At 64.8% G+C, this 49,413-nt stretch carries 43 protein-coding genes; 19 read left to right on the top strand and 24 right to left on the bottom strand.

Features of this window, described 5'->3' with window-relative positions; translation table 11 throughout:
• The 3 genes from A5906_RS24865 to A5906_RS24855 all read left to right on the top strand — a co-directional run.
• The coding region (locus A5906_RS24865; protein ID WP_245326888.1) for a leucyl aminopeptidase at positions 1-1,145 on the top strand (1,145 nt) is incomplete at its 5' end.
• Positions 1,146-1,151: 6 nt separating this feature from the next.
• On the top strand, positions 1,152-1,604 hold the full coding sequence (locus A5906_RS24860; protein ID WP_080137899.1) for a DNA polymerase III subunit chi: 453 nt from the start codon (positions 1,152-1,154) through the stop codon (positions 1,602-1,604).
• A gap of 166 nt (positions 1,605-1,770) precedes the next feature.
• Positions 1,771-2,262, top strand: a complete 492-nt coding sequence (locus tag A5906_RS24855) for a hypothetical protein (RefSeq protein WP_186465135.1) — start codon at positions 1,771-1,773, stop codon at positions 2,260-2,262.
• 36 nt (positions 2,263-2,298) lie between these two features.
• Here A5906_RS24855 and A5906_RS24850 read toward each other — a convergent pair whose 3' ends face one another.
• From A5906_RS24850 to A5906_RS24845, 3 genes are all read right to left on the bottom strand, one after another.
• On the bottom strand, positions 2,299-4,161 hold the full coding sequence (locus A5906_RS24850) for an ABC-F family ATP-binding cassette domain-containing protein (protein ID WP_080137897.1): 1,863 nt from the start codon (positions 4,159-4,161) through the stop codon (positions 2,299-2,301).
• A 46-nt stretch (positions 4,162-4,207) separates the two neighbouring features.
• Positions 4,208-4,381 carry a hypothetical protein gene (locus A5906_RS43140; protein WP_167523427.1) on the bottom strand — a complete coding sequence of 58 codons (174 nt, stop codon included), beginning with the start codon at positions 4,379-4,381 and terminating at the stop codon, positions 4,208-4,210.
• 234 nt (positions 4,382-4,615) lie between these two features.
• The gene (locus A5906_RS24845) at positions 4,616-4,867 is read right to left on the bottom strand and encodes a hypothetical protein (RefSeq protein ID WP_027576269.1); all 252 of its coding nucleotides are present in this window, start codon (positions 4,865-4,867) and stop codon (positions 4,616-4,618) included.
• A 312-nt stretch (positions 4,868-5,179) separates the two neighbouring features.
• Here A5906_RS24845 and ndk point away from each other — a divergent pair, with 312 nt between their 5' ends.
• Together ndk and A5906_RS24835 are read left to right on the top strand one after the other, a co-directional pair.
• Entirely contained in the window at positions 5,180-5,602 is a 423-nt protein-coding gene (gene ndk, locus A5906_RS24840) for a nucleoside-diphosphate kinase (protein ID WP_018645406.1), read from the top strand.
• 44 nt (positions 5,603-5,646) lie between these two features.
• Positions 5,647-6,507, top strand: a complete 861-nt coding sequence (locus tag A5906_RS24835) for a TerC family protein (protein ID WP_080137896.1) — start codon at positions 5,647-5,649, stop codon at positions 6,505-6,507.
• Between the two features lie 6 nt (positions 6,508-6,513).
• On the opposite strand, the gene A5906_RS24830 is transcribed toward A5906_RS24835, so the two are convergent.
• The 7 genes from A5906_RS24830 to A5906_RS24800 form a co-directional block, all read right to left on the bottom strand.
• Positions 6,514-6,825, bottom strand: coding sequence for a DUF3240 family protein (locus A5906_RS24830; RefSeq protein ID WP_080137895.1), 312 nt, complete (start codon positions 6,823-6,825; stop codon positions 6,514-6,516).
• Entirely contained in the window at positions 6,822-9,896 is a 3,075-nt protein-coding gene (locus tag A5906_RS24825) for an efflux RND transporter permease subunit (RefSeq protein ID WP_080137894.1), read from the bottom strand. The genes A5906_RS24830 and A5906_RS24825 overlap by 4 nt, the downstream gene beginning before the upstream one ends.
• On the bottom strand, positions 9,897-11,030 hold the full coding sequence (locus A5906_RS24820; protein ID WP_080137893.1) for an efflux RND transporter periplasmic adaptor subunit: 1,134 nt from the start codon (positions 11,028-11,030) through the stop codon (positions 9,897-9,899).
• A gap of 164 nt (positions 11,031-11,194) precedes the next feature.
• Complete coding sequence (gene ppx, locus A5906_RS24815) at positions 11,195-12,697, bottom strand: exopolyphosphatase (RefSeq protein ID WP_080137892.1); 1,503 nt, start codon at positions 12,695-12,697, stop codon at positions 11,195-11,197.
• A 15-nt stretch (positions 12,698-12,712) separates the two neighbouring features.
• The gene (locus tag A5906_RS24810; protein ID WP_080137891.1) at positions 12,713-14,905 is read right to left on the bottom strand and encodes an RNA degradosome polyphosphate kinase; all 2,193 of its coding nucleotides are present in this window, start codon (positions 14,903-14,905) and stop codon (positions 12,713-12,715) included.
• Between the two features lie 140 nt (positions 14,906-15,045).
• Entirely contained in the window at positions 15,046-15,723 is a 678-nt protein-coding gene (locus tag A5906_RS24805; RefSeq protein ID WP_080137890.1) for a P-loop NTPase family protein, read from the bottom strand.
• A gap of 92 nt (positions 15,724-15,815) precedes the next feature.
• Positions 15,816-16,358, bottom strand: coding sequence for a CDP-alcohol phosphatidyltransferase family protein (locus A5906_RS24800; protein WP_080137889.1), 543 nt, complete (start codon positions 16,356-16,358; stop codon positions 15,816-15,818).
• Between the two features lie 154 nt (positions 16,359-16,512).
• Here A5906_RS24800 and purM point away from each other — a divergent pair, with 154 nt between their 5' ends.
• Both purM and purN read left to right on the top strand, forming a co-directional pair.
• Positions 16,513-17,586: a phosphoribosylformylglycinamidine cyclo-ligase gene (purM, locus tag A5906_RS24795; protein WP_080137888.1), complete on the top strand. Its 1,074-nt coding sequence runs from the start codon at positions 16,513-16,515 to the stop codon at positions 17,584-17,586.
• Entirely contained in the window at positions 17,586-18,239 is a 654-nt protein-coding gene (purN, locus tag A5906_RS24790; protein WP_080137887.1) for a phosphoribosylglycinamide formyltransferase, read from the top strand. The genes purM and purN overlap by 1 nt, the downstream gene beginning before the upstream one ends.
• 88 nt (positions 18,240-18,327) lie before the next feature.
• Here the strand turns inward: purN and A5906_RS24785 are convergent, their stop codons facing one another.
• A complete protein-coding gene (locus A5906_RS24785) occupies positions 18,328-18,534 on the bottom strand; it encodes a cold-shock protein (RefSeq protein ID WP_008551638.1) in 207 nt (68 codons plus the stop codon).
• Positions 18,535-18,906: 372 nt separating this feature from the next.
• Here A5906_RS24785 and A5906_RS24780 point away from each other — a divergent pair, with 372 nt between their 5' ends.
• Positions 18,907-20,088: an autotransporter outer membrane beta-barrel domain-containing protein gene (locus A5906_RS24780; protein ID WP_080137886.1), complete on the top strand. Its 1,182-nt coding sequence runs from the start codon at positions 18,907-18,909 to the stop codon at positions 20,086-20,088.
• 110 nt (positions 20,089-20,198) lie between these two features.
• Here A5906_RS24780 and A5906_RS24775 read toward each other — a convergent pair whose 3' ends face one another.
• Complete coding sequence (locus A5906_RS24775; RefSeq protein WP_080137885.1) at positions 20,199-21,239, bottom strand: LysR family transcriptional regulator; 1,041 nt, start codon at positions 21,237-21,239, stop codon at positions 20,199-20,201.
• Positions 21,240-21,307: 68 nt separating this feature from the next.
• On the opposite strand from A5906_RS24775, the gene A5906_RS24770 reads away from it, so the two are divergent.
• The 4 genes from A5906_RS24770 to A5906_RS43135 are packed head-to-tail and all read left to right on the top strand — an operon-like array spanning position 21,308 to position 23,322.
• Positions 21,308-21,925: a hypothetical protein gene (locus tag A5906_RS24770; RefSeq protein WP_167523426.1), complete on the top strand. Its 618-nt coding sequence runs from the start codon at positions 21,308-21,310 to the stop codon at positions 21,923-21,925.
• Entirely contained in the window at positions 21,912-22,532 is a 621-nt protein-coding gene (locus A5906_RS24765; protein WP_018645421.1) for a GNAT family N-acetyltransferase, read from the top strand. Before A5906_RS24770 ends, A5906_RS24765 begins: the two co-directional genes overlap by 14 nt.
• Positions 22,533-22,557: 25 nt before the next feature.
• On the top strand, positions 22,558-23,121 hold the full coding sequence (locus A5906_RS24760; RefSeq protein WP_080137883.1) for an isochorismatase family protein: 564 nt from the start codon (positions 22,558-22,560) through the stop codon (positions 23,119-23,121).
• Positions 23,122-23,151: 30 nt separating this feature from the next.
• On the top strand, positions 23,152-23,322 hold the full coding sequence (locus tag A5906_RS43135) for a hypothetical protein (RefSeq protein ID WP_167523425.1): 171 nt from the start codon (positions 23,152-23,154) through the stop codon (positions 23,320-23,322).
• An 11-nt stretch (positions 23,323-23,333) separates the two neighbouring features.
• On the opposite strand, the gene A5906_RS24755 is transcribed toward A5906_RS43135, so the two are convergent.
• Both A5906_RS24755 and A5906_RS24750 read right to left on the bottom strand, forming a co-directional pair.
• Positions 23,334-24,929 carry an FAD-dependent monooxygenase gene (locus tag A5906_RS24755; protein ID WP_283807724.1) on the bottom strand — a complete coding sequence of 532 codons (1,596 nt, stop codon included), beginning with the start codon at positions 24,927-24,929 and terminating at the stop codon, positions 23,334-23,336.
• A gap of 94 nt (positions 24,930-25,023) precedes the next feature.
• Positions 25,024-25,779, bottom strand: a complete 756-nt coding sequence (locus A5906_RS24750) for an IclR family transcriptional regulator (protein ID WP_080137881.1) — start codon at positions 25,777-25,779, stop codon at positions 25,024-25,026.
• A gap of 156 nt (positions 25,780-25,935) precedes the next feature.
• On the opposite strand from A5906_RS24750, the gene A5906_RS24745 reads away from it, so the two are divergent.
• Both A5906_RS24745 and A5906_RS24740 read left to right on the top strand, forming a co-directional pair.
• The gene (locus A5906_RS24745; RefSeq protein ID WP_167523424.1) at positions 25,936-27,267 is read left to right on the top strand and encodes an MFS transporter; all 1,332 of its coding nucleotides are present in this window, start codon (positions 25,936-25,938) and stop codon (positions 27,265-27,267) included.
• A gap of 191 nt (positions 27,268-27,458) precedes the next feature.
• On the top strand, positions 27,459-28,841 hold the full coding sequence (locus A5906_RS24740; protein WP_080137880.1) for an aspartate aminotransferase family protein: 1,383 nt from the start codon (positions 27,459-27,461) through the stop codon (positions 28,839-28,841).
• Between the two features lie 169 nt (positions 28,842-29,010).
• On the opposite strand, the gene rnd is transcribed toward A5906_RS24740, so the two are convergent.
• Together rnd and A5906_RS24730 are read right to left on the bottom strand one after the other, a co-directional pair.
• The gene (gene rnd / locus A5906_RS24735) at positions 29,011-30,159 is read right to left on the bottom strand and encodes a ribonuclease D (RefSeq protein WP_080137879.1); all 1,149 of its coding nucleotides are present in this window, start codon (positions 30,157-30,159) and stop codon (positions 29,011-29,013) included.
• A gap of 354 nt (positions 30,160-30,513) precedes the next feature.
• Positions 30,514-31,413 (bottom strand): LysR family transcriptional regulator, encoded by a 900-nt coding sequence (locus A5906_RS24730; protein WP_080137878.1) that lies wholly within the window; start codon positions 31,411-31,413, stop codon positions 30,514-30,516.
• A 103-nt stretch (positions 31,414-31,516) separates the two neighbouring features.
• Between A5906_RS24730 and A5906_RS24725 the strand changes: the two genes are divergently transcribed.
• A complete protein-coding gene (locus A5906_RS24725) occupies positions 31,517-32,509 on the top strand; it encodes a zinc-dependent alcohol dehydrogenase family protein (protein ID WP_080137877.1) in 993 nt (330 codons plus the stop codon).
• Positions 32,510-32,573: 64 nt separating this feature from the next.
• Here A5906_RS24725 and A5906_RS24720 read toward each other — a convergent pair whose 3' ends face one another.
• From A5906_RS24720 to A5906_RS24700, 5 genes are all read right to left on the bottom strand, one after another.
• Positions 32,574-33,908: an ABC transporter substrate-binding protein gene (locus A5906_RS24720; RefSeq protein WP_080137876.1), complete on the bottom strand. Its 1,335-nt coding sequence runs from the start codon at positions 33,906-33,908 to the stop codon at positions 32,574-32,576.
• Between the two features lie 10 nt (positions 33,909-33,918).
• Entirely contained in the window at positions 33,919-34,788 is an 870-nt protein-coding gene (locus A5906_RS24715) for a carbohydrate ABC transporter permease (protein WP_080137875.1), read from the bottom strand.
• Positions 34,785-35,735, bottom strand: a complete 951-nt coding sequence (locus A5906_RS24710) for a carbohydrate ABC transporter permease (protein WP_080137874.1) — start codon at positions 35,733-35,735, stop codon at positions 34,785-34,787. The genes A5906_RS24715 and A5906_RS24710 overlap by 4 nt, the downstream gene beginning before the upstream one ends.
• A 1-nt stretch (position 35,736) precedes the next feature.
• Positions 35,737-36,588 carry a phosphodiesterase gene (locus tag A5906_RS24705; protein ID WP_080138256.1) on the bottom strand — a complete coding sequence of 284 codons (852 nt, stop codon included), beginning with the start codon at positions 36,586-36,588 and terminating at the stop codon, positions 35,737-35,739.
• 214 nt (positions 36,589-36,802) lie between these two features.
• Positions 36,803-38,275, bottom strand: a complete 1,473-nt coding sequence (locus A5906_RS24700; protein ID WP_080138255.1) for a protein adenylyltransferase SelO — start codon at positions 38,273-38,275, stop codon at positions 36,803-36,805.
• A 195-nt stretch (positions 38,276-38,470) separates the two neighbouring features.
• Between A5906_RS24700 and aspS the strand changes: the two genes are divergently transcribed.
• Positions 38,471-40,243 (top strand): aspartate--tRNA ligase, encoded by a 1,773-nt coding sequence (gene aspS, locus A5906_RS24695; RefSeq protein ID WP_080137873.1) that lies wholly within the window; start codon positions 38,471-38,473, stop codon positions 40,241-40,243.
• A 205-nt stretch (positions 40,244-40,448) separates the two neighbouring features.
• Here aspS and A5906_RS24690 read toward each other — a convergent pair whose 3' ends face one another.
• On the bottom strand, positions 40,449-42,425 hold the full coding sequence (locus A5906_RS24690) for a hypothetical protein (RefSeq protein ID WP_080137872.1): 1,977 nt from the start codon (positions 42,423-42,425) through the stop codon (positions 40,449-40,451).
• A gap of 246 nt (positions 42,426-42,671) precedes the next feature.
• On the opposite strand from A5906_RS24690, the gene A5906_RS24685 reads away from it, so the two are divergent.
• The 3 genes from A5906_RS24685 (at position 42,672) to A5906_RS24670 (ending at position 47,947) form a co-directional block, all read left to right on the top strand.
• Positions 42,672-44,984: an NADP-dependent malic enzyme gene (locus tag A5906_RS24685; RefSeq protein ID WP_080137871.1), complete on the top strand. Its 2,313-nt coding sequence runs from the start codon at positions 42,672-42,674 to the stop codon at positions 44,982-44,984.
• A gap of 300 nt (positions 44,985-45,284) precedes the next feature.
• Positions 45,285-45,737 (top strand): DoxX family membrane protein, encoded by a 453-nt coding sequence (locus tag A5906_RS24675; protein ID WP_080137869.1) that lies wholly within the window; start codon positions 45,285-45,287, stop codon positions 45,735-45,737.
• Between the two features lie 224 nt (positions 45,738-45,961).
• On the top strand, positions 45,962-47,947 hold the full coding sequence (locus A5906_RS24670) for a tetratricopeptide repeat protein (RefSeq protein ID WP_080137868.1): 1,986 nt from the start codon (positions 45,962-45,964) through the stop codon (positions 47,945-47,947).
• 96 nt (positions 47,948-48,043) lie between these two features.
• On the opposite strand, the gene A5906_RS24665 is transcribed toward A5906_RS24670, so the two are convergent.
• Together A5906_RS24665 and A5906_RS24660 are read right to left on the bottom strand one after the other, a co-directional pair.
• Entirely contained in the window at positions 48,044-48,607 is a 564-nt protein-coding gene (locus A5906_RS24665; protein WP_080137867.1) for a dihydrofolate reductase family protein, read from the bottom strand.
• Positions 48,608-48,614: 7 nt separating this feature from the next.
• On the bottom strand, positions 48,615-49,413 hold a 799-nt coding region (locus A5906_RS24660; protein ID WP_136615501.1), incomplete at its 5' end, for a polysaccharide deacetylase family protein.

Raw genomic sequence — 49,413 nt, 5'->3', positions numbered from 1 at the left:
CCATGACGAGCGAGCAGGCGGTCGCGGTCGCCTCGGGCCTTCGCTTACGCGCCTACAAGTTCGACCGCTACAAGACCAGGAAGAAGGAGGGCGAGGAGGGCGGCTCGCGCGCCGATGTCGCGCTTGCGGTCGGCGACGCCACTGCCGCGAAGAAGGCGTTTGCCCCTGCCGGTCACGTCGTCGACGGCGTGATCATCGCGCGCGACCTCGTCAACGAGCCGCCGAACGTGCTTTTCCCCGAGGAGTTCGCGCGCCGCGCCGGCCAGCTTCGCAAGCTCGGCGTCAAGATCGAGGTGCTCGACGTCAAGGCGATGCAGAAGCTCGGCATGGGCGCGCTGCTCGGCGTCGGCCAGGGCTCGGCGCGGCCGAGCCGCACCGTGATCATGCGCTGGGACGGGGCCAAGAAAGGCGAGGCGCCTGTCGCCTTCGTCGGCAAGGGCGTCTGCTTCGACACCGGCGGCATCTCGATCAAGCCGGCCGGCAGCATGGAGGACATGAAGGGCGACATGGGCGGGGCGGCCTGCGTCGTCGGCCTGATGCACGCGCTGGCGGCCCGCAAGGCCAAGGCCAACGTGGTCGGTGCCATCGGCCTCGTCGAGAACATGCCCGACGGCAATGCGCAGCGGCCGGGCGACATCGTCACCTCGATGTCGGGCCAGACCATCGAGATCATCAACACCGACGCCGAAGGCCGCCTCGTGCTGGCCGACGTGCTCTGGTACGTCGCCAAGAAGATGAAGCCGAAATTCATGGTGGATCTGGCGACGCTGACCGGTGCGATCGTGGTCGCGCTCGGCACCGAGCATGCCGGCATGTTCTCCAACAATGACGAACTCGCCGACCGGCTGCTGGCGGCCGGCATCGAGAGCGGCGAGAAGGTCTGGCGCCTGCCGCTCGGCCCCGAATACGACAAGCTGATCGATTCCCAATTCGCCGACATGAAGAACACCGGCGGCCGCCATGGCGGCTCGATCACCGCGGCGCAGTTCCTGCAACGTTTCGTCGACGGCACGCCCTGGGCGCATCTCGACATCGCGGGCACCGCCATGGGCGCGCCGAAGACCGACATCAACCAGAGCTGGGGCAGCGGCTACGGCGTCCGCCTGCTCGACCGTCTGGTCGCCGACCATTACGAGCGCAAATGACCCGACATGACTGAAGTGCTGTTCTACCATCTGCAAAATATGACGGTGGAGAACGTGTTGCCGCCGCTTCTCGAGAAATCGCTCGAGCGCGGCTGGCGCGTCGTGGTGCAGTCGACCTCGGAGGAGCGCGCCGATGCGCTCGACGCTCACCTATGGACCTATCGCGACGATTCCTTCCTGCCGCACGCGACATGGCGGGTGAACGATGCCGCCGATCAGCCGATCGTGCTGGCGATCGAGGAGGGCAATCCCAACGGCGCCAATGTCCGCTTCCTTGTCGACAACGCCGCGCTGCCCCAGGACGCGCAGGGCTATGAGCGCATGGTGCTGTTGTTCAACGGCGACGATCCGGATGCTCTCGCGTTCGCCCGCAGCGCCTGGACGGATTGCAAGGCGCGGGGATTTGATGTCACCTACTGGCAGGCCGACGAGCGGGGCCGGTGGCAGCGTCGGAATTAGCGGTCGATCGCAATTAATGATAATTTGTACTTTTCGGGCGATGCTGGCTTTTGTCACCTTCGTGCCGCAAAGTGATGTTGGGACAATCGGTTAAGGGTCGTCCTTCACGCGGGGAATTTAGTTTATCGTGCGACATCAAAAGCTTCCCGGCTCGCTCATAATTGCGTTGGCTGCCGTAGCACCGCTGGTTGCGGGTTGCTCGGGCGGGACCGATCTGCTGTCGAAGGACGCCGAATGGTTTCAGAGACCCGGCCGGCTTTTCATCAGGAACATCTCGATCGAATCGCCGCCGCTGACCCCGGATAAGCCGGTGGGCGCTGAGGATCTCGTCAGCGCCGACGGCGCCTGTCCCGGTATGGCGCCGCCCGCCGGGCCGGCTGACGCCAATGCATCGACGACGGCGCCCGCGTCTGCGGGCGGCACGGTCGCGCTCGGCCACACGGAGTGCGACGTGGTGCGCGGCATCGGCGCGCCCTCGACCGTCAATCTCTCCAACGACGCCGCCGGCCGCCGCGTCGCCGTCGTCACCTGGACGACCGGGCCGCGTGCCGGCATCTACACCTTCACGTCCGGCCGCCTGTCCTCGATCGAAGGCACGCCGGAGGCGCCGGTCGTGCCAAAGGCGACCAAGCCGAAGCCGAAGAAGAAGCAGGCGTAAGCAAGTGCGCGTGTCCGGCGCGCGAGCGCAAACGCGTTAACCTGCCGCTTCATCGAACTGCGAACTCGCCTCGAGCCATTGCTCTTCAGCGCGCGCCAGCGCGTCGGCGGCGTTCGCGCGGGCCTTCGACAGCTGTGCAGCCTGCTTGGGATCGCGCGTAAAAATGTCGGGCAGGGCAAGCGCTGTGTCGATCTTGGCGATGATGTCGCTGACGCGGGCGATCTCGGCTTCGGCTTCCGCGATACGTTTCTTCAGCGAGCCGCGATTGTCCGACTTCGGGCGCTGGGGCTTCTCGGCTGTCGCGCTGCGTTCGCGCGGCCCGGGTTCGGCATTGCGTGTTGACAGGACGAGACGCCGGTACTCGTCCAGGTCGCCGTCGTAATTGGTCACGGTGCGGTCGACGACGATCCAGAGCCGATCGGCGCAGGCCTCGATCAGGTAGCGGTCGTGCGAGACCATGATGACGGCGCCGGGAAATTCGTTGATCGCCTCCGCGAGCGCGGCGCGGCTGTCGATGTCGAGATGGTTGGTCGGCTCGTCGAGGATGATCATGTTGGGGCCGAAGAAGGTCGCAAGCCCCAGCAGCAACCGCGCCTTCTCGCCGCCCGACAATTTGCCCGCCTTGGTATCGGCGGCCTTGCCGGAGAAGCCGATCGCGCCGGCGCGCGCTCGCACCTTGGCTTCGGGCGCGTCGCCCATCAGCTTGCGGACGTGGTCGTAGGCGGAAGCGTCCTCGTTCAATTCGTCGAGCTGATGCTGCGCGAAATAGGCGATCGACAGCTTGTCGGCGCGCGTGACCTTGCCGGAGAACGGCGCCAACCGTCCTGCGAGCAGCTTGACCAGCGTCGACTTGCCGTTGCCGTTGGCCCCCAGCAGCGCGATGCGGTCGTCATTGTCGATGCGCAAGGTGACGCGGTTCAGCACCGGCGTCGCCGGATCGTAGCCGACGGAAGCGTTGTCGACGGCGATGATCGGCGGCGACAGGATCTTCTCCGGCGCGGGGAAGCTGATCTCGCGCACGTCTTCGGTGACCAGCGCCGTGATCGGCTTCAGCCGCTCCAGCATCTTGACGCGCGATTGCGCCTGGCGGGCCTTCGAGGCCTTCGCCTTGAAACGGTCGACGAAGGCCTGCAGGCGGGCACGCTCGGCCTCTTGGCGCTTGATCGCTTTGGCATCGAGCAGCTCGCGCGCGGCGCGCTGCTCCTCGAACGCGGAGTAGGAGCCCTTGTAGAGCGTGAGCTTGCCGCGCTCCAGGTGCAGGATCTGGTCGACCGAGCTTTCCAAGAGGTCGCGGTCGTGGCTGATCACGATCACCGTGCGCGGATAATGCGCGAGGTGATCCTCCAGCCACAGCGTTCCCTCGAGGTCGAGATAGTTGGTGGGCTCGTCGAGCAGCAGCAGGTCGGGCGCGGCAAACAGCGTCGCGGCGAGCGCGACGCGCATGCGCCAGCCGCCGGAGAATTCGGCGCAGGGGCGCAGCTGGTCGGCGGCGGAGAAGCCGAGGCCTGAGAGGATCGCGGCCGCGCGCGCGGGCGCCGAGTGCGCGTCGATGTCCACGAGCCTGGTCTGGATCTCCGCGATCCGGTGCGGGTCGGTCGCGCTCTCCGCCTCGTGCAGCAGCGCGTCACGTTCGAGGTCGGCCTTCAGCACCACCGAGATCAGGCTCTCGGGCCCGTTCGGGGCTTCCTGCGCGAGGCTGCCGATACGCCAGCGCGGTGGCAGGGTCACGGTGCCATGCTCGGCCGCCAGCTCGCCGCGGATCACCTTGAAGAGGGTCGATTTGCCGGTGCCGTTACGTCCGACCATGCCGACGCGCGATCCGGGCGTGATCTGCACGGAACTCTGGTCAATCAGAAGGCGTCCGGCGAGGCGGATGGAGAGGTCGGTGATGGAGAGCATGCGGCCTTGTCACCGCAAGGCGCGCCGAACGCAACTCGTTTTTCCGTCAGTGCGTCTCGCGCTCGCGCCGCTTCAGCTCGTTGAGAAGCTGTTCGAGATGGGTCGGCAATCGGGGTTCCGGCCGAAGGCTCTGCTGGAGCCGTTCGCCCACGGCATCGCAGATCGAGCGGCTGGTGCGCCGGTCGATCTGTTCGCTGTCATTGGCGAGGAGGCCGGGCATGATCGGGTTCCATGTTGCAGAGTAACGACACGATACCAAGTCATTGGCCCCCCAAATGGTTTCGCCATCCTCGGGGGATGTCCGGCGTTCTAGCAAAAATTGTATGAGTTCGCCGTGCCTGCCTAAAAACGAGGCCCCGGCGGGGGGATCACCGGGGCCTCTCTAGGGGGTACCTGGGGGCTTAGGTACCTTTGGAAGGTGCTTGGTAGGGGCTTTAAGAAGGTGCTGTCGGGCTCAGTAGCAGCGGTTGATCAGCCGCCAGCGGGGTCCCCAGGGGGTCGGGACCAGCCGGCGCACGTAGCAGCCGCCATAGCCGTACGAGACGGGGGCATAGAAGCGCGGGCCACCCCAGCCGTAGCCGTGATGCCAGCCGCCGCCGTGCCAGCCCCAGCCGCCGCCATGCCAGTGCGCGGAGGCCGAGGTCGGTGCCAGCGCGGCACCCAGCGCGACCGCAGCGACTGCGGCAAGCGAAAGTTTCCTCAACATGATGATCTCCTAAAGACTGCCGGCGCGGGGCTATCGCGTCGGGGAAGGGCCGCCGAAACGGTCCGCCTGATGACCAGGCTTTGGTTTCGATGAGTTGACCTTACGCCGGCGAGGCTGAACGAAAGCCTGAATGGGGGCTTCAGATTCGGTTCATCTGGGTGAAATCTCGGTAATCCATGCCTCAATCCGGCCGGGCAGCCCTGCGGCGAAGCGCCCGTGAGGCGGCTCTGGCGGTCGCTTGCCGTCCGGCAAAGGCGCCGATATAAGCCCCGCAACTCGCAAAACCACCGCCTTCTTCTCAAGGACAAGATTATGGCCATCGAACGCACTTTCTCGATTATCAAGCCCGATGCGACCGCGCGTAACCTGACCGGTGCGGTCAACGCCGTGATCGAAAAGGCAGGCCTGCGCATCGTCGCGCAGAAGCGCATCCGCATGACCAAGGAACAGGCCGAGACCTTCTATGCCGTCCACAAGGCCCGCCCGTTCTTTGGCGAGCTGGTCGAGTTCATGACCTCGGGTCCGGTCGTCGTGCAGGTGCTCGAAGCCGAGAACGCCATCGCCAAGTATCGCGACGCCATGGGCGCGACCGATCCGTCCAAGGCGGCCGAAGGAACCATCCGCAAGCTCTACGCAAAGTCGATCGGCGAGAACTCCGCACACGGCTCGGATGCGCCGGAGACCGCCGCGATCGAGATCGCGCAGTTCTTCTCGGGCAACGAGATCGTCGGCTGATCCGTCAGCCGAGAGGTTAAGTTTTCGGGGCGAAAGGACTCATTGTGAACTGGCTCTGGCAGATCTTCGATCCCGCTACGATCGGGGCGTTCTTCACCCAGTTCCGCAATGAGATGGCTGAACCGACCTTCTGGATTGCGGTCGGCAAGATCATCTGGATCAACATCCTCTTGTCCGGCGACAACGCGCTGGTGATCGCGCTCGCCTGCCGCGGCCTGAAGCCGCGGCACCGGCTGTGGGGCATGATCTTCGGCGCCGGCGCGGCCGTGCTGCTGCGGATCATCTTCACCGGCATCGTCGCGAGCCTGATGGAGCTGCCGTATCTCAAGCTCGTCGGCGGCCTTGCGCTGATCGTGATCGCGGCCAAGCTGCTGGTGCCTGAAGAAGAAGACGAGGACGGCGTCGAGTCCGCGTCGCATCTGTGGCAGGCGGTGCAGATCGTCGTCGTCGCCGACATCGTCATGTCTCTCGACAACGTCATTGCGGTCGCAGCCGCCGCCAATGGCAGCGTGCCGCTCCTGATCCTCGGCCTTGCGATCAGCGTTCCGCTGATCGTCGCGGGCGCGGCCCTCATCATGGCGCTGCTCGCCAAGCTGCCGGTGCTGGTGTGGGCCGGTGCTGCGCTGCTCGGCTGGATCGCGGGCGAGGTGATCGCGACCGATCCCGGGATCGCGCCGAGGCTGCACACGCTGTTCGACGGCCCGCTCGGCGCCTCGCTGGACAAGATGCTCGCCGGCTTGCGCATCCCGCTGCAGTTCGGCCATGGCGGGTCGGGCGGCGAATATCTCTGCGCGGCGCTCGGCGTGGTCGTCGTGCTGGTCGTCGGCAGCATCTGGCGCCGGCGCAGCCTGAGCGCGGCGGCGCTCGAATCCTCCGAGCAACACGCCAAGGCGTCGGCCGAATAGGCTGGTTCAATCGATCCGGCCGAATTCGGTCACCGGCGTTGCCCAATAGACGAGCCTGGTTCCGGCGAACGAGGCCCGCAGACCTTCGAGCAAGCGGCTGGCATCGCTGCTCGCCAGGATAACCTGCACGATGGCCTGGTCGGCGTGACCCTTCACGCGTTCGGCGGCGGTGTGCAAACGGACATCGGCGCCGTGACCGGTGCCGTGCGATGCCGAGAATCCCGAAATCAGGTCGGCCTGCGCGGCGAGATAGTCGAACACCTCGTCGCGGAGCTGGCGCGGTACGACCAGGGTGAGACAGACCGGCTGCACGGTCATTTGGTCACCTTCGGTGATCCGCCATAGCGGCGATACAGGATCGGCAGGAGAATCAGGGTGAGCACTGTGGAGGACACGAGCCCTCCGATCACGACCACGGCGAGGGGGCGCTGGACTTCGGACCCGGGGCCCGAGGCGAAGAGCAGCGGGATCAAGCCAAGCGCGGTAATACTCGCGGTCATCAGCACAGGCCGAAGCCTGCGCTTGGCGCCCTCGACGACAATGCGATCCTCGCTCAGGCCATGGGCCCGAAGCTGATTGAAATAGGTGACCAGAACGACGCCGTTGAGGACGGCGATGCCGAGCAGCGCGATGAATCCGACCGACGCTGGCACCGACAGATACTCGCCCGTCAGGACCAGCGCGAACACGCCCCCGATCAGGGCGAAGGGAATGTTGACGAGCACGAGCAAGGCCTGGCGGATGGCGCCGAACGTGGTGAAGAGCAGCACGAAGATCAGGCCGATCGCGACGGGCACCACGACCGACAGGCGCGCGGCGGCACGTTGCTGGTTCTCGAACTGTCCGCCCCAGGTCAGACGGTAGCCTTCGGGTAGTGGGAGTCCGGCGATGACCTTCTGGCGGGCCGCTTCGACGAAGCCGACCATGTCGCGGCCCCGAACGTTGGCGCGCACCACGCTCATGCGTGCGCCGTCTTCGCGATCGATCTTCACCGGCCCGTCCACGCGCTGGATGCGGGCGATCTGCGATAGCGCCACGTGCTGTCCGGAAGCAAGCGTCAGCGGCAGGCTCGCCAGCAGCGTCGGCGCCTCCCGTGTCGTATTGCTGCCCCGGACGAGAATGGGCGTGCGGCGTCCTTCCTCGAGCGCGGTCCCGATCGTCCGGCCTTCGATCTGCGTGCGCAGCGAGTTGGCGATGGAATCCACCGTGAGGCCGAGGCGGCCGGCCTCCATCCGGTTGACGGCAACCGTGTAATATTGCGCGCCTTCGTTGAGGGTGGTGTAGACATCCTCGGCCCCGTCGATGCTCGAGAGGATGGCCGACAGCTTGGCGGCGGTTTCGTTCAGCTTGGCGATGTCGGGGCCGAAAATCTTGACGGCGACGTCGCCGCGAACGCCGCTGATCATCTCCTGTACGCGCATGTCGATGGGCTGGGTGAAGCTGAGCGAAATACCGGGAAAGCCGGCCAGCACCTCGCGAAGGGTCTGCAGCAGGGCCTCGCGATCCCCAGTCTGTCGTTCGGCGGCCGGCTTGAGCACGAGGAACGTGTCGGTCTGGTTGGGGCCCATGGGATCGAGGCCGAGCTCGTCCGACCCGGTCCGCGCGACGATGCCGGCGATATCAGGCACGGCCAGAAGCGCAGCCTGGAGCCTCGCATTCATGGCAAGCGACTCGTCGAGGTTGACGGACGGAAGCGTCTCCACGCTGACGATGACATCGCCTTCGTCCATCGTCGGCATGAACGTCTTGCCGAGCTTCGTATAGGCGAAGCCCGCAGCGAGCAGGCCGATCAACGCCGCAGCCATCACCTTGCGCTCGTTGTTCAGGGCCCAGTCCAGTGCTGGCACGTAGACCCGTTGTGCCGCGCGCACCAGCAGGGGATCGCGATGGGATGCGGACGCGAGCACGTAGGACGTTGCGACCGGGATCACCGTGAGCGCCAGCAGCAGCGAGCCGGCCAGCGCGAAAATGATGGCCAGTGCGACGGGGATGAACAGCTTGCCCTCCAATCCCTGCAAGGTCAACAGGGGGATGAACACGATGATGATGATGAGGACGCCCGAGGCCACCGGTTCCAGGACTTCGCAAACCGAACGATACACCAGATGGACCAGCGGAAGCGCCTTGCTCGTTTCGTGCTTGCTCAAATTGCCGACGATGTTTTCGACCACGACGACCAGTGCGTCGATCAGCATGCCGATCGCGATTGCAAGCCCGCCGAGGCTCATCAGGTTGGCCGACATCCCCACGATGCGCATGACGATCAGGGCGATGACGATGGCGAGCGGCAGGCTGAGAGCAATCACCAGTGAGGCCCGCCAGTTGCCGAGGAAGAGCAGCAGAAGTGCGATGACGAGGACGGTGGCCTCGCCGAGCGCTCGCACCACGGTGCCGACGGCACGGTTGACCAGGCGGCTGCGGTCATAGAACACGTTGATCGAAACGCTCTTCGGCAGCGAGGATTGCAGCTCGGCAAGCCGGGCACGCACGTCGCGGACGAGCTGGCCCGCGTTGGCGCCACGCAAGCCGAGTACGAGTCCCTCGACGGTTTCACCGCGGCCGTCCGACGTCACTGCGCCATAGCGGGTCAGCGTTCCCACTTTGACGCTCGCGACGTCGTTGACCAGGATCGGCACGCCTTCGCGGGTGTCGACGACGATGGCCTTGATGTCTTCGATCGAGCGGATGCTGCCTTCGATCCGGACCAGGGCGCTGTCCTCGCCCTGGTTCACCCGCCCGGCGCCGTCATTGCGGCTGTTGGCTTCGATGGCCCGGCGAAACAGCTCGTAGGAAATGCCGCGGGCGGCAAGTGCATCGTTACGCGGCACGATCTCGAAGGCGCGCACGTAGCCGCCGAGCGCATTGACGTCCGCAACGCCGGCGACCGTGCGCAGGGCAGGACGGATCACCCAATCGAGCAGGGTTCGGCGCTCGGCGAGCGAAAGCTCGGGACTGTCGATCGTGAACATGAACATTTCGCCGAGGGGGCTTGTGATCGGCGCAAGACCGCCGCTCACCCCGTCCGGGAAATCACGCGAGATGTTCGCCAGGCGCTCCGAGACCTGGTTGCGCGCCCAGTAGATGTCGGTGCCGTCCTCGAAATCCACGGTGATATCGGCCAGTGCGTATTTCGTGGTCGAACGAAGCACCTTCTTGTTCGGCAATCCAAGCAGTTCGAGCTCGACGGGGACCGTGATTCGCTGCTCGACTTCTTCGGGAGTGAGGCCCGGCGCCTTCATGATGATCTTCACCTGAACCGGCGAGACATCGGGAAAAGCGTCGATCGGCAGGCTTGGCAGGAGGACCACGCCGGCGCCGATCACCAGCAACACGGCCAGCATGACGAACGGTCGCTGCGACAACGCGAACGCAACCAGGCGCCGGAGCATCTATTGCCCCAGTCCGGAGAGAATGCCGCGAAGCGCCGAGATGCCGCCGATCGCGATCTCGTCCCGGTCCGTGACCGGACCCGACACGACGACATGGTCCTGATCTTCGGCGAGGAGCTTGACCGGGACCAGCCGGAAGCCGCCGTCGATGGCGACGAAGACCGAGGTTTGTTCGCCCCGCCGCACCAGCCCGCTGTAGGGAATCTCCCAGGCGCTTTCGCCGGCAGAGAGAAAGCCGATGCGTGCAGCGGCCGTCTGACCGGGATGCAGGCCGCCGTCATTGGGGACTTCCGCGCGAACCAGAATGGTCTGGGTGGCAGGGTCGATCGTCTCAGAAACCAGCACGACCTTGCCGGGCGTCGGATAGCCTTCGATCTCCACTTTCGCACCGGCGCGGATTGCCCGGATATTGTCCGCGGGAACCGCGATTTCGGCCCATAGCGGCGAGAGCCGCGCCAGTTTGACGAGCGGCGCGGATTGTTCGAGCCGCTGCCCCGGCGATACCGTGATATCGACCACGGATGCGGTTTGCGGCGCATTGACCGTGAGCGTCGCGCTGATCGCAGCTTCCTGGGCGAGCCGGGAAATCGCCTCGTCCGACATTCCGCTCAGATGCAGCATCTGTCGCCGTTCGGCGACCACGAGCGCGGCCTGGCGTGCCTCGGCCTGGCTCGCCTCCAGCACGCGCTGCGGCACGGCCTTGCCCTCGAACAGATCAATATTTCGCTTGAGCTGCTGGCTGGCGAGAACCTCCTGTGCGATCGCGTGCAGGAAATCGCGCTGCTGGGAGACGAAGCTTGGACTCTCCAGAATGACCAGCGGCTGGCCGGCCGAGGTGCGGTCACCGCGTGCGACCAGGAGATTGGCGACCATGCCGGCGACCGGCGCGCTGACGACCCACAATTGCGGCGTGGGGATCACGATCTGGACGGGATAGGGCAGCGTCAGGTCGGTCCGGCTCGCGATCGGACGGGTGACGCGCACGCCGAGATTGCGGGCCTGCGCATCGCTCAGCTTCAGTTCATCCTGCGCTCCGGACACCGAAGGCGAAAATCCGAATGCAAGGGCAAGGAGAAAGCAGCCTGCGAGGTTCCGGGCCCGGACCGGTCGACGGATCCCATGTTGGAGTTGCATGACAAATGTGGTCCGAAACAACGTGGTTGCACGTTAGTTCGGTTCCGTGCCGAGGAGTTGATTTGCATCAATCCCCCGCTCGCGGATGTGAATCGCGATGATGCCGGAGGGACTCGATCAATCCGGCGGCTCCACGCCTGAGCCTTGCGCCGGATTCACTGCCTTCATCGTCTCACGATGGAGCCGGCCCTGTTGACGAGGCGGGCAAGCTGCTTGAAGCGGCTGCCGACGCGGTCGGCGACGAGGTCGACGAGCCGGTGCTCGAACACCAGCATTAATTTGCGGCGCTGGCTGCGGAAATGCGTGGCGGGCAGGACGCCCGGCCGCGCCGCCGAGATCAGATGGGCGACACGGAATGCCGCGCCGAGCAGGCGGGCGCGTTCGAGCTGCGCCGGCGTCAGCAACTCCTGCATGGTGACCGGCGGCTGGTTTTCCTCGCTGAGGCCCGCATAGCGATAGAACACCGACAAGCCGACGAAGGCGCGCTCGGTGTGGTTGATCGCGCCGAAATTGCCGTTGACGACGAGGCTGAGCGTCTGCTCGCCGCGATGATCGGGATGCACGCGCCAGCCGATGTCGGAGAGCAGGCACGCGGTGTGGCGCAGGCGGCGGTCCTCCTCCGTCTCGCGCAGCTTCACGACGCGCGCGAGGCGATCCGTCCAGGCGATCAGCTCGCGGGCATGCTTGGCCGAACGTGAGAGGAGCTGGTTGAGCTCTTCGGCCGCGCAGATCAGCCCATCCTTGTTGCGCTCGGATTCCGGCAACTTCTCGTGCAGGAGGCCCTCGCGCACGCCGAAGGTCGAGAACACGATGGTCTTGGGCTTCGCGACGCGGATGATGTGCTCGAGCACCAAGGCCGCATAGGTGAGGAGAGGGCGGCGCGCGTCGGCGACGATCTCGATGTCGGCGAGCATGTCGGCGGCCGCGAGCCGGCGCAGGCGGCGCGAGAAGTCGAGCGCTTCAGCCGCCGAAATCGAATAGCCGTGCATCACCTGGAGTGGATAGCCGCTCTGGATGATGTGGATACGCGCGAGTGCGCGCCAGGTGCCGCCGACGGCGTAGAAGGTACGGCCGCGGCCGGCCGTGAGCAGCGGTACCTCGTCGAGCTCCTCGCGGACGATGCGGTCGGCGCGCTTGAGCGATTTGTGCGCGAGATCCTGCAGCGCAAGACCGCCGAGCGGCAGCGTCACGCCGCTGCGCACGCTGTTCCTGCGCACGTCGATCAGTTCGAGCGAGCCGCCGCCGAGGTCGCCGACGATGCCATCGGGATGGTGGATGCCGGAGATGACGCCGAGCGCCGACAGCCGCGCCTCGCGCTGACCCGACAGGATCTCGATCTTGACGGCGCAGATGCGCTCGGCCTTGGCGATGAAGTCGGGGCCGTTGGAGGCATCGCGGCAGGCCGCGGTCGCGATCGCGAACACGCGGCCGACTTGCATTACCCGGCAAAGCGCGCGGAACCGCTTCAGCGAGGTCAGCGCCTTGTCGACGGCGTCCGGCGCGAGCAGACCCGTGCTCTGCACCTCGCGTCCGAGGCCGCACAGCGTCTTCTCGTTGAAGATCGGAATGAGGCTCCGCGCCAACCCTTCGTAGACGACGAGACGAACCGAGTTGGAACCGATGTCGATGACCGCGACGCTGGAGCCGCGCTTGCGCGGCCGCGTCACGTCGCAAATCCCGGATCAGGATTGATGACGTTCATTCCGGCGCGTGAGACGACGCGGCGAGGATTCCTTGAGCGACTTTCCACGGCCAGACAGACTCGGATTTGTCATGAAGTAGTTGTGGACGTTGAAAGGCTCCTCGCCCTTCGCGGCCTTCATACGCGTTGAGGACCCGTCCGGCAACAACTGCCAGCTTTGCTCATTGTCCTTCAGATTCGCGACCATGATCTGTTCGAGAACCTGCTGATGCACCGTGGGATTTTGCAGCGGACACAGCACCTCGACGCGGCGGTCGAGGTTACGCGGCATCATGTCGGCCGAGGAGATATACACAGCCGCTTTCGTGCTCGGCAGGCCCTGGCCCATGCCGAAGCAGTAGATTCGGCCGTGTTCCAGGAATCGTCCGATGATCGACTTGACGCGGATATTTTCCGACAGGCCGGGAATGCCGGGCCTGAGGCAGCAGATGCCGCGCACTACCAGCTCAACCTGCACGCCGGCCTGCGAGGCTTCGTAAAGCGCGTCGATGATGTCGGGGTCGACCAGGGCATTCATCTTCATCCAGACTGCGCCGGGACGGCCGTGCCGCGCATGTGCGGTCTCGCCCTGGATGTGCTCGATGATGCGCTTGCGCAGCGTCAGCGGCGACACCGCCATCTTTTCCAGATCGCTCGGTGCGGCATAGCCGGTGATGAAGTTGAACACGCGGGCGGCGTCACGGCCGATGGTCGGATCCGAGGTGAAATAGGAGAGGTCGGTATAAATACGCGCGGTGACCGGGTGGTAGTTGCCGGTGCCGGTGTGGACGTAGGTCGTGAGGCTGCCGCCCTCGCGGCGCACCACCATCGACAGCTTCGCGTGCGTCTTCAATTCGAGGAAGCCGTAGACGACCTGCACGCCGGCGCGCTCGAGATCGCGCGCCCAGCGGATGTTGGCCTCCTCGTCGAAGCGCGCCTTGAGCTCGATCAGCGCGGTGACGGACTTGCCGGCCTCGGCGGCCTCCGCAAGCGCGCGCACGATCGGCGAGTTGTTGGAGGTGCGGTAGAGCGTCTGCTTGATCGCGACGACATCGGGGTCGCGCGCGGCCTGCTGGAGGAACTGCACGACGACGTCGAAGGATTCGTAGGGGTGGTGGACGATCAGATCCTTCTGCCGGATCGCGGCAAAGATGTCGCCGCCATGCTCGCGCACGCGCTCCGGGTGGCGCGGCACGTAAGGGGTGAATTCGAGGTCGGGCCGGTCGAGGCGGGTGAGCTGCGAGAGCTCGTTCATCGCCTGCACGCCGTCGACCAGGAACACCTCGTCGTCGGCGGCCGAGAGCGCGTGCTGCACGAAGCTGCGCAATTCCTCGGGCATCTTGGAATCGATCTCGAGCCGGATCACCGATCCGCGGCGGCGGCGCTTCAGCGCGGTCTCGAACAGGCGGACGAGGTCTTCGGCCTCTTCCTCGATTTCGAGTTCGGAGTCCCGGATGATGCGGAAGGCGCCCTGGCCGTGCAGATTGTAGCCGGGGAAGAGGCGGTTGATGAACAGGGCGGTGGCCTGTTCGAGCGAGATCAGCCTGACGGCCTTGCCTTCGGAGGGCAGGCGGATGAAGCGGTCGATCTTGCCGGGCATGCGGATCAGCGCGTTCATCTGCTTGCCGTCGGCGGCGCGCGTGAGCTGGAGCGCGATGGTGAAGCCGAGGCTCGGAATGAACGGGAAGGGATGGGCCGGGTCGATCGCCAGCGGCGTCAGGAGCGGGAAGACGTTGTTGAGGAAGTAGTCCTCGACCCAGGTCCGTTCCGCCTTGGTGACGTCCTTGCCGTCCACCAGGACGATGCCGACATCGGCCAGCGTGCCGCGCAGGTCGCGCCAGATCGCCTGCTGGTCGGAGGCAAGCTGGGACACGGTGCGGTTGATCAGCGCGAGCTGCTCGGAGGGTGTCAGGCCGTCGGGGCTGCGCTCGGCGATGCCCTCGCGCACCTGGGCCTTGATGCCGGCGACGCGGACCATGAAGAATTCGTCGAGGTTGTTTGCCGAAATCGACAGGAATCGCACCCGCTCCAGCATGGGATGGCTGGGATTGACCGATTCCTCCAGGACGCGGCGGTTGAAATGCAGCCAGGACAGCTCGCGATTGATGAACCGTTCGGGGCTCGATGCGATCGCCGGAAGGCCCTCGGTCTCCGCGGCTTTTTCTTTGATTTCAACGGCTTGCGCAGAGTCCATGAGAAGTCGATCCATCCAGTTCACCCCAATTTGCGACTTATGCGCAAAACCGGCGGGAGCATGTGTTAGAGCGATGACGTTTCGATGACATTGATGTTCCGGCGCACGGAGCCGTCAAGCGGCGTTGGGGGCCGGGCGGATCAGGCGTCCCGCAGCAGCTCGGCGGCCAGCGCTCGGGTGACGGGGCGGCCGAGCCGCAGGGCCTCGCTGTCGAGCAATTCCACGGCCTGCCGGGCGGCCGCCGAAGACCGCTCCAGACGGGTGGCGAGGTAGCCGACCACGCTCTCGTCCACGGTGAGCTGGCGGTCGGTGCAGAATTTGACGATCAGGCCGCGGAACAGCTGGTCGTCGGGCGGCAGCAGCGCGACGACGGGCACGGCGCGCAGCCGCGAGCGCAGGTCGCGGAGCTCGATCTCGAGCGAGGACGGTGCGTCGCGCCCGGTGAGAAGGACGTAGGCGCCGTCCTCGCGGGCGAGGTTCATCAGGTGGAAGAGGGCGCGCTCTTCGAAATTCTTCGCCTCGAGATCCTCGACCACCAGGGCACCGGTGGCGAGCGCGGCCGGGACCCCCGCGGCGGTCAGTGCGTTGGCCGTGGTCGAGCGGGCGCCGGCCTCCTCGGCCCAGATCGCGGCCAGATGGCTCTTGCCGCTGCCTTCGGGCCCGGCCAGCCACATGATGCGGTTCGGCCATTCGGGCCAACCATCGATCAGGGCGAGGCCGGCGGCGTTGGCGGGGCCTTCGAGGAAATTGTCCCGGCTGAGGCTTTCCGCATGCGGAAGCGAAAACGCCAATTGTCGGGGGTGAACGCGGCCTGCCACGCTTGCTTTGCTCCATGCCGGCGTGCCGGCTTCGCTTCAGAGATTCGACTTCATCGAGGGGGAGTTGGCCTTTTGCGGGGCCACGTCCCACCTCATTTGGCCTCGATCGTGCTCATGTGCCGCAGCCACTCCACGAGGTAGAGCGACACCGAGGAGAGCGTGAAGACCGTGACCAAGCCCATCAGGACGATATCATAGGGCGCTGGCTTGAAGCCGAAGGCAAGGGACGCCAGCACCAGGGCGGCATAAGCGACCTGGGCGGCTGTGTTTAGCTTGGATACTTTCGACGGCTTCATCTCGACCGGCTTGTCGAACAGCCAGGACACGATCACGGCTGCGACGATCATGATGTCGCGTGACACCACCAGGATCACGACCCAGCGCGGGATGTCGCCCCAGATGCCGAGCGCCAGGTAGATCGAGACCAGCAGCGCCTTGTCGGCGAGCGGATCCAGCAGGGCACCGAGCTCGCTCGTCATGTTGAAACGCTTGGCCAGGAAGCCGTCGACGGCGTCGCTGACGCCCGCGATCAGGAAGACGGCGAACGCGACCTCCATTTGGCTCGACACGATGGCCCAGACGATGATCGGGACCAGCATGATGCGGCCTAGGGTAATGATATTCGGAATACTCACGCAGCGCTTCCCGGCACCGGTCTGACCTCAAATCCGGCCCGTCGGAGGCTGAACCGGTTGATATGTCTACATAGTATAGGCCGGGGCGCCATGCGAGCCATTGCGTGTCCCCGGAATTCGACGTAACCAGCCGCAAACCCACTGGAAATCGGGCATGACCGACCGCAAAAACGGCCTCACTTACGCCGATTCAGGCGTCGATATCGACGCGGGCAACCGCCTGGTCGACCTGATCAAGCCGATGGTGCGCGCCACCGCGCGCCCCGGCGCCGATGCCGAGATCGGCGGATTCGGCGGCCTGTTCGACCTCAAGGCGGCCGGCTTCAAGGATCCCGTCCTGGTCGCGGCCACGGACGGCGTCGGAACCAAGGTCAAGATCGCGATCGAGACCGGCCTGCATGGCGGGATCGGCATCGACCTCGTCGCCATGAGCGTCAACGACCTCGTGGTGCAGGGCGCCGAGCCCTTGTTCTTCCTTGACTATTTCGCCTGCGGCAAGCTCGACCCGGAGGCCACCGCCGCGATCGTCGCAGGCATTGCCGAAGGCTGCCGCGAGTCCGGCTGCGCCCTGATCGGCGGCGAGACCGCCGAGATGCCCGGCCTCTACAAAGACGGCGACTACGACCTCGGCGGCTTTGCCGTCGGCGCTGCCGAGCGCGGTACCTTGTTGCCGCGCAAGGATATCGCCGCGGGTGATGCCGTGATCGGGCTTGCTTCGTCGGGCGTGCACTCCAACGGCTTCTCGCTGGTGCGCAAGATCGTGGAACAATCCGGCCTCGGCTTCGCGGCCCCGGCGCCGTTCGCGCCCGTCATGACGCTCGGCGGCGCGCTGCTGACGCCGACCAAGCTCTACGTCAAATCCTGCCTGCGCGCGATCCGTGAGACTGGCGCGGTGAAGGGGCTCGCCCACATCACCGGCGGCGGCTTCACCGACAACATTCCGCGCGTGCTGCCGCAGAATCTCGGCGTCGGCATCGACCTCGCGCGCCTGCCGGTGCTGCCTGTTTTCAAATGGCTGGCGGCGCAGGCCGGCATCGCCGAACTGGAGATGCTGCGGACCTTCAACTGCGGCATCGGCATGATCGCGATCGTCGAGCCCGACAAGGTCGACAAGGTGATCGAGGTCTTCACCGACGCCGGCGAGACCGTGGCGCAGCTCGGCACCGTGATCCCGGCCGAGGGCGAGCACCGCGTCGTCTATAACGGTCACCTCGATCTGGCGCTGTGATGAAGCGCCGGGTCGCCATCCTGATCTCCGGTCGCGGCTCCAACATGGCCGCGCTGATCAAGGCAGCCAGCTCCGCGGACTTCCCGGCGGAGATCTCGCTTGTCGTCTCCAACAAGGCCGATGCGCTCGGGCTCGAACGGGCCAAGGCGAGCGGCGTCAACACGCTGGTGATCGAGAGCAAGCCGTTCGGCAAGGACCGCGCCGGTTTCGAGAAAGTGCTGCAGGCCGCGCTCGACCAGCACGGCATCGAACTGATCTGTCTCGGCGGCTTCATGCGCCTGTTCACGGCCGAGTTCACCAAGGCCTGGTACGGGCGGATGCTCAACATTCATCCCTCGCTGCTGCCGTCGTTCCCCGGCCTCGATCCGCACGGCCAGGCCCTGCGCGCCGGCGTCAAACTGTCCGGCGCGACCGTGCATTTCGTGATCCCCGAGACCGATGCTGGCCCGATCGTGATGCAGGGCGCGGTTCCCGTCAGCGACCACGACACCGCCGACACGCTGTCGGAGCGCATCCTCGAAGTCGAGCACCGCATCTATCCCGAGGCGCTGCGGCTGCTCGCGACCGGCAAGGTCCGGATCGAGGGCGACGTGTGCAGGACGGCGGGGAGCGCAGCGTCGGAGAATTTTCTGGTTGCGCCGGTTGTGAGCTGACGCGTCGCCTTCGCTGGGCCCGCCCCAAACGAAATCCCCCGGCAGAGCCGGGGGCAACGTCATGATCTCTCGCCTGTCGTGAGAGAAATCAGGAGACCTTGAGGTTCTCCGCGGATGATTTGCCGCGGTTCTCCACGAGGTCGTATTCAACCACCTGGTTCTCGTTGAGGGTCGAAAGTCCGGCACGCTCGACGGCGGAGATGTGGACGAACACGTCCTTGTCGCCGCCGTTCGGCTTGATGAACCCATAGCCCTTGGTCGGGTTGAACCATTTGACGGTGCCCTTTTGCGGCATCGCTAGTCTCCTCCACTAGATAGAAAAAAGACGCGGCCGCTTTTTCGCGTGCCACGCCACAAACGGGCTTCCGGAAGTCTGTTCGAGTCTCATCGTCGCGAAACGCACAGCAGAGCGGCCAATTCCGATTGTGCCGGATATTGCAACATGAAAATCGCGCGTTAGCAAGCCGAGCGCGAATTTCAAGGCCGGGGCGGGTATCATCATCTGCTATTTGCGACCTGTGGCCGCGGAACCACAATGGAAGCAATAGGCTCGGTAACGGCGTGCCGACCGGTTGACCCTCCGTGGCAGTTCGGCACAAATCGCCGCAAGCGTGCGCCGCTCATGTTGCATTTTTGCGGGCCGCGATTGGCTTCGGGATTAGTCGTCATGCGCTGCACCCTGCAGCCCTCCGGAACACGGCAGACAATCGGGTTGAACCGCGTCCGCCGGGGTGCGGCAGGGCTCGCGAAGGCCGCTGCGGTCAAGGCCGTTGCAGTCGTGGCGCTTGTTTTCGCCGTGACGATGTTGGCCGCGACGCCCGGTTTCGCGCAAACCCCGACGCCGACGCCGACTCCGACGCCCACGCCGTCACCGACCCCGGTCCCGACCTCGACCAACTCCAACCGGTCGGCTGGCAACAGCATGCTCAATTTCGGTTCGGGATTTCTGGAGCGGCTGGGCAACCAGGCCTCCAATGGCTTCGACCGGTCGTTCCGGACCAATCCCGGCGGCGGCGGCGCGGCCGCGAGCACGGAAGATCCCCGCTACCGCACCTGGTTCGAGGGCTACGGCATCGCGGTCCACACCGACGCGCAAGGCGACTTCGTCGGCGACAAGCGCCGGACGTTTGGCGGGGTCGCCGGCATCGGCGCGCGGGTTGCGCCGGGCGTCAATCTCGGTTTCTCCCTCGACCAGAGCCACACCGACATCGACGTGCCGCTCGCGCTGCAGTCGGCAACACTCGACCTGACCCAGCTCGGCTTCAACGGCTCGGTCGACAAGGGCCCGTGGACCTGGGCCTTCGCGCTGGTGCACGGCTTCGGCAAGGTTCATTCCAGCCGGGATACCGGGTTCGGCTTGGCGACCGCCGGTTATCGCGCCGCGGTCGACGGCGCGCTGACCGAGATCAGCTATTACTGGACCAAGGACCAGATGCGCATCGTGCCCAAGGGCGCGCTCGAATATGTGCGCGCCACCAGCGCCGCGTTCCAGGAGGCTGGCGGGCTCGATCCGCTCAACGTGGGCTCGACGGCGCTCTCTCGAGCGCGCGTGATGATCGGGGCGGAGATCGGGCGCTATTTCATCTTCGACCAGAGGATCCTGGACCTGTCGGCCTACGGCAAGTTCGTCGACAATTTCTATCAGAACCTGGGATCGGTGCAGGTCAGCCTCGGGACCCAGAGCATCGTTGTTCCCGGCATCGGCGAGAGCCGTTACGGCATGGATGCGGGCGGCTCGGCTTCGCTCAGCCTTACCAACACCGCGCGGCTCTACGTCAACTACGACGGCAAGTTCCGCAACGAGCTCACCTCGCACCAGGGCACGGTCGGCTTCGAATATCGGTGGTGAGCGAGCATGACCCGGACCCGAAGGGCCGCGCCAGCGCAAAGTGCGTAGCGGTTTTCCCTCGCGACAAACGCGGAACGCGTTTGCGCGAGATTATGCTCCCAAAGTGACGGTCACGCCGGCGTTGCCGCCACGTAGCCGGTCAATCCGAAACCTTCGCGCGCGGCCGTCATCATCGGCACCAGCGCGTTCGGATGGATGAACTCGTCGCGGAAGCAGGGATAGGTCCTGGGATCGAAGATCTTCTTCAGCCAGTCGACCACGATCTTGTGGCGCTCGGAAGCGCGAAACTCTCGGTGATAGGTCAGCCAGAGATCGGCGTGGTGGCTGACGCCGAGATCGACCGCAATGAGCGGTGCGCCGAGCGCGATCGACACGGTCGGCAGGAAGCCGATGCCGGCGCCGCGCTCCACCGCATAGAGTGCGCCGACGGAGGAATTGGTCTTGATGCCGACGATGCCCTCGAGCGACTTCAGCCCGAGCACACGAGCATAGGCGCCGTCGTCGACCTGGGGCGCGCTCTGCTTGATGATGCGGTGGTTCTTCAGATCGGCCAAGCTTGCCGGCAGGCCGTACAGGTCCTCGTATTCCTTGGACACGAAGGGGTAGATGTGCAGGCGGCCGAGCTTGGCGACGATCAGATCGGGATTGGTCGGTGGCTCGAGCTGGATCGCGATATCGGATTCGAGCCGCGCGACGTCGGCCTGCTCCATCGCACAACGCAGGTCGACGGTGATCTTGCGATAAGTCTTCTGGAAGTCGATCAGCCGCGGCAGGATCCAGAAATTGCCGGGACCTTCCGTTACCGCGACGCGCACGGTGCCGAACGTATCGTTCGACGAGCGCGAGGCGCGGCGGAAGACGTTGAAGGCGTGACGCTCCATGTGCGCGACGTCGGCAATCATCGCGGTGCCTTCGTCGCTCAGCGTGAGCCCGCTCTGGTCGCGCAGGAACAGCTTGCAGCCGATGCTCTCTTCGAGGCGGTCGATCCGGCGCATCAAGGTCGTCGAGGTGAGGCCGAGCTCTTCGGCGGCGTTGCGGAAACTTTTATATTTGGCGCACGCTAAAAACAGCTTCAAATCGTCCCAGGACGCGCCCAGGGCCTCTTCACGGTGCTGCATCATCGCAGCACCCCGGTGCAATAACTGCTGCATACTCCTGGTCCCCAACCGCTAAGCTCGTCATAGCGGGGCATGAAGGCCGCAAACGATAGAGGGGCGATATGCGTATGGAAAGAGGCTCGTTTGCCGCAAGGCATGATTTCGACGCGCTGCCGCTCAGTCCTGAGGTCGAGGTCCGTTGTGCGCAATTTTCCGAAATTGCGGCGCTTTCGGAGATGGCGCACCGGCTGGTGCCCGGCGTGCAGATCGGGACTGCGGAGCTTGCAAAATATTACACATTCGATCCCCAGAGCCTCCTGACATTCAGCCGCAAGGGCGAGTTGCTCGGCGGCATGGCCTTCCTGTTTCTCAACGATCGCGGACACGATGCGCTGTTGCTCGACGATATCTGTCTCACCGCGCCCGAGACGCATTATCTCGCTTCCGCGAGGGAAGACGTTGCTGCCATCTATATCTGGGCGATTGCTGCGACGGGGCGCGGCATCGCGGGTCTCGGCAAGGCCGCGGCTCATCTTCGACAGGTAAGATTTCGCGGCGCGGATTGCTATGCGCAGCCGTCAACCGTGGCCGGGCGCGACATCATGAGAGCGACCGGGTTCGAACCGGTTCCGAGCTTCCAACCCGACCTGTGGTGCTACGAACGCCCCTGGCATCGGCAGTCGATGCACGTGCAGGGCGCGATCGTCCAAGCAAGGAGTTTTGCAGATGCACGGCACTAGGATTCCTCTCGCCAAGCCCGACTCCCGCGCCATCACCATCCGGCTCGCGCGTGATCCCAGCGATCTCATGCTGGTGACCGCCATTCGCTCGGCGGTCTATCTTGCCGAACAGGATTGTCCGTTCGAGGAGGAGTTCGACGGCAACGACATGGTCGCCGCGCATTTCATCGGCTATGTCGGCAACGAGCCCGCAGGTTGCCTGCGGGTGCGCTTCTTCGGCGATTTCGCCAAGGTCGAGCGGCTCGCGGTGCGGCACCAATACCGACGCTCGCGCGTCTCCTTCAAGCTCGTGCAGGCGAGCGTCGACTATGTGAAGCGCAAGGGCTTTCGCAAGATCTACGGCCAGGCGCAGGACCGGCTGGTCGATTTCTGGGCCCATTTCGGCGCCAAGCCACTCGGCCACAACCGCAAGATCACCTTCTCGGATTTCTCCTATACGGAGATGTTGCTCGAGATCGAGCCGGGGCCGGACGCCATCACGCTGGACAGCGATCCTTACGTGATTATCCGTCCTGAGGGCGATTGGGACCGTCCGGGCGTGCTCGACGCCTCGGCGGGGCGGGCGGTGACCTCGCCGCTGCGGGACCTCGCACTCGCAGATCGCTGAAACTGGTGCAGCTCGGCGCAAGACAATGCTGGCTTCCATCACCGATGATCCGCCGATCCTGGTCTGTGCGGATCTCCAGGTCGAATACCTCACCCCCGGGCGGCGTCACGTCATCCGCGACGGCGAGGCCGCCACCACGCGCTGCCTGGAACTCCTGACGCTATGGCGCGACAGGCTCTGGCCGGTGATGCATCTGAAGCGCATCGCCCAGGCCGCCTGGTTCAATCCTGCATCACGGCTGACCGATTGGATCGCCGAGGCGAGGCCGCGGCCCGGCGAGATGACGTTCGAGCACCCGCTGCCCTCGGCCTACAGCTCGTCGCGGTTTGTGGATTACATGTCCAATATCCACAATGGCCGCTGCGTGCTGATCGGCTTCTCGCTGGACGAGACCATCCTGGCCACCGCCGTCGACGGATTTCACCGCAGCCATCGCTACCAGGTGGTCGCCGATGCCGTGGCCTGCCGGCAGCCGGGCTCGGGCGATGGCGCCGCCTACAAGCAAGCGGTGGTGAATGTTGCCGGAAATTTTGCTACAATCCAGTCCAGCGCCGAACTGATCAAAACCAGCGGCGCCGTTGCGGTGTAGGCGGCCGCCATCGGCGGGTGGGGTGGGACATTGTCAAGGGGAGAAGAGCTCAAGGTGCTGGCGAGCGAGCTGTCGCGCGCAGCCGAGAGGGCGCGCCGCATCGGCTTGCCCACGACGGTCTATCTGCTTTCGATGGCCCTCGTCGAGGTGAAGGAGGCCGCTGTCGCCGCCGACGATGGCGATGACGACAGCGCGGCGTGAGGCTTACTTCATCACGCGTCGCCGACAGCGCGTTGCAGGATGTAAGACGCGTCGGTGCCGTCGCCGTCGCCCGCATAGGCGACGAACTGATCGGGGCGGACCAGGATTTGCCTCGCCGCGTATTGCTCCCGTCCGCCAGAGGCGGTGTCCTTGATCACCTTCAGCGGAATATGAAGGCGTCGTGCGGCTTGCTCGAATGCTGTCGCAGCTACGCCGTCCGCGAGGTCAATCAGGGTGAACCCGTCGCCCAGTTCCTCGAACACGTTCTTGCCTGACGACAGGGGCTGCGGGGTGAGATGGTGACCTGCGCGCGCAGGATAGGCATGCGAGCCGATCGCGCTGCAGACAGCTCCAGCCGGGCCGAAGACGATCGACGACCCCTCGTAGTTCGGCTCGAAGGCGTTGACCTCGGCGCGTGCGCCGGAGTGGCGCCCACGCCAGGCGACCTCGAAATCGCTGCGATCTCGCGCCGGATCATGCCGGCGAAGAAAATCACGGTCGCGGAAGATCGGCGTCTCGATGAAGTCACGCGCGGTGGACGCGAACACCGGCCGCCGCTCCGCATCATAGCTGTCGAGCAGACCGGCGGGCGCCCAGCCTTGCAGCTTGGCGGCGAGCTTCCACGCCAGATTCACGGCGTCTTCGAAGCCGGTATTGATCCCGTAGCCGCCGTAGGGCGGGTGGCTGTGCGCTGCATCTCCTGCGATGAAGACGCGGCCCGCGCGATAGCTGTCGGCGAGCGCGAAGCGTAGATCCCAGAACCCGATGTGCTCGAATTCGACATCGAATTCGGCTCCGGCGGCCTCGTGCAAGAGGCGGCGGAAATCGAAGTTGTCGGCCGTAGTATCGGCGGGAACGGGGGCGTGAAAGAACCAGGTGCTGCCGAGATCGACCCGGCCGAAGAACTTCCAATAACCCTCGAGCTCCGGATGCAGCACGCTGTAAAACGACTTGCCCGGAAAGGCCGCGAGCAGCCGATGCAATTCGACGGAGCGAAACACCAGCAGCACCATCAGCCGATCGTGGTCGGAGCGGGTCTGCGAAATGCCTGCGCGTTCGCGCACGATCGATCGGCTGCCATCGCAGCCGACGACGTAGTCGGCGCGCAGGCTCTGTTTCGTGCCGTCGCGATGCTCGATGTCGAGGCTTACGCCGCCCGCATCGGGCCGGATGTCCCGGCAGGTCCAGCCGTATCGCAGGTCGATGGAGGAGAGCTGTGCCGCGCGTTGTCGCAACACGGATTCGGTCGCGTATTGCGGCAGGCGTTCGTTGTCGGTGAAATAGAACGGGCGGACGAGTTCGCGCTGCAGCCAATTGTAATTGTAGCCGCTGAGCAACGTGCCATAGCTGGTCATTCCACCGATGCCGTAATCGGGAGGAATGGTGCGAGCTTTGCGCAGGGCGCTTTCGGCGCCCCAGAAATGGAAATGCTCCATCGTTCGCTGGGTGAGGTTTTGACCCTTTGGGATCGGTTGCGGCTGTTCATGGCGCTCGACCACGATGGTTTTGATGCCGCGCAGCCCGAGGCCGATCGCCAGACCCATCCCGACTGGCCCGCCGCCGACGACCACGACGGGCGCGTCACTGTCCAGTGGAGCCTGCCTCACATCGTTTCCCCAGGTTGTCATCGCGCGAGGCGCGATCGCCCGTTCTCATGGGACGTCCAAGGAAATGCGTCAAGGAAAATCTCACAGTATGAGATTATTCTGGGTTATTGTCGGTCGTCAATGATATCTGCCGGGCAGCTTCTCGGACCTCGGCGCTGATGCGGTCGATCAACTCGCCTTTGGTATCCTGGCCCGCAATCGTGATGCACAGGCTGGCGACCGGGTAACTTGCATCGAGGATCGGGGCCGCTATCCCAATCGCGCCCGGTGTCACTTCGCCGAAGGCGACAGCGACGCCGGCGCGGCGCACGCGCTTCAGGGTTGCCAGAATTTCGTCAGGCGTGCTGCCGGCACCGACGCTGCGCAGATCGGCCGCGTAGCGGGTCACGAGCGGCATCACGCGTTGCCTGGGCAGAAAGGCCATGATCGAGCGGGCGATCGCGCCGCGTCCCATCGCCATCGGCCGGCCGCGCGGATAGCTGCTCACGGGATTCACCGCGGACGCGATCGAGGCTACGCACAGCATCTTTTCGCCGTACCATCGCACGACCAGGGCGGTGCAGGGATGCATGGCCGACAGGCGTTCCAGGTGCGGCGTGGCGGCGGCGATCAGCGGATCGGAACGACGGCTGAGATAATCCATCTCGACCACGCGCGGGCCGAGTGCGAACCGCCCGCCGCGCATCGGCATGACGAACCCGCTCTCCTTCAGGCTCTTCAGATAGCGATACAATGTCGGCCTGGTGTAGCCGAGCTCCTTCATGAGCTCGTCCGGCGACCATTGCGGCCGTGCCTCCGTGAAGAGATCGAGCACGGCAAGAACTCGATCCTGACTGTTTGCTTTGACCAAGTGGGGATAAATCCGGCTTCGCGTGTTCGCCGTGTTACCGCATTCGCGTGGACTACAAAACGGCGACAGCTGCACGACTTGTCCTTCGCAATAATCTCATTATAAGAGATTTTAGGAAGAAGAATAGTGCAAGGGCTGCCGGGGGAGGGGTTTGGCATGGCTGTGACAGCTGCAGATGAGGTCGTGCCAGGCACGATCGACGTTCCCGCCTTTGTCGATGCTCAGCCGGTTGGAGCCTTTCAGATCCGGGTTCTGCTTGTCTGCGCCGCCGTGCTGTTCATCGACGGCTTCGACACCCAGGCCATCGGCTACGTCGCTCCTGCGGTCGCGCAGGAATGGAAGCTGGCACGCGGGAGCCTTGGACCGGTGTTCAGCGCGGGGCTTTTGGGCCTCATGATCGGTGCCCTCGTCTTCGGGCCAATGGCCGACAGGATCGGACGCCGGCGCATCATCCTTGCGAGTACGCTGGTGTTCGGCATCGGGACGTTGCTCACGGTGTTTGCGACGGACACGACCTGGCTGATCGCCTTGCGCGTCCTGACCGGCCTCGGGCTTGGCGGTGCGATGCCCAACGCCGTTGCCCTGACCTCCGAATTCAGCCCGCATCGCCGCCGCGCCACGCTCGTGATGATCATGTTCGCGGGCTTTTCGATTGGTGCGGCGCTGGGCGGGTTGCTGGCGGCCGCACTGATTCCGGCCTTCGGCTGGCGTTCGGTGTTTCTCGTCGGCGGCCTCGTGCCGCTGCTGCTGCTTCCTTTCCTGTTCAAGGCGTTGCCGGAGTCGATCCGCTTCCTGGCGATGATCGGCGGCCGCGACCGGGAGGTGGCTGACCTGCTCCAGAAGTTGGTCCCGGGCGCCTCGTTCCCCGCGGGTGCCAGGTTCGTCGTGCAGGAGCCTAAGCTCACGGGACTGCCTGTTGCGCATCTGTTTGCAGAGGGACGTGGATCTGTAACGCTTCTGCTCTGGATCGTTTTCTTTATGAGCCTGCTCGACCTTTACCTCCTGTCGAACTGGCTCCCCACGGTGCTGAATGACCTCGGAGTCTCGGTTTCGGCGGCGGCCGCGATCGGCGCGATGCTGCAGGTCGGTGGCGTCGTCGGCACTTTCACGCTCGGCCAATTCATCGATCGCTTCTCGTTTCGCGCGTTGGCGCTGACCTATTTGGTCGCCGCGGTCGCGGTCGCGGCCGTCGGCATGGCAAGTCATTCGATCGTTCTGGTCACGATTGCCATCTTCGCGTCTGGCTTCTGCATCGTCGGAGGGCAGATCGCCTCGAACGCGCTGACGGCGACCTACTATCCGACGGCGATCAGATCGACCGGCGTGGGATGGGCGCTCGGCATCGGCCGCATTGGTTCAATCCTGGGGCCTCTGATCGGCGGCCTGATGCTGGCCCGCGACATGGGACCGCAGCCGCTGTTCGGCGCCGCGGCCGTCCCGGCGCTCATCGCGGCAGCTGCGGCTTTCGTCCTGGCGCGGCGGGGCTAGGCGAGGGGCGTGCCGGCTGCCGATGCGCCTGCTTTCCTGCAATGCTCATGTGCGCTTGTTGCCAACGAAATGACGTTGCAAGTTGCGGCCTGCCGCAATAGCCAAGATGTCGACGCTTTCTTTGGACAAGCTCGCCGCTTGGACCGGTCTGCGTCATGACTCCCGTGACGCACCGTCGAGGAAGCACGCAAATGTCCATGCTGCCCAATTCGCAGGAAGCCCGCGATGTGGCCTACCAGCTCCATCCCTACACCAACGCGCGCGCCCATCAGCAGGCCGGTCCCCTGGTGATCGAGCGCGGCGAGGGGCCTTACGTGTTCGATGCGGCGGGCAAGCGTTATTTCGAGGCGATGGCCGGCCTGTGGAGCGTCGGGCTCGGCTTCAACGAGAAGCGTCTGGTCGAGGCGGCGCACAAGCAGATGCAGGCGCTGCCGTTCTACCACACCTTCTCCGCCAAATCGCACGGACCCTCGATCGATCTCGCCGAGAAGCTGGTGGCGCTCGCCCCCGTGCCGATGAGCAAGGTGTTCTTCACCAATTCCGGCTCGGAAGCCAATGACACCGTGCTGAAGCTGATCGCCTATCGCTCCAACGCGCTCGGCCAGCCCCAGCGCAAGAAGATCATCAGCCGCATGCGCGCCTATCACGGCGTCACCATCGCATCAGCCAGCCTCACGGGCCTGCCGAACAACCACCGCTCCTTCGACCTGCCGCTGCCGAACATCCTGCACACAGGCTCGCCGCATTTCTACAAGGACGGCGCCCCCGGCGAGAGCGAGGAAGCGTTCGCCACCCGCCGAGCCGAGGAACTCGACGCGCTGATCCGGAAGGAGGGGCCGGACACGATCGCGGCGTTCTTTGGCGAGCCGGTGATGGGAGCGGGCGGCGTCATCGTGCCGCCGGCGACCTATTGGGACAAGATCCAGGCGGTCCTCAGGAAGTACGACATCCTGCTGGTCGCCGACGAGGTGATCTGCGGCTTCGGCCGCACCGGCAAGATGTTCGGCTGCGAGACCTATGGCATCAAGCCCGACGCGATCGTCGTCTCCAAGCAGATCACCTCGAGCTATTTCCCGCTGTCTGCGATCATGATGAACGAGCGTATGTTCGAGCCGATCGCGGACGAGAGCAACAAGATCGGCGTGCTCGGCCATGGATTCACCGCGGGCGGTCATCCCGTCGGCTCGGCGATCGCACTGGAGAACCTCAAGATCATCGAGGAGCGCGGCCTGGTCGCGCATGCCGCCGAGCTCGGCGGCTACATGCAGGGGAAGCTGCGTGAGCTCACCAGCCACCCGCTGGTCGGCGAGGTTCGCGGCGTCGGCATGATCGCAGCCCTCGAGCTCGTGCTCGACAAGGGCCGCAAGACCGCGGCGGCAACGCCCGGCGCCGTCGGCGGCATCGCCAGCCGCATGCTGCAGGAGCGCGGCGTGATCTCCCGCAACATGCTGGATGCCATCGCGATCTGTCCGCCGCTGATCACCAACAAGGCCCAGATCGACGATCTGGTCGCCGCGATCGCGGGCGTGCTGAACGACATGAAGGCGGAAGCGGCAAAGCTGACGCCGGCGTAGGGGGCATGCTGTTGCGTCAAATTCCGTCATTGCGAGCCAACGGGTCCGCGCGAAGCGCGGCCCGATGACAGGCTCCGCGAAGCAATCCAGAATTCCTCCTAGGAAGCGGTCTGGATTGCTTCGTCGCAAGAGCTCCTCGCGATGACGATGGTGAGAGCGGAGCGGCAGCCTACGCCCGCTGAACCCCGATCACGCGGCCTTTCTCGATCGCCAGCGCCAGCTCGCCGCGCTTGAGCTTCAAGGCGGCCTCGCCGAACAGCTCGCGGCGCCAGCCGCGCAAGGCGGGGACGTCGGCCGCATCGTCGGCTGCGATCTCTTCGAGGTCGTCGACAGTGGCGATCACCTTGCTCGCCACCGCATGGCGCTCGGCGGTCATGCGCAGCAGCACCTTCAACAGCTCGACGATGGCCGCGCCGTTGGAATTGTTGCGCGGCTTCTCCAGCTTCGGCAGCGTCGAGAAATCCCGCGCCAGCCCGCGCTCGACCGCGGCGACGATGTCCGCGCCCCATTTGGATTTCTCGAACCCCTTCGGCACCGAGCGCAGATGCGCAAGCTTCTCCAGCGTGTTCGGCGCGTGGGTTGCGATGTCGGTGATCGCTTCATCCCGCAGCACGCGCCCGCGCGGCACGTCGCGGCTCTGTGCCTCCTGCTCGCGCCAGGCCGCGACCTCCATGAGGACGGCGAGGTCCTTCGGCTTGCGCACGCGCGTCTTCAGCCGCTCCCAAGCGCGCTCAGGGTGGAAGTCGTAGGTCCTGGGCGAGGTCAGGATCTCCATCTCGATCGAGACCCACTCGCTGCGGCGGCGCTTCTTCAGGTCGGCATCGAGCGCGGCGAAGACGTCGCGCAAGTGCGTGACGTCGGAGACCGCGTAGTGCATCTGCTCCTTGGTCAGCGGCCGGCGCGACCAATCGGTGAAGCGGTGGGTCTTGTCCGGGCGGTGGCCGGTGACCTTCTCGACCAGCTGGTCGTAGGCGATGCTGTCGCCGTAGCCGAGCACCATCGCGGCGACCTGGGTGTCGAACACCGGGTGCGGGATGATGTTGGCCTGATGCCAGATGATCTCGATGTCCTGCCGGGCGGCGTGGAAGACCTTCAGCACGCCCTCATTGGCCATCAGCTCGAAGAATGGCTTGAGGTCGATGCCCGGGGCGAGGGCGTCAATGACCACAGCTTCCTCGGCGCTGGCCATCTGCACCACGCACAGCAGCGGGTAGTAGGTGGTTTCGCGCAGGAACTCGGTATCGACGGTGATGACGGGGTGCTTGGCCAGCCGGCTGCAGGCAGCCGCGAGGTCAGCGGTGGTGGTAATCAAATCCATGAACGGCCCATGACACTTGATATCAGCCGTTCTGCCGAAAGTGCTGTGATGTCAAGGGGCTCGAAGCGAATTCGAGCCTTGCATAGGGACGGAATCGCCTGTTTCCGACGAAATTCCTATTCGTAACGGATCCGGTGCGAAGATTTGCGGGCGCAGGGCAGGGCCACCACGACCACGCACATGGCGACCAGGGCCAGTCCCAGGAACTCGAAAACCAACAGATCCACGGCGAAATCTCCAGAAACATCGATAGATTTGTCGGGGGTGCGTTGAGGGTCTGTTAATTCCAATGGTTACCGGCGGCGGGCGCGGCCGGATGGTGGACGAGAGGTTAATGGGGGCCTTGAGCCCGCTTCACGCCATGAGCTTCGGCAAGGCCGCGGCGAGCGTGTCCACGGCGACACGGACTTTTGCCGGCAGTCGGGGCGAACGGGGCCAGAGCACGTGGCAGTCGTAGAGGAATTCGTTCTGGCCCACGAACAGACCGACCAGCGCGCCAGCGTTAAGCCGTTCGCGGACCAGCCAATAGGGGAGCCACGCAAGCCCCATGCCCTGCGCGGCGGCATCGGCGATCGCCTCCATATCGTCGAGCCTCAGCCTGCCCGACGGCATCATCTCGCGTGGAGGTTTGTCGTCTTGCGGAAACAGCCAAGGCCGAACTCGCCCCGAGCGGCGATAAATGATCGCCTGATGCGCGGCGAGGTCGTCGAGCGTCTTTGGCTTGCCGTTGGCACGCAAATAAGAGCGGGCGCCGCACACCACCATGCGCTGCCTTGCGACGCGGCGCGCGATCAGGCCGGACTGGTCGTCGAGATCGCCGGTTCGGATCGCGAGATCGTAGCCGGCCTCGATGATGTCGGCGATCGGATCGCCGAAAGAGAGGTCGAGTTCGAGATGCGGGTATTTTCGCGCGAGCTTCATCAGCAAGGGCGCGATGCAATGCCGCCCGAGCAGGGCCGGCATGGTCACGCGCAGTTTTCCGCGCGGCTCGGACAGCTCGTCGGCTACAACGGCGTCGGCGGCATCCGCCTCAGCGAGGACGGCACGGCAGCGCTCGTAATAGGCTTGCCCGGCCTCGGTCAGGCTCTGGCGCCGCGTGGTGCGGTTGAGGAGGCGCGCGCCGAGGCGCTCTTCGAGGAAACGCACATGCTTGCCAACCATCGGCCCTGACATCTCCAGGACATCGGCGGCAGCCGCGAACGAGCCGAGATCGACGGCTCTGACGAATACGGCCATGCTGGTCAGGCGGTCCATGATTGAAAACTCCTGGTTTCGACTGTTCCCATCATCGGGCCATTTATCCGCTTGCACCGGATCGGCATAGCTCCATTCAGTTCAATTGTTTTGGAGTGTGTCCATGACCCGCGCCGTTCGCTTTCATCAACATGGTGGTCCCGAGATGCTGCGCATCGAGACCATCGATGTGCCCCCGCCGGCGAAGGGCGAGGTTCAGATCAGGGTCAGGGCGCTCGGCCTCAACCGTGCGGAAGCGCTTTTGCGAAGAGGGACGTATATCGAAACCGCGACGTTTCCATCGGGCCTCGGACTAGAGGCGGCAGGCATTATCGAAGCCATTGGGGAAGACGTCGTGGGCCTTGTGCCGGGCGACGCGGTCAGCATTGTGCCGCCGCTGTCGATGGTGCGATGGCCGGCCTATGCCGAGCTCGCGACGTTTCCGGCCGAACTCGTCGTGAAGCATCCGCCGGAGCTGGGTTTCGAGACTGCGGCTGCGGTGTGGATGCAGTATCTGACGGCCTATGGTGCATTGGTTGACATCGCCGGCCTTGAGCGAGGCGACGTCGTCGCCATCACGGCCGCATCGAGCAGTGTTGGACTAGCCGCCATCCAGATCGCGAACAGGGTCGGCGCAATTCCGGTTGCCTTGACGCGGACGTCGGCGAAGCAGCAAGCCTTGCGCGATGCCGGCGCCGCCCATGTCGTCGTGTCGGATGAAGAGGACATCGGGACGCGGCTGGACGCGATCGCCGGTTCAAACGGTGTCCGCGTGGTCCTCGACGCCGTAGGAGGTCCCGCGTTCGAGCCACTGACTGCGGCGATGGCGCCGGGCGGAATCCTGATCGAATATGGCGGATTGAGCCCCGAGCCGACGCCGTTTCCGCTCTTCAACGTGTTGACCAAGAGCCTGGTGTTGCGCGGCTACCTTGTGCACCAGATCATCCGCGATCCCGTGCGCCTGGCGCAGGCCAAGACGTTCATTCTCGAAGGTCTATCGGATGGCGCATTGAAGCCTGTTATCGCCCGGATTTTCCGGTTCGAGGACATCGTCGAGGCGCACCGCTTCCTGGAGTCGAATACGCAGTTCGGCAAGATTGTGGTGACGATGATCTGAGGAGTGGATGACGCCCGCGACCGCGCTTCGCGCAGCCGCGGGCTTGTCCATGCTAGGAAGTCCCTTACGGCAGCTTCAGCGACGTCTCTGCGTTGTACGGCTTGAGCGTCTCATCCGCGGCCTTCTGGGCGGCGGCGAGCGCCTCCTTCGGCTGCTTCTTGCCGTTGAGGACCAGCATCACTTCATCCTCGAGGTTCTTGCGGACCGGTACGGTCTTGTAGGTCGCAAACCACGGCTTTGCGACGTCGAGCTGCTCGACGGCGGTCTTGGCGTCCGGGTTCTTGCTCAGGAAGTCGACCATGTCGGGCGTCTTGTAGGCGGCCATGTTGGGCGCGAAATAGCCGGTCGCACGGCTCCACCAGGCGCTCTTCTCGGGCGAGGTCATCCACTTGATCAGCGTCCAGGCCGCCTTCTGCTTGTCGGCCTCGACACCGGCCGGGACGATCAGCGAGGCGCCGCCGATCGGCACGGCGTTGCGGACGTTGCGCGGGATGAAGGCGACCTTGTAGGCGAACTTGGCGTTGTCGCGCACGTAAGTGAGCGAGCCCGTCGAGAGCATCATCATCGCGGCATTGCCGGAGATGAAGGAGGTGCTGACGGCCGGACCGGGCGTGGCGCCGGGGGGATGCACCTTGTGCTTGCTCACGAGGTCATTCCACCAGGAGAGCGCCCCCAGCATCGAAGGCGTGTCGTAATAGACCTCGCCGCCGAACTCCTCGTTGTAGTAGCGCCCGCCATTGCTCATGGTGAGCGTTTCCATCATCCAGCCGCAATAGTCGTAGGCGCAGGGGATCGCGATGCCCCATTGGGTCACCTTGTCACCCTCGCGTTTGGTGAGCTTCTTGGCCCAGTCGGTGAGCTCGGCCCAGGTCTGCGGCGGCTTGTTCGGATCAAGGCCGGCTTCCTTGGCCTTGTCGGCGTTGATGTAGAGCAGCGGCGTCGAATTGTGGAAGGGCACGCCGTAGACTGAGCGGTTGATCACCGCGTTGCCCTGCAGCGCCGGGAAGAACTGGCCCAGGAATTTTTCCTTGCTGGTGCCGTCGGCGGCGATCAGGGGATCGAGATTGGTGAGCTCGTTCTCGATCTGCATGTCCAGGAGGAAGTTCGCCGACATGATCACGGCGGCCGGCGGCTTGCCGGCCTTGATCGACGCGCGCGTCTTGATCAGCGTGTCGTCATAGGAGCCGGTGTAGACGGCGGTCGCCTTGACGTCGGGATGGGTCTCGTTGAACTCCTTGATCAGGCTGCCCATGTCGCGGGCGAGCTTGCCGTCGACGGGGACGGGGAAGAACAGATCGATCTCGGTCGGACCTTCGCCGGCGAGGGCCGGGAAGGCGAGGGCGCTGGCAAAAGAGCCTGCCATGGCAAGGCCGAGCATGAGCCTGCGGGAGAACAGCATCGGAAATCTCCTATTTGATGCCTGAGGTGACGAAAGAGCTGATGAAGCGCTTCTGGAAGACCAGGAAGGTGACGAGCAGCGGCGCGATCACCATGAGCGTGCCCGCGGCGATGGTGCCCCAGGCCTGTGTGCCTTCGGCGGTCTTGGTGAACACCGAGAGACCGACCGTGAGCGGCCGCTTGTCGGGCGAGTTGATCACCATCAGCGGCCACAGGAAGTCGTTCCAGTGGCTGGTGACGGAAATGATGGCGAACGCCGAGAAGCTCGGCATCGACAGCGGCACGTAGATGTGGCGGATGCGCTGGAACAGGCTGGCGCCGTCGATCAGGGCGGCGTCTTCCAGCTCGGTCGGGATCGCCTCGAAGGCCTGCCGCATCAGGAAGGTGCCGAAGGCCGAGGCGAAGAACGGCATCATCACCCCAGTGAGCGTGTCGTAGAGACCGAGTTGCGCAACGAGCTTCAGGTTCGGCACGATCAGGAGCACCGGCACCAGCATCAGCTGCATCAGGAACAAATAGAAGATCAGCGTCTTGCCGGCGAAGTCCAGGCGGGCGAAGGCAAAGCCTGCCAGCGTGATCGTGACGAACTGAACCAGCAGGATGCCGGTGCAGATGATCGTGGTGTTGAGGGTGTAGCGCGGGAAATCGCCGATCTCCCAGGCGTCCCTGATATTGTCGAGCGTGGGTTTGAGGCTCGGCATCAGCTCGGCCATGGCGTTGATGCCGTCCGAGGCCGGGCGCAGCGTTGCCACGCCCATCCAGAGGAACGGGATCAGCCAGACGATCGCGAGCAGCACGGTCAGCAGGAAGCCGAGCTTGGGCGTGATCTCGCCGCGGGTGGCGAGCGGGGCGTCCTTCCACAGCGCATCGATCAGCTTCATGGCCCGCCCTCCCGGTTCGCCATGGTACGGAAGGAGAGTGCGGTGAGGCCCATCAGCGCGGCGAGGGTCAGCAGCGTCGCCGCCGAAGCCTTGCCGACGTCGTAGTGCTCGACCGCCTGCTGGTAGATGTAGAACAGCACGAGATTGGTCGAGTTGGACGGCCCGCCCTGGGTCATGACGAAGACGTGGTCGACCTGCGTCACCGCGTTGAGAATTGCGATGACGGTGACGAACAGGAAGGTGGGCTTGAGCTCCGGCAGGATGATGTGGCGCAGGCGCTGATAAGGCCCCGCGCCGTCGAGATGCGCCGCCTCCATGACATCCTCGGGCACGGCCTGGAGGCCAGCGAGGAAGAACAGCATGTAATAGCCGGCGTTCTTCCAGACCGTGATGATCATGATCGCGTAGAGCGCGATGTCGGGGTCGCCGAGCCAGTTCGGCAGTACCGGCAGCAGCCGGCCGATGTAATAGTCGAGCAGGCCGACATTGGGCAGGAAGATGAACAGGAACAGCGCGGACGCCGCGACCATCGGGATCAGCACTGGCAGGAACAAGGCGGCGCGCAGCGCGCTGTTCACCGCATGGGTGCGTGACAGCGCCAGCGCGAACAGCAGCGCAAGTCCGATGCTCGGCACCGCCGTGCCGACGGCGTAGATCAGATTGTTGACGACGGCGCCGGTGAAGGCGGGGTCGGCGAGCACCGCGCTGATGTTCTCAAGGCCGACGAAGCGCACAGGCGCCTTGGGCGTGGCGCGCTGGTAGAGCGCGTCGATGACGACGCGTCCCATCGCGCCATAGGTGAACAGCGCGAGGAAGACCAGCGACGGCAAGAGCAGCAGATAGGCAGGCAGCGAGGCTTTGAAGCGGTTCGAGAACCGCTTCAGGATGTGCAGACGCGGTGCCGCCGACGTCGCGACCGGGAGAGCCGCGGGTTCAGCGAGGCTCATCTCATGGCGCCCGGAAATTGAGCGCGTAGTCGCGGCCGTTCACGCCTGCCGGTGGCTCGAAGGGAAAGCGCAGACTGGTGTCGAGGAAGTCGTGGCTGTGCACGACCAGATTCTCCTGGTCGATCAGCACAACGCCGTAGGCCGGCGGCTCGTGGCTGGCGAGATGCTCGGTGGCGGCGGCGTCGAGCTCGAACCAGACCTGGTGATTGGTGCCGCGCAGCGTCGAGAACGGGATCTTGCCGTAGCTGCCGAAGATCGGCCTGTGCACGTGGCCGAAGAAGAGGTGGCGGATGCGCGAGCGGTAGGGCGCGATGACTTCCGCGAATTCGGCGCTCTGCTTCAGCGCGATCTCGTCCATGGCGTGGACACCGACCGGGAAGGGCGGGTGGTGCATGAACACGACGAATTGCTCGTCGGCGGGTGCGGCAGCGAGCGTGCTCGCGAGCCAGCCGAGGCGCTTTTCGCACATCTCGCCGGCGTTGCTGGTCTCGTCCAGCGTGTCCAGGAACACGAACAGGCCATGCTCGGTGGTACGCGTGCCCTGCACGAAGCCGTTGGCATCGCGCGGCGCGGCCCGGAGGCCGTCGAGGCAGGCGACGCGCTTGTCGTGATTGCCGACCATGGCGATGTACGGAATTTTCAGCGCGGCCATGGCGTCGGCGAAATTGGCGTAGGATTGAGCTTCGCCCCAATGGGTGAGGTCGCCGGTCACGACCGCAAATGCAGCGTCGGACTGGTGCTTGTTGATGTCGGCGATCGCCGCATCCAGCCGGGCGCGCGGATCGAGCCCATAGAGCTTCAGCCCGGGATTCGCGAGATGCGTGTCGGTGATATGGATGAATTTGAAGGGCATGGCGGGCTTTGTCGGGACTGTCTTGAGCATGGGCGCCGCCGGCAGGACGGGGCTGCCAGCCCGTTAGAGCGCGTGTGTTTCAGTTTGATGACAGCGGTTCCCGTGGATGGGACGTGTCCACAGCGCGCGCAAAGAATGCAGGACCAGCCGAAGGCTAGTCCATCTCAGTGAAGCCACTTCAAGTTGTGTGATTGGACGACGCTGGGATTGGTTTTCAGGTGCCGCAGAACGTCTGCAACACAAGCTGGTCCGGCAGCGGCGGATCGGCGTAGGCGGCGTAGTCCGCCTGGTCGTCGTATGGCCTGGCCAGCACCTTCACCAATTCCTCGAACGGCGCGTAATTGTCATCGTTCACCGCGGCCTGGATCACGGCTTCGACGCGGTGGTTGCGTGGGATGAAGATCGGGTTGACGGCGTGCATGGCGGCCTGCCGCTCGGCGCCGGTCTGCGGCTCCAGCGCGATGCGCGCGCGCCAGCGTCCAACCCACTCGTCGAAGGCTGCGGGCTCCATGAACTGGGCGCGGACGTCGGCGCCGTCATCGCCTGCGGCCTCGCCGAGCTTGCGGAAGGTCAGGGTGAAATCGGCCTGGTTCTTCGCCATGGCATCCAGCAGGTCCTGGATCAGCGCCTCGTCGCCGTCGCGCGTCGTGAACAGGCCGACCTTCTTGCGCAGGCCAGCCTGATAGGCGTTGCCGAACGTCTCGGAGAAGGCGCCCAGAATGTCCTGGGCCTCGGCGACCGCCTTCTCCTGGTCGTCGGAGAACAGCGGCAGCAGGCATTCGGCAAGGCGAGTCAGATTCCACAAGCCGATGCGCGGCTGGTTGGCATAGGCGTAGCGGCCCATCTCGTCGATCGAGGAAAACACCTGCGAAGGGTTGTAGGCGTCCATGAAAGCGCACGGACCGTAATCGATGGTCTCGCCCGAGATCGATGAGTTGTCGGTGTTCATCACGCCGTGGATGAAGCCGACCAGCAGCCACCGCGCGATGAGCTCGGCCTGGCGCGCGACGACGGCTGCGAGCAGGTCGTGATAGGGCCGCTGCGCATGGAGCAGGTCCGGATAGTGGCGCGTGATGACGTGGTCGGCGAGCCGGCGGATCGCCTCGGTGTCGCGGCGGACGGCAAAGAACTGGAAGGTGCCGACGCGGATGTGGCTGGAGGCGATGCGGGTCAGCACCGCGCCGGGCAGCGCGGTCTCGCGGATGACGTGTTCGCCGGTGACGACGGCGGCGAGCGAGCGGGTGGTCGGGATGCCCAGCGCGAACATCGCCTCGCTGACGATGTATTCGCGCAGGACCGGCCCGAGCGCCGCACGGCCGTCGCCGCGGCGGGAGAACGGGGTGGGTCCCGAGCCCTTGAGCTGGATGTCGCGGCGGACGCCGTCCTTGTCGATGACCTCGCCCAGCAGGATGGCGCGGCCGTCGCCGAGCTGGGGCACGAATTGCCCGAACTGGTGGCCGGCATAGGCCATGGCGATGGGATCGGCCCCGGCCGGAACCGTTTTCCCGGCCAGGATCTCGGCACCTTCGGGGGTCTCCAATAGGTCGGGATCGAGCCCGAGCTGGACCGCCAGGGGCCGGTTCAGCTTGATCAGCCGGGGGGCGGCGACAGGGGTCGGCGCGACGCGGGCAAAGAAGCTGTCCGGCAGCGAAGAATAGGAGTTCTGGAAGGGAAAATGGACCGTCATGGCCTCAAGATAGGGCTGGAACGCCTGATGGCAAAGGCTTGAGGCCCGATCGGCCAAAAATGGGCACTTCCAGCCCAAATCGGGCCGTTCCCTTGGTTGCCGCCTCGGGTCTCGTCGGGTAAACCCTGCCGCAACTTCGGACCGGCCGCTTGGGCCGTTCGATTCGCTTCCTCCGACATTGATTTTGGGACGACCATGCATCGCTACCGGTCACATACATGCGGCGCGCTCCGCGAGAGCAACATCGGCGAGACCATCCGCCTCTCGGGCTGGGTCCATCGCGTTCGCGACCATGGCGGCGTGCTGTTCATCGATTTGCGCGACCATTACGGCCTGACCCAGTGCGTGGTCGACCCGGACTCGCCGGCGTTCTCGCTGGCCGAAAAGCTGCGCTCGGAATTCGTGGTCAAGATGGACGGCAAGGTCCGCCGCCGCCCTGAAGGCACCGACAATGACGATCTGCCGACCGGCAAGGTCGAGGTCTATGTCAGCGAAATCGAGGTGCTGGGCCCGGCCGGCGACCTGCCGCTGCCCGTCTTCGGCGACCAGGAATATCCCGAAGACATCCGCCTGAAGTACCGCTTCCTCGATTTGCGTCGCGAGAAGTTGCACCAGAACATCATGACGCGCGTCGAGATTATCAAGTCGATGCGCCGGCGCATGGAGGGGCAGGGCTTCTTCGAGTTCAACACGCCGATCCTGACCGCGTCCTCGCCGGAAGGCGCGCGCGACTTCCTGGTGCCCTCGCGCATCCATCCCGGCAAGTTCTACGCGCTGCCGCAGGCGCCGCAGCAATACAAGCAGCTGCTGATGATGTCCGGCTTCGACCGCTACTTCCAGATCGCGCCCTGCTTCCGCGACGAGGACCCGCGCGCCGACCGTCTGCCCGGCGAGTTCTACCAGCTCGACGTCGAGATGAGCTTTGTCACCCAGGAAGACGTGTTCGCGGCGATGGAGCCGGTGATCACCGGCGTGTTCGAGGAGTTCGCCAAGGGCAAGCCGGTCACCAAGAACTGGCGCCGCATCCCGTTCGCCGAGGCGCTGCGCAAATACGGCAGCGACAAGCCGGACCTGCGCAATCCCATCGAGATGCAGGACGTCTCCGAACATTTCCGCGGCTCGGGCTTCAAGGTGTTCGCGCGCATGCTCGAAGACCCAAAGAACCAGGTCTGGGCGATCCCGGCCGCAGGCGGCGGCAGCCGCGCCTTCTGCGACCGCATGAACTCGTGGGCGCAGGGCGAGGGCCAGCCCGGACTCGGCTACATCATGTGGCGCGAGGGCGGCGAGGGCGCAGGTCCCCTCGCGAACAACATCGGGCCTGAGCGCACCGCTGCGATCCGCGCGCAGCTCGGCGTCAAGGAGGGCGATGCCGCCTTCTTCGTCGCCGGCGATCCCGACAAGTTCTGGAAGTTCTCTGGCCTTGCCCGCAACAAGGTCGGCGAGGAATTGAACCTCACCGACAAGGAGCGGTTCGAGCTCGCCTGGATCGTCGACTTCCCGATGTACGAGTACAACGAGGAGGACAAGAAGGTCGACTTCTCGCACAACCCGTTCTCGATGCCGCAGGGCGGCCTCGAGGCGCTGAAGGGCCAGGACCCGCTGACCATCAAGGCGTTCCAGTACGACATCTGCTGCAACGGCTACGAGATCGCCTCGGGCGGCATCCGCAACCACGTGCCGGAAGCCATGGTGAAGGCGTTCGAGATCGCAGGTTACGGTGAGCAGGAAGTGGTCGAGCGCTTTGGCGGCATGTACCGCGCCTTCCAGTACGGCGCGCCGCCCCATGGCGGCATGGCAGCGGGCGTCGACCGCATCGTGATGCTGCTCTGCGGCACCACGAATCTGCGCGAGATATCGCTGTTCCCGATGAACCAACAGGCCATGGACCTCCTGATGGGCGCGCCGTCGGAAGCCACCACAAAACAGCTCCGCGAGCTGCATATTCGGGTGAACCTGCCGCAGAAGTGAGCTCGCTTCGCCTCTCCCGCGCATCTCTCGCCGAAGCTTCAGCGAAGGCGGACGCGGGGAAGGCTCTCTCCACATCGTCATTGCGAGCGCAGCGAAGCAATCCAGAATCTTTCCGCAGAGGGGCTCTGGATTGCTTCGCTGCGCTCGCAATGACGGGGAGGGATTTTCGCTAGTTCAACTGCCATCCCTTGCGCCGGGATGTGACTCACAACCCCGTCGACGCCTCGATCCTGAACTGCGCCAGCGCGATGATCGGCTCGTTCTCGAGGACATCCATCAGCTGAAGCACCGGCAGCTTGCCGAACGGCGTCAGCCTGATGGTCAGCGTCTGCCCCGACGTTTCGACGAAGCTGGCGAGGGCATCGACTGCGACCCTGGCGTCGAGGTTGGAGGCTGCGATCTTCTCGCCCTGCGCGCGGATCATCTCGACGATGGTGCTGCGCGCGGCATCGCGGCTGAGGTTCTGCATCTTTGAGAACTGCGCCACGACGAGATCGACGACGCCGTTGTCGCGCAGCGAGAACTCAATCGCGCCGGTCTCGATCTGCTCGGCCTGGCTCATGGCCTGCGCCGGATCGGTCGTGAACAGGCCGCGCGGCACGTTGGCGAGCGCGAGGCGCGCCTTCGCCCTGGCGAGATTGCCGAGATCGATGGTGGCCGGTGCGAGCGCGAAGACGCCCGAGGACTCCGTCCAGGCCGCACCGAGGTCGAGATCGATCGCGAGCTTGTCGACGCCTGCCATGGTCAACAGCTCCTGCGCCGGGCTGTCGGGATCGGTGGGCGTGACCATCCTCACGACCAGATTGCCCTTGCTCGGGATCGACCCGACCAACTGACCCCAGTCCAGGCTGATCGTATCGACGGTGACGAGCTGCCGCGTGTTTTTGTATGGCGAGACCACGCCCTTGATCTCGGCGCCTTCGAGCACGCGGAACAGGCCTAGCATCTGATCGGGCGAGGGAGTCTGTCCCGGATTGGTGAGGCCGGCGGCCCACCGCATCAGGTTCACCACGCTGAAGGACTTCAGCGCGAAGCGCTCCATCTTGAACTGACCTTGCGGCGAGGGTGTATCGACGCCTTCGACCGCGAAGTCGCCGTCCCGGTATCTGACCACGTTGATCCTGCCAGTCCCCTGCGGTGTCGTGATCGACGTCTTGCCGATTTCGATCTTGGCGACGTGGAGGCCCTCATAGAAGCCGGCGAGCTTCTCCATCATCTCGCGCGCCTGAGCCGGCGCTGGTGGCACCGACGGATCCTGAGGCAGCATGGCAAGGATCTCGGCCATCCGGAATTTTGACGGCTGCATCCCGATGTCGTCGATGGAGATGCCTTCCACCTGCAGGCGAACATCCCCGGACGCCACCGTGTAAGGTCCCGTCGAAACTTGCCTGTAGAGCGGATGGTAGCTGTCGTCGTTCGCCTTGTCCGGGTCGAGCGCGATGAGCATTCCGGCTGCATCGAAATCGCTCATCGCCAGATTCGACAGCTCTCCCGTCAGCTGGTCAGACTTGCCCGGCTGCGCCGTTTTGAACGTAAAGGCGAGCCGGTCCACCTTGGTCGTTTCGACCTTGCCGCGCCGGAGATTTTTCATCGCAAGCCCCGAATAGCCGAGATCGCCACGTTCCGGCCTGGCCGTATCGGGCTTGCTGACGATGGTGACGGCAATGGTCGGCACCTCGATCGAGGACGCCGAAATGCTGCTGAACTGTTCGAGGCCAAATCGATAGAGATCGGTGACGGCGTTTGACGCCGGCAGCGCCCGGGCCCTGATTGCCCCGGCGTAGTCTCGTATGGTGGCCTGCGTAGCCTTGTAGTTGGCCTTCATCCGGGAGGGGCCCACGGCGCTGTCGATTGAGAACTCGATGTCCGAGACATCGATGGTATCGGCAGAAAACTGCGCGTCGTTGCCTTGACGCAGGCCGGTCGCCTTGACGCGGGCAAGCTTGATCTGCATCCGCGACTGCTCGCTCGGCTCGACGGCGATATCCTCGATCGTCAGGGTGCGACTCGGCAAATCGAACCCGATTTTGCCGTGGCTCGCCTTGCCGCCCTGCTTGCGGATCTGCTCGAACGCCGCCTCGATCTCCGCGGTGGCGCGATGCTGGGCGTAGAGGTTGAAGCCGAACCATCCGCCCGCAGCGAGCACGGCTGCCACAATCAGGCCGATCAGGATTCGCTTCATTCCCAGCTCCAGTTGCTCGTTTTGCACTGCGCAACCTGCCATATTCGCGAAACGCCGGGCGGTCCAGGGAAAGCTATGATTTTCAGATATTTGACCGTGCGCTCTGTTGATGGGGGCGCAATCGGATGTTGCCACCGGGCCTTCGGCCGTGCTTCATCCCGTTTCCACGACCCGGAAATACCCTCCGCTTGGACGATTGCTCCGGATCGTGCATTTTGAGGCCGGTAACGCGAGGCGAGACACCGCATGTCGTCCTATTCTGATGATCTCCACCAGGCGGCGCTCGCCTATCATCGTCTGCCGCGCCCCGGAAAGCTCGAGATCCAGGCGAGCAAGCCGCTTGCCAACCAGCGCGACCTCGCGCTTGCCTATTCCCCGGGCGTTGCGGCGGCCTGCACCGAGATCGCCAAGAACCCGGCCGAGGCTGCCACGCTGACCACCCGCGCCAATCTGGTCGCCGTGGTCTCGAACGGCACGGCAGTGCTCGGCCTCGGCAATATCGGCCCGCTGGCCTCCAAGCCGGTGATGGAGGGCAAGGCGGTCCTTTTCAAGAAATTCGCCGGCATCGACGTGTTCGACATCGAGATCGCCGCCGACACCATCGACCGCGTGGTCGAGACGGTGGCGGCGCTCGAGCCGACCTTCGGTGGCATCAATCTGGAGGACATCCGCGGACCGGAATGCTTCGAGATCGAGGCGCGGCTGAAGGAGCGCATGAAGATCCCGGTCTTCCATGACGACCAGCACGGCACCGCGATCATCGTCGCCGCCGCCATCACCAACGGCCTCAGGCTGAACGGCAAGAAGCTGTCCGAGGTCAAGATCGTGGCGTCGGGGGCAGGGGCGGCCGCGATCGCGACGCTGAACCTGCTGGTGTCGATGGGCGCGCAGCGCAAGAACATCTGGGTCTGTGACATCGACGGCCTCGTGCATGAAGGCCGCAACACCTCGATGGACCGCTGGAAGGCGGTCTATGCGCAGAAGACTGACAAGCGCACGCTCGGCGACGTCATCGGCGGCGCCGACATCTTCATCGGCCTCTCTGCACCGGGCGTGCTCAAGCCGGAGATGGCGCAGGCGATGGGCGAGAAGCCGCTGATCATGGCGCTTGCCAACCCGACCCCTGAGATCATGCCGGAGGAGGCGCGCAAGGTGCGGCCCGATGCCATGATCTGCACCGGCCGCTCGGACTATCCGAACCAGGTCAACAACGTCCTCTGCTTCCCCTTCATCTTCCGCGGCGCGCTCGACGTCGGCGCAAGCGCCATCAACGAGGAGATGAAGCACGCTGCTGTCGAGGCCATCGCGCAGCTCGCGCGCGAGGCGCCGTCCGACGCCGTTTCACAAAGCAGCCTCGACACCGGCGAGACGGGCGGTTTCGGTCCCGGCTCGCTGATCCCCAGCCCGTTTGATCCACGGTTGATTCTACGTATTGCGCCGGCGGTCGCAAAGGCGGCGATGGAGTCCGGCGTTGCAACGCGCCCCATCACCAATTTCGACGAGTATCGCGCGCTGCTCGAGCGTTTCGCCTTCCGCTCCGGCCTCGTCATGAAGCCGATGTTCGCGAAGGCCAAGACCCAGCCGGTCCGCGTGATCTACGCAGAAGGCGAGGACGAGCGCGTGCTGCGCGCGACGCAGGTCGTGCTGGAAGAGAAACTGGCGCGACCCATTCTGGTGGGTCGTCCCTCGGTGGTCGAGGCGCGCATCAAGCGCTTCGGCCTCTCGATCAAGGCGGGCCGTGACTTCGACCTCGTCAATCCCGAGGACGATCCGCGCTACCGCTCCTATGTGCAGTCCTATGTCGAGGTCGCCGGCCGTCGCGGCGTGACGCCGGATGCGGCCCGCACCGTGGTGCGCACCAACAACACGGTCATCGCCGCGCTCGCAGTGACGCGCGGGGAGGCGGATGCGATGCTTTGCGGCGTCGAGGGCCGCTACATGAGCCATCTGCGCCATGTCCGCGAGATCGTCGGCTTCTCCCCGGGGATCAGCGATTACGCCGCGCTGGCGCTGCTGATCACCAGCAAGGGCGCCTTCTTCATCGCCGACACGCAGGTCCGCCCCAATCCGAGCGCGGAGGAGCTTGCCGAGATCGCCTCGCTCGCCGCGGTCCACGTCCAGCGCTTCAACATCAAGCCGAAGATCGCCTTCGTCTCGCACTCGGATTTCGGCAGCTACGACACCGAATCCTCGCGCAAAATGCGCCGGGCGACTCAGCTCTTGAAGGAGAAGCATCCGGAGATCGAGGCCGATGGCGAGATGCAGGGCGACACCGCGCTCTCCGCCGCCGCCCGTCGCATGGTCCTGCCGCACTCCAAGCTCGAGGGCGAGGCCAATATCATGATCATGCCGACCCTCGACACCGCCAACGTCGCCTATCAGATGATCAAGTCGCTGGCGGACGCGCTGCCCGTCGGCCCGATCCTGGTCGGCCCGGCGCGCCCGGCACACATCCTGACGCCCTCGGTGACCGCGCGCGGCATCCTCAACATGACGGCGGTCGCGGTCGTGGAAGCGCAGGAGCGCGCGGCACGTCAGCAGCCGACGTTGTTTACGTAGGGGCGCGATCTCTTCGCCTCTCCCCGCTTGCGGGAGAGGCCGGATCGCATGGACGGATGCGATCCGGGTGAGGGGGACTCTCCGCGAGTCCAACTCTCACCGTCCCCGAGGAGGCTCCCCCTCACCCCAACCCTCTCCCCGCAAGCGGGGCGAGGGAGCAGACCTCCCGTGCATCCGCACTTCAATCTTTTCAAAACAGTTCGCCATTTCCCCGTTTGTAAACGGGCGGACGACTCATCATAATCCCTCGCGCTTTCGTCCGAGTTCCGATTTCAAAAAGCCTGAGCCAAGAGGCCGATCATGCCAGCGTTCGTGACTTTCGGGCGGATCCTGTTCGCCGTGCTGTTCATCTACACGGGCGCCACCAAGCTGTTTGCCATCCAGGCGACCGCCGATTTCATCGCCACCAAGGTGGTGGTGCCTGACGCCATCGCGCCCTACGCCAAGCAGGTCGAGACGGCGACTGCCATGACCACGCCGCAACTGTTGGCGATCGCGGTGGGTGGGCTCGAGGTCATCGCAGGCCTGATGATCGCGCTGAACTTCGGTGCGCGTTTCTTTGCGATGCTGCTGATCATCTATGTCGCGGTCGCAACCGTCCTGTTCTACGACTTCTGGAACCAGGTGCCGCCCGACAACGCCAAGATGCTGGTCGACGCGCTCAAGAACCTCTCCATCATCGGTGCGCTCTGCATGATCATCGGCTACGGCCGCACCACGCGTCCGGCCGAGTTGGCTTACGGCGACGTGTAGCTGAGATATCACGCCCGTCGGCATGGCTGGCATCCAACGCAATCGAAGCCGTAATCTCGGTTCAGCGACTGCCGAGCGCCGTCGCTCCCGGTGTGCCCAGCTTCGCGCAAGGTCGTTGCGGCAGGGTGATCGCGAGGCGTAAGGCACGTTCGAGAGTCCCCCGGTCTTCAGCGGGGCATCTGTCGCGCGCCTTACGTATTCGCATCGATGACGGGCCCATCGCAATGTACGTTGAACAGTCGTCCGGTTCCGTCTCGGTCGAGGCCGGTCTTGCGCACCATCGCGCGGGCCGCTTGCCGCAAGCGGAGGCGATCTATCTGCAGGTACTGGCATCCGAGCCGGACCGTGCGGACTGTATTTTCCTTCTGGGGATTGCCTCACTCCAGGCCGGTCACCACGACAGGGCGCTCGATCTCTTCATCCGCGCCGTCGAGCTTCAACCTCGCAACAGCTTCTATCACAGCAGCAAGGCTGCCGCGCTGCACGGTCTCGGACGCCGGGACGAGGCCATCGCGAGCTATCAGGACGCGCTGCTGTACAAGCCCGACAATCTGGATGTCCACATTCAGCTTGCGATCCTGACGGGTGAGTGCGGGGATATCGCGGGTGCGGAGACCCACTACCGGCTCGCGCTGCAATACGCCCCTGATCACGTCGATGCCCGTTTCAGTCTCGCCAATCTGCTGGTGAGGCGAAAGCAATTCGACGAGGCGGTCAGCGAGTTTCGGCAGGTGCTGCGGCTGAGGCCGGATTTTGCCGAGGCTTATTTGAACCTTGGAGCGGCGCTGTTCGAGCTGGCCGCTTTCGAGGAATGCGAGCGTTGCTATCGTGAGGCGCTGCGCCTCGATCCGACATATGCGGCGGCCCATTGTAATCTCGGTGGTCTTCTCATCAAATTGGGCCGCCTCGACGAGGCGGCGGTCAATCTTCGTGAAGCCTGCAAGCTCAATTCATCTTTCCCCGAGGCCTTGAACAATCTCAGTGACCTGCTGCGACTGCAGGGGCGGCCGGAAGAAGCGGAAGCATGCTGCAGGGAAGCTTTGCGTCTGAAGCCGGACGATGTGCAGGCGCAACTGACCCTGGGCAATGCCCTTCGCGAACAAGGTCGTTTCCACGAAGCGGAATCTTGCTTTCGGACGGCTCTCGATCACAACCCGGCTTGGCCTCAGGCGCTCAATAATCTCGGCACCTTGCAGCTTGATCTCGCGCGGCCTGAGGAAGCCATTCGGAGCTTGCGAATGGCGGTGTCGGAAAGGCCCGACTATGCCGACGCGCATTTCAACCTCGCCGTCGCGCTGTTGCTGGACGGCCAGTTCGACGAGGGATGGCGGGAATATGAGTGGCGGTGGAAGCAGGACCGGAAGAAGTCGCAGCTTCGCGGCTTCCGCCAGCCGCTCTGGGATGGCGGAGATATCGGTGATCGGGTCCTGCTGCTTCATGCCGAGCAGGGCCTCGGCGACACGCTCCAGTTCTGTCGCTTCGTGCCGGACATTGCTGCGGGGCGGCGGGTCGTGCTCGAGGTTCAGCGGCCGTTGGTGCCGCTCCTGGCAAGGCTGCCGGGAATCGAGAGCATCGTTGCCCTTGGCGATCCGCTGCCGTCATTCGATCTGTCTTGCTCATTGATGAGTCTGCCGCGCGTCCTTGGCGTCACGCTCGAAACGATCCCGCAACAAGCATCCTATCTGCGGGCCGATCCGCAACGCGTGGCGGACTGGCGCCAGCGGGTCGGGCAGCTCGACGGCCTGCGGGTCGGCCTCGCCTGGGCGGGCAATCAAACGATGAGCGGCGACCGCCGCCGATCCATGCCGCTCGCCCAGTTTGCGGAACTGGCGGACCTGCCGGGGGTGAGTTTCGTATCATTGCAGAAGGGAGCGGCGGCCAGCCAGTCGCCACCGGCCGGTCTGTCCTTGCACGATTGGACCGACGATCTCCACGACTTCGGCGAAACCGCCGCGCTGGTCGAGGCACTGGATCTGGTGATCAGTGTCGATACCGCGGCCGCGCATCTCGCAGGCGCGCTTGGCCGCTCCGTCTGGCTGCTCAATCGCTTCGATCGGTGCTGGCGCTGGTTGCTGAACCGCGACGACAGCCCCTGGTATCCGACGCTGCGGCAGTTCCGGCAACCTCAGCCTGGCGACTGGTCAAGCGTCCTCAAGGACGTGCGCGCTGAACTCGGGAAGTCCGTTCTCTCGCGCATCGCGCGCTCCTAGACCGTGGGGGGCGTCGTTCGTTTTGCCAGGCAAATCCGGGCGTTGCGCAGGTGGTATCCTGCTACCGGTACTGTGCATGGGGTTGTTTTTCGAATCTTAGTTGGAAGCTCTCGCAGGCCGCCACGGCGTCACCGTGACGTCATGGGCCGCATCGAGCAGGAAGGGCGCGCCCGGCTTCATCCCGTGTGATGCCAGCACCTCATGCGGCGTCCGCTCCGGCACGCCGACAAAGCAGCCTTCGCCACCGGGCAGGCGCAGATGCGGCGCTTCCGACAGCCAGAACGTGTCGTAGCGGTCCATGAACATGTCGAACACGACGGGGCCGCCGATGATAGCGACGGTGCCGGAGGCGACGTCGGCGAAGGCGCAGGCCTCCTCGAAGCTCGCGTGATCCGGATTCCACAATGTCGCGTTCGGCATCTCCGGATCGACGGTGAGGGGCTTGATCTTGCGGGTCAGGATCAGCCGCTTGCGCTTCGGCGAATTCGGCTGCTGCTCGTGGGAGTGCCGGCCGTGCACGATCAGCGCGGCACGATCGAGCGCCTGCTCGAAGAACAGCTTGTCGCCCTCGAACTTCAGGGTGTCGGGCATGACATGGCTCGCGTCGGCGAGCATGCCGTCCGCGGAAACGATGACGTAGCCTTCGATACGAAGCGACAAGTGCCGACTATTCGGAAACGGTCGTCACCACGGAATTGACCGGGCGCTGGCTCACCGTCGGCAGCTTGACGTCCTTGAGCAGCTCCTGGTCGTATTCGGGCAGCGTCGATGCCGGGAATTTGGCGCGCATCGCCACCACCTTGTAGCCGCCGGCCTTCAGGCGCTTGAGCAGCTCGGGCAGGGCTTCGGCGGTGTGCTTCTGGAAGTCGTGCATCAGCACGATGCCCTTGCCCTTGGCATCGAGCTTCTTCATCACCGTCTCGATCACCTTCTCGGGCTTGGAGGCCTTGAAGTCGAAGGAATCGATATCGCAGGAGAAGATCGCCGTGTTGCGGTTGCCGAGATAGGTGACCATCTCCGGCGGATGCTGGAGCGCCGGGAAGCGGAAGAACGGCGAGGGCGAGATGCCGCCGAGCGCCCATTTCACCGCGGAAAGACCCTTCTCGATCTCTTCCTTGCGCTGCGCTTCGGTGAGCTTCTTGTTGTTGAGGTTGGCGTGCGACCAGGTGTGGGTGCCGACCGTGTGGCCCGCCGCATAGACCTGCTTCAGGATCTCCGGCTCGTAGGTGGCATGCTTGCCGATCGAGAAGAAGATGCCGGTGGTGCATTCATCGGCGAGCGCCTTCAGCACGGCGGGCGTGTTCTTCGGCCAGGGGCCGTCGTCGAAGGTCAGCACGACCTCCTTGTCGCGCAGGAAGTCGAGCTCCTTGAAATGCTCGAAGCCGAACCCAGGACCGCCCGTGGTGTCGATCTCGACCGTGCGGGCAACGCCGAGCGCGCCAGGTGTGTTGCAAGCGGCGCGCGCC

The sequence above is a fragment of the Bradyrhizobium sacchari genome, from assembly GCF_002068095.1.
Classification (GTDB): Bacteria; Pseudomonadota; Alphaproteobacteria; order Rhizobiales; family Xanthobacteraceae; genus Bradyrhizobium; species Bradyrhizobium sacchari.
Note: the sequence above shows the minus strand (reverse complement) of the source record. Positions and strands in the feature narration are given on the sequence as shown.

Bases quoted from the DNA above. Each gene is read 5' to 3' on its own strand.
- A5906_RS24730 (WP_080137878.1), bottom strand. From the start codon at position 31,413: ATGGACCGCCTGACCAGCATGGCCGTATTCGTCAGAGCCGTCGATCTC.
- A5906_RS24745 (WP_167523424.1), top strand. From the start codon at position 25,936: ATGGCTGTGACAGCTGCAGATGAGGTCGTGCCAGGCACGATCGACGTT.
- A5906_RS24780 (WP_080137886.1), top strand. From the start codon at position 18,907: ATGCGCTGCACCCTGCAGCCCTCCGGAACACGGCAGACAATCGGGTTG.
- A5906_RS24705 (WP_080138256.1), bottom strand. From the start codon at position 36,588: ATGCCCTTCAAATTCATCCATATCACCGACACGCATCTCGCGAATCCC.
- A5906_RS24685 (WP_080137871.1), top strand. From the start codon at position 42,672: ATGTCGTCCTATTCTGATGATCTCCACCAGGCGGCGCTCGCCTATCAT.
- A5906_RS24825 (WP_080137894.1), bottom strand. From the start codon at position 9,896: ATGCTCCGGCGCCTGGTTGCGTTCGCGTTGTCGCAGCGACCGTTCGTC.
- A5906_RS24850 (WP_080137897.1), bottom strand. From the start codon at position 4,161: ATGCTCTCCATCACCGACCTCTCCATCCGCCTCGCCGGACGCCTTCTG.
- A5906_RS24775 (WP_080137885.1), bottom strand. From the start codon at position 21,239: ATGCAGCAGTTATTGCACCGGGGTGCTGCGATGATGCAGCACCGTGAA.
- A5906_RS24690 (WP_080137872.1), bottom strand. From the start codon at position 42,425: ATGAAGCGAATCCTGATCGGCCTGATTGTGGCAGCCGTGCTCGCTGCG.
- A5906_RS24830 (WP_080137895.1), bottom strand. From the start codon at position 6,825: ATGACCGTGCAGCCGGTCTGTCTCACCCTGGTCGTACCGCGCCAGCTC.
- A5906_RS24810 (WP_080137891.1), bottom strand. From the start codon at position 14,905: ATGGACTCTGCGCAAGCCGTTGAAATCAAAGAAAAAGCCGCGGAGACC.
- A5906_RS24820 (WP_080137893.1), bottom strand. From the start codon at position 11,030: ATGCAACTCCAACATGGGATCCGTCGACCGGTCCGGGCCCGGAACCTC.
- rnd (WP_080137879.1), bottom strand. From the start codon at position 30,159: ATGGATTTGATTACCACCACCGCTGACCTCGCGGCTGCCTGCAGCCGG.
- A5906_RS24770 (WP_167523426.1), top strand. From the start codon at position 21,308: ATGCGTATGGAAAGAGGCTCGTTTGCCGCAAGGCATGATTTCGACGCG.
- A5906_RS24860 (WP_080137899.1), top strand. From the start codon at position 1,152: ATGACTGAAGTGCTGTTCTACCATCTGCAAAATATGACGGTGGAGAAC.
- A5906_RS24720 (WP_080137876.1), bottom strand. From the start codon at position 33,908: ATGCTGTTCTCCCGCAGGCTCATGCTCGGCCTTGCCATGGCAGGCTCT.
- A5906_RS24675 (WP_080137869.1), top strand. From the start codon at position 45,285: ATGCCAGCGTTCGTGACTTTCGGGCGGATCCTGTTCGCCGTGCTGTTC.
- A5906_RS43140 (WP_167523427.1), bottom strand. From the start codon at position 4,381: ATGCCCGGCCTCCTCGCCAATGACAGCGAACAGATCGACCGGCGCACC.
- A5906_RS24715 (WP_080137875.1), bottom strand. From the start codon at position 34,788: ATGAAGCTGATCGATGCGCTGTGGAAGGACGCCCCGCTCGCCACCCGC.
- A5906_RS24740 (WP_080137880.1), top strand. From the start codon at position 27,459: ATGTCCATGCTGCCCAATTCGCAGGAAGCCCGCGATGTGGCCTACCAG.
- A5906_RS24785 (WP_008551638.1), bottom strand. From the start codon at position 18,534: ATGCCGCAAAAGGGCACCGTCAAATGGTTCAACCCGACCAAGGGCTAT.
- A5906_RS24845 (WP_027576269.1), bottom strand. From the start codon at position 4,867: ATGTTGAGGAAACTTTCGCTTGCCGCAGTCGCTGCGGTCGCGCTGGGT.
- ndk (WP_018645406.1), top strand. From the start codon at position 5,180: ATGGCCATCGAACGCACTTTCTCGATTATCAAGCCCGATGCGACCGCG.
- A5906_RS24710 (WP_080137874.1), bottom strand. From the start codon at position 35,735: ATGAGCCTCGCTGAACCCGCGGCTCTCCCGGTCGCGACGTCGGCGGCA.
- A5906_RS24765 (WP_018645421.1), top strand. From the start codon at position 21,912: ATGCACGGCACTAGGATTCCTCTCGCCAAGCCCGACTCCCGCGCCATC.
- aspS (WP_080137873.1), top strand. From the start codon at position 38,471: ATGCATCGCTACCGGTCACATACATGCGGCGCGCTCCGCGAGAGCAAC.
- A5906_RS24670 (WP_080137868.1), top strand. From the start codon at position 45,962: ATGTACGTTGAACAGTCGTCCGGTTCCGTCTCGGTCGAGGCCGGTCTT.
- purN (WP_080137887.1), top strand. From the start codon at position 17,586: ATGAAGCGCCGGGTCGCCATCCTGATCTCCGGTCGCGGCTCCAACATG.
- purM (WP_080137888.1), top strand. From the start codon at position 16,513: ATGACCGACCGCAAAAACGGCCTCACTTACGCCGATTCAGGCGTCGAT.
- A5906_RS24725 (WP_080137877.1), top strand. From the start codon at position 31,517: ATGACCCGCGCCGTTCGCTTTCATCAACATGGTGGTCCCGAGATGCTG.
- A5906_RS24760 (WP_080137883.1), top strand. From the start codon at position 22,558: ATGCTGGCTTCCATCACCGATGATCCGCCGATCCTGGTCTGTGCGGAT.
- A5906_RS24700 (WP_080138255.1), bottom strand. From the start codon at position 38,275: ATGACGGTCCATTTTCCCTTCCAGAACTCCTATTCTTCGCTGCCGGAC.